The sequence below is a fragment of the Salinibacter ruber DSM 13855 genome (assembly GCF_000013045.1).
GTDB classification, from domain to species: Bacteria; Bacteroidota; Rhodothermia; order Rhodothermales; family Salinibacteraceae; genus Salinibacter; species Salinibacter ruber.
Genome location: NC_007677.1, coordinates 1,434,102 through 1,491,772, shown reverse-complemented (window position 1 = coordinate 1,491,772; position 57,671 = coordinate 1,434,102). Strand labels below are relative to the sequence as shown.

Genomic DNA, 57,671 nt, shown 5'->3' with positions numbered 1-57,671 from the left:
ATCCCTTCCCGAGGGGTTTTCAGTCACCTTCGGGGGCCAGTATCGCGAGCAACAGAAGGCGCAGACCGACTTCCTCATCGCAATCTTCATGGCGCTCGTGCTCATCTACATGGTGATGGCCGGTCAGTTCGAGAGGTTCTTGGACCCGCTCATCGTCATGTTCAGTGTCCCGCTCGTTCTCGTAGGCGTATTGCCTACGCTTGTCTTCACCGGCACCACCGTCAACATTCAGAGCGTGATGGGGTTTGTCATGCTCATCGGCATCGTGGTGAACAATGCCATCGTGCTGGTCGACTACATCAATCTAATGCGGCGCGATAGGGATCTTCCGCTTACGGAGGCCGTGGCCGAGGCGGGGCGCCTGCGCCTGCGTCCAATCCTCATGACCACGCTCACGACCGTGCTGGGCCTTGTGCCCCTGGCGTTGGGCATCGGGGCGGGAGCAGAGATTCAGGCCGCACTTGCCCGAGTCGTCATCGGGGGACTCACGGCGTCGACGCTCATCACGCTGCTGCTCATTCCGGTCGCCTACGTGAGCCTCGAACTGACGGCCCGCACCGTGCGGTCGAAGCTTCCGGACTGGTCCTGGCTTCCCGATTCCACGGTGCAGCCGCGGCGGGCGTAGCATCTTACTCGCGTTCCCTCCCTTGGCTGCCCTTCAACCATGCGTCCCGCCTCTCCCTTCGCGCGCACACTGGTCGTTCCGCTCCTCGTGTGCAGTCTCGTGGGGGCCGGACTCCTTCCCCTCGCCGGCTGTGCGCAGGATCCGGATCCATCGTCGACCCGTGGGCCGGACACCTCGGCCGTGCAGGGCCCTGCGCCCGCGACGTCCCCTTCAATCGTGGACTCGACGGTCGATGCCGACGTCCCCTTCGTCGTGAGCCCCGAGAAGACGGTCGAGGGCATGCTCGAGCTCGCCGGCGTCACGGAGTCCGACACGGTGTACGACCTCGGCAGTGGCGACGGGCGCGTCCCCATCGCGGCTGCCAAGCAACACGGCGCCCGCGGCGTCGGAATCGAGATCAAGCCCGACCTCGTCCAGCGGGCCCGGAAGCGGGCCAAGCTCGCCGGGGTGAGCGACCGGGTGGAATTTCGGCACCAGGACCTCTTCGAGGCCGACTTCAGCGACGCGACCGTCGTGACGATGTACCTCTTCCCGGAGGTCAACCTGAGGCTTCGTCCGATGCTCTTCGAGCAGCTCGACCCGGGGACGCGGGTGGTCTCCCACAGCTTCGACATGAACGGCTGGGAGCCCGACTCGACGGTCACCGTGGACGGGGACGTGTTGTACCTCTGGACCATTCCCGATGAGATTCCCGCCCACCTACAAGAGTAGCGCCCATTCCCTCATACATAGCAATCCCCCGCTCCTGCCTGAAGACAGAAGCGGGGGTCTCGCATGACGCGCCCGGGTTGCGAACAAGAAGTGGAGCCACTGGGATTCGAACCCAGGACCTCTGGAGTGCGATTCCAGCGCTCTACCAGCTGAGCTATGGCCCCAGACAGACAGGCAGCCAGCGGCAATTGCCGCTGGCCTCTTTTGTATGACACGGGCAAATACGGTCCCTTTTTTGCGTCTGTTCCTGTGCGGCGCGTGCCTGCATCCGCTCGTCGGCCGAAATGTCGTGAGAACCGTGCGAAGTCGGCCGGTCTTGACGAGCGTGTAAGAAGCCCCACCGCTCAGGCACGCCCTTTCGCCGGGACCGTATGCCCGAACGATATTCTCAGACACAAGCGTCCGCGTGCCATGAGTCACCAAAATCTCCCCACGAAAACATGTCCCGTGTGCAATCGCGAGTTTGAGTGGCGCAAGAAGTGGGAGGACGACTGGGAAAACGTGAAGTACTGCAGCGAACGCTGCCGCCGCAACAAGGACCGCGACCACATCCCCTGGGCCAAGGAGGAGTAGCGCGCAGGCGTCCCGGGACGTCCCTGCCCGTTCTTCTTTCGGCGTGCGTCACACCGACCCTCACCAGTCCACCGTACCGACACCGTGCTTTCAACCGCCCTCGTTTGGATTCGGAACGACCTCCGCGTGCGCGACCACGCCCCTCTCCGCTACGCGGCCGACCACTACGACCAGGTCATTCCGGTCTACTGCTTCGACCCGCGTCACTTCGGCACGACGATGTTCGACCTGCCGAAGATGAGCTCCATCCGGGCCCGTTTTCTCCGCGAAAGCGTGCAGGATCTGCGGGACTCGGTTCAGGACCTCGGGGCGGATCTCGTGGTCCGTGGGGGGCGTCCCGAGGACATCCTGCCGGAGCTCGTGCGGCAAACCGGCGCCAACGAGGTGCTTCAGTTCCAGGAGATCGGGGGCGAGGAGGAGGACGTGGAGACGGCCGTAGAGGATGCGCTCCGGGACACCGGCGCCACGCCCGGCTTCTTCTGGGGAAAGACGCTCTACCACATCGACGACGTTCCCTTCGACGGCCCCGATGACATTCCGAAGGTCTACACAAACTTTCGAAAGGCCGTAGAGAAAAAGAGCACGGTCCGGCCCACCCTGGACGCGCCGGACTCGCTGCTCCCCCTGCCTGAAGACCTCAATCCGGGGTCGATCCCGACCCTCGACGAGCTCGGCTTCGACGACGACGGGACCGTCGACGAGCGGGGCGTGCTCCCCTTCCGCGGGGGCGAGAGCCGCGGGCACGACCGCATCGACGAATACATCTGGCGCGGGGACTTTCTGAAGAAGTACAAGGCCACACGCAACGGCCTGCTCGGGGCCAACTACTCCGCGAAGTTCAGTGCTTGGCTCGCCCACGGCTGCATTACGCCCCGGCAGATCCACGAGGAGGTGGAGCGCTACGAGGACCAACGGGTCGACAACAAGTCGACGTACTGGATGAAGTTTGAGCTGATCTGGCGCGACTTCTTCAGCTACGTCACGTGGAAGGCCGGCGAGCGCCTCTTCCGCCCCGGTGGCATCAACGGCAACGACATCGACTGGCGCTACTACGACAAGTCCTTCGAGCGGTGGGCCGCCGGCACGACCGGCATTCCGTTCGTCGACGCCAACATGCGGGAGCTCAACCGAACCGGCTACATGTCCAACCGGGGCCGCCAGAATGTCGCCAGCATGCTCTCACAGAGCCTGAAGCTGGATTGGCGGATGGGGGCGGCCTACTTCGAGTCGCGCCTCGTGGACTACGACGTGGCCTCCAACTGGGGCAACTGGGCCTACAACTCCCGGGTGGGCAATGACCCGCGGGCCCGGTACTTCAACATCGTGAAGCAGGCGAAGCGCTACGACGAGAACGGCGAATACGTCCGCTACTGGCTCCCCGAGCTGGCGGACGTGCCCGACAAGTACGTGCACGAGCCCAACCGCATGAGTCACGAGCAGCAGAAGAAGTACGGCTGCGTCCTCGGGGCCGACTATCCGAAACCCGTCGTGGACCTGGACAAGACGTACCAGCGAATTCGGAACGAGCGCGGTTGAGGACAGAGTCTTCGCACGTCGCGCGCTCCGCCTCCTCGTCTTGTTCCGGGAAGCCACAGGCTCTACACCGACAGGGGCCGCCCCCATCGTCCCTCACTGCATCCCCTCCTTCGCACGGCAGTTTCCGAACGGAAGGAGCCCCCCGAGCCCGGCAAGCCCCGCGAACGGCTACCTGCAGGAAACGCCTGCGCCACCCGCCGTGGCCTGTTCACCGACTCAGGGGCTCTTTCGGCCGCCCGCTACGAAGAAGTCGTCCTGGCGCCACGCACAGTCGACCTCCGTAAAGCCGGCACGCTCCATGGCCTTGAGCTGCGGATAGAGCGGCAGGGTACCAACGTGGTCGCCGATGAGGCAGTGCCCACCGGGGCGTAGGGGCTCAAGGACGCTGCGGAAGAGCAGCTCGTAGCGCGACTCCGCCTCTGCCGGATCCACCTCGTGCCCCACGATGGCGTGGAGGGCCAGCGAGGCCACGACGAGGTCGTAGGGCCCGCCCGGGAGCGGCGCCCCGTCGGAGGGCACGGCCACCTGCAGCGGCTCGGCGTTGCGCGTGAGTTGCCCCACCTTCTCGTGTGCGATGGAGAGCAGGTCCGGGTCTTCGTCCAGCAGCACGAGCTCCACCTGCGGATACGCATCGAGCACGGTCGCGGCCGCATTGCCGGTGCCGCACGCAAGGTCGCAGACGGTGGCGCCGGGCGGCAGGGGCGGAAGGGCCATGGCCAACTCTTCGAGCATCGGAACGGCCTGCGGAAGCCGCCGCTCAAGATGGATGTCGTACCAGCGGCCGTCGTCCCAGTGCCCCCCCTCGCGGCGCAGATTGTCTCTCCAGTTCGGCAGGTCGCTCATGAACGCAAAGGTGTGAGATCGAAGCAATCGGAGGTGTGCACAGGCACTCGCGGGGCGCTAGCGGACCGCCGGAGTCCCTTGGCCGCTCTTCTTATGAATGCCCTCGTCGTTGATGTGGCCCACATAGCGCCCGAGGATGGTCACTTCCTCGAACACATCGGGCTGGATGTGGATGTCGTCGTACTCCGGATTACAGGGCTCTAGGCGGAGGCCCTCGTCGTCGTGGTGCACGCGCTTTAGGGAGGTCTCTCCGTCGTACAGCACCGCACCGATCCCCCCCTCCGGGATGTCCTCATCAATGAGCAGCACGTAGTCGCCATCACGGATGTTCGCCCCCCGCATGGACTGCCCCGACACCCGAATCGCGAAGATCTGGTCCAGGTTCGGGAAGAGCATGTCGAGCGTGATGGTTCCCAGGTCCGCCTCCACGGCTTCCTGGAGCGTACCGGCCGAGATGATGCCCTTGACTGGGATGCCCGGTTCCTCCTGCTCCTGGTAGCGCGTGGCGAGGTGGTAGCCCTGGTCGTCCCGTGTAAGGTGCCCCTTGCGGTGAAGCGCCTTCAGGTTCTGGGTGACGCTGTTGGGGGAGTTGTAGCCGAAGTGATCGATGATCTCCCGGTAGGTCGGCCACACCCCCGTCTCCCGGGTGTGATCGATCAGGAATTGCAGAAATTCGTGCTGCTTGGCAGTGAGTTTCTTCCGACCCATAGCGGAGAGGCGGTGGCGCTCAGCTGATGAATGAAGTGCCGGCGTACTCTACGGGAGCAGAGACGGCCACATATTTCACACAGTAGGGTATCCAGAACGCCGGAAAAGGTCAAGTGGCCCGGTCGGTCGGCTTCGCCCCCTCAATCTGCGCAATGACCGAGCGGCTCCGATCCGGATAGGCGTCGTCGAACTGATACCGCAGAAAGTCACGCACGAGGGCCTCCACTTCGCGCCGGACGGCGGGGGACATGGTCAGGCGCATCACGGTGTCGAGATCGGCACGGGCGCAGACGGCGTAGGCCCGGAGGGCGGCCCGGGAGGCTCGCTTCGGCTGGTCCGGCGTCCCGTCCGCCGGATACACCCCTCCGTCCGCAAGGGAAAGGAGCCCCTCGTCCCCGGTCACGGCCTCCACCCGTGTCCGATCGACGGCCGGTGCCACCCCCAGGATCTGAGCCAGTTGGAGCTGCACGTACGGCCAGAGGTTGCTCACCCGCGCCTCCGCGATATTGAGTCGATGAAGGGCCCGGACGACCAGCGCAAAGGCGGCGGGCTGCGGGTCCTCCTCCTCCATCAGGGCGTCGACCAGCTCGACGATGCGCAGCCCCACCGTGATGGTCGGCAGCTTCTCACGGAGACGGTGGAACGACTGCACGTGGCTGCTCTCGCTGAGGGTCTGTAGCGTGCGGGAGGGTTTGTGGTAGAACACCACCTGCGTGTAGGCCATCGGCTGCAGGGTCGCCCCGAACGAACTTTTGGGGCGCCGGGCCCCCTTCGCCATCACGCCGAGCTTGCCCTTCTCCTGCGTGAAGAGGGTCACAATCTGACTCGTCTCGCCGTAGTCGATGCTCCGGAGGACGACGGCCTTCGTCCGGACAATTGAACGCTGTGCCATGGTCACGAGATGCTGACAGGTTTGGGGGCACGATCCCTGTTCGGGGGACGACCGCGCGTCGGCGGCAGAATCCGGGCTGGCGGCCCGCCCCTCCCGAGCCACACACGTTACGTTCCGCCTCCGCATGTGTCTTCCTCCCCGAAAGGGCACGGCGTGGTGCATGTCTCCACAGGTTCGTCGCCGCCATGGTTTGGCTCTACCGACTGCAACAGCGGCTCTCCATTACCCGTCAGGAGGGGCTTGCCATTCTCGCTCTGGCGGTGCTGTTTCTGTTCGGCCTCGCGGTGCGCCACCTGCAGCAGCAACAGATTCCCCCCGTGGCCGCCGACTCGCTCGTCGCCCCGTCCCCAACAGACTCGATTCCCCCGTCGTTGGCGTCTTCGGGGCCACGGTCCCCCTCCGCGGAGCAGCCCCTCAATGTGAATACGGCACCGCCGAAGGCCTTGGATGCCCTTCCGGGAATTGGACCGGCCCTGTCAGAGCGGATCGTGACGTATCGGTCGACCCAGCGCCCGTTCCAACGCGTCGACGAGCTGGAGCGCGTCAGGGGCATTGGCCCAAAGACCCTTTCGACCCTCCGTCCAATGGTCCGCGTCACGGCCCCCGACAGCGCCTCCAAATAGCGAACCGGGCGCGCCCTCCTGTACGCTTACGACCCGGGGGGGCGCGGGGCCGCTTCGCCCTGCTCGGGGGACGGATCGGTCTCTTCCACACTCTCCGGGGCGTTCGTCGAGGCTTCGTGCTCACGCATCCGTTCCGCGACGGCCTCCGGGGTCCATTCCTCCGCCACTTCCTCCTCCCGATCGAGAAACCGCCAAATCGGCACGAGGAGCAGCGCGGCTAGCAACGCGAACCCGATGAGCGTTCCGGCGATGATAGGAAGGTATTCGGGATCGAAGAGCGGCGATGCGTCCATGCGTGAAGGCGCGTACCGAGGAAATTCTATGGGCTCCCATGTACGTACAATCTGCTTGGCCGTTCTGCATCCCCGCCGTCCGGTGTGCCCTCCCGCATCTTGCACTTTGAACACCGGAGGGGTAATTTTTTTGGAGTGCCTCACTCCACTTGCAATTCTCGTAAGCCACAGGCACAGTCATGCCTTTCCCCAGTAGTGCGACAGGGGCCTCTGAGGCCCGGCTCCTCATTGCGGAGGACGATCCGGACCTGGGAAGCAGCCTGGAGTCGTTCTTTGCCCAGCACGGCTACGAGGTGCATCACGCCACGGAGGGCGAGGATGCCCTCCAAGAGATGACGACCCTCCCCCCCTACGATCTCGTGCTCCTCGACGTGCGACTGCCGCAGAAGGATGGGTTTGAAGTGTTGCGGGAGGCGCGGCAGTCCGGGGTGGACTCCCCTGTGATTATGCTCACAGTCAAGGACGAACACGAGCACAAGCTGCGGGGCTTCGACCTCGGGGCGGACGACTACGTCACCAAGCCCTTCGACGCAAAGGAGCTCGCGGCCCGCGTCGAGGCGGTCTTGTCCCGGAGCCAATCGGCCCTCCCCGATACCGGAGACGTATTTGCGTTTGGAAACGTGAGCGTCCACTTTCCGGACGAAACCGTCACGAGGGATAGTGAACCGGTCGGTCTGACCGACCTGGAGTTCGACATCCTAACCTACTTCATCGAGCACCGGGGCCGAACGGTCAGCCGCGAGCAGCTGCTCCGGGACGTGTGGGGCATCAGTGGCGACATTACCACCCGCACCATCGACCGCCACGTGGCGTCGCTGCGCAAGAAAATTGAACCCACGCCGGACGAGCCCGCCTACCTGCAGACGGTCTACGGCATCGGGTACAAGTTCGTCACGGACGATGTCCCCGGCCCCTCCCCGTCCGCCTCGCAGACGGACTAACACCTCCCCCCAGAGAACCTACGACGCCACCGGTCGGCCTTTCACGAAGAGAAGAGAAAGGGCCCCCGGAGTTGGCGGGGCGCGCCGTGGCTGCCACACGCAGATCACCGATAGCGACGCCCGTGTGGCCCGTGTGGACAGTCCCGTCGGCATCCAGGCACTGCCCCCAGCGCGCCTGTCGAGACGGGCGGGCATTCGGACGATTTCGTCGCAGATTCTCCCTTCCCAGAAATGGGCCTCACCCATTCTCCCCCTTGTTTTTCGTCCCCATTGCTCTCTCCGTTTGTAACTGATGGCCTCGTACGCAGAACGAACAGCTTTTGTCACCGGCGGCACCGGCTTCGTTGGGAGTCACCTTGTGGAGGAACTCCTGCACCGGGGCATGGACGAGGTGCGGTGCCTCGTCCGCACCGACCCGAAGTGGCTCTCGGACCTGAACGTGACGCCCGTGCACGGGGACCTGTCGGACGTGGAGGTTCTCTGGGAGGCGCTCGATGGCGTGGACGAGGTGTACCACGTGGCGGGCCGGACCCGGGCCCCGACCGAGGACGCGTTTTACGAGGCCAACGTGCAAGCCACCCTCAACCTCCTGGGCGCCGTCCAGCACGCCGCGCCGGATCTCGACCGCGTGCTGGTGACGAGCAGCCTGGCCGCCGTGGGGCGGTGCCACGACGACGTGGCGACGGAGGAGGTGCCGCTCCGGCCCGTCAGCATGTACGGGCGGAGCAAGGCGCAGATGGAACAGGCGCTCCGTGAACGGCCCGAGACGACCCCGGAATCGTACGCGGAGACCCTTCCCCTCACCGTCGTCCGCCCCCCCGCCGTCTACGGGCCCCGCGACCGCGACATCCTCGACTTCTTCCGTGCCGTCAAGCGGCACGTGTGCCCCATCGTGGGCGGGGGCTCCGCTCGCACCCTGAGCCTCGTTCACGTGCGGGACCTCGCCACCGGCATGGTCGACGCCGCCCGCCATCCGGGCGCACATGGGGAGACCTACTTCCTCGGCAGCGCGCGGCCCCACGCCTGGAACGAGGTGAAGCAGGCCGCGACCGCGGCCCTCGACACCTGGGCGGTCACCCTCCCAGTGCCGGGGCCCCTGCTCGGCGCCGTGGGGGCGATGGCCGAGGCCTGGGGCTGGGCCACCGGCGCCCATCCGCCCCTCAACCGCGATAAGACCCGCGAAATTCGGCACGCCTGTACGGCCTGTTCCAGCGAAAAGGCCGCGCGCGACTTCGACTACGACCCGTCGATCCCCCTCGACGATGGGGTGGCCCGGACCCTTCACTGGTACGAGGAGCACGGGTGGCTGTAGCGCTGGTCCCCCGCCCAAGCCCCCCGCGAATCCTCGTCGCGAATGCGTCGTACATGGTAGTCGCTCCAGGCGGGGAGCCCACGTCTCTTTTACGACCAAATGCACTCGTTCCACCGTGAGCAGCCTCGGATTCAACACGGGCTACATCGAAGAGCTCTACAAGCAGTATCAGGACGACCCCGACAGCGTAAGCGAGAGCTGGCGCGAGTTCTTCGCCGATTATGACCCGGACGCCTCCTTCATCCCGGTCGACCGGACCACCGCGGGCGACGGGGAGGCCACCACGCCCCCCGAAGAACCCACGGAACCGGAGCCGACAGATCGCGACTCCTCGCCCGACGCGTCCTCGGCCCCGCCGGCGGAGGCCGACGACGGCGTCGTGGAGCCCCTGCGCCCCGCCTCAGCCCCGGCGGTCGACGAGGACCAGGCCGACGTGACGGCCATGACCGGCCCGTCGGCCAAGGTCGTCGAGAACATGGAAGACAGCCTCGGCATCCCGACGGCCACCTCCGCCCGTACGATTCCGGTCAAGCTGCTCGACGAGAATCGCAACCTCCTGAACGACTATCAGAAGCAGGTCGGTGGCGAGAAGGTGTCGTACACCCACATCATCGCCTACGCGATGGTCCAGGCGATGCAGAAGTATCCCGACATGAACACCACGTTTCGGCGAAATGAGGACGGCACGCCGGAGCACGTCAAGCCCGACCAGATCAACCTGGGGCTCGCTATTGACGTAGAGCGGCGGGGCGAGCGGACGCTCCTGGTTCCTAACCTCAAGGACGCAGGCAGCCTCAGCTTCGCCGAGTTCCTCGGGACCTACAACAACATCGTTGGCCGCGCGCTGGGCGGCGACCTCGACCTGTCCGACTTTCAGGGCACCACGGCCACCCTCACCAACCCGGGCATGATCGGCACGTCGATGAGCGTGGCGCGCCTGATGCCCGGACAGGGCGTCATCATGGGGGCCGGGGCCATCGACTTCCCGCCCGAGTACCGCGGGTACGACTCGGAAGTGGCGAGCAAGGCTGGGGTCTCCCCGGTCATGACGTTGACCTCCACCTACGACCACCGCGTCATTCAGGGCGCCACCAGCGGGGCCTTCCTCAACCACATTGAGGAGCTCCTGACGGGCAACCACGACTTCTACCAGCGGATCTTCTCCGACCTGGGCGTGCCCTATCAGCCGTTCCGGATGGCCACCGACTCCACGCCGCAGCTCGGGCGGTCTCGGCCTCAGGACGAGCTCGACATGACCGAGAAGCAGGCGGCCGTCCTTCAGCTGATTCGGGCCTACCGGGTGCGCGGCCACCTGCAGGCCGACATCAACCCGCTCGGCTACGAGTGGCAGTACCACGAGGAGCTCGACCCCGCCACCTACGGCCTCACGGTTTGGGACCTGGACCGGGAGTTCATCACCGGCGGCCTCGGGGGCGAGGATAAGCTGCCCCTGCGCGAGATTCTCTCCATCCTGCGGAAGTCCTACACCAGCAAGGTGGGGACGGCCTTCATGCACATCTCCGACCCCGAAGAGAAGACGTGGATCCAGAACCGGATCGAGCCGATGCGGAACGCCGGTTCGCCGTCGGAGGAGGAGCGCCACCGGATTGTCCAGAAGCTCAACGCGGCCGAGGCGTTCGAGCGCTTCCTGCACACCAAGTACATCGGTCACAAGCGCTTTTCGCTGGAGGGGTCGGAGACCATGATCCCCCTCATCGATACCCTCCTCTCCGACGCCGCCGACGAGGGCGTGGAGGAGGTGGTGATGGGCATGGCCCACCGCGGTCGCCTCAACGTGTTGGCCAACATCATCGGCAAGCCCTATGAGGAGATCTTCTCCAAATTCGAGGGCAACATCGACCCCAACACGACCCAGGGCTCGGGCGACGTGAAGTACCACCTGGGGGCCGAAGGGGACGTGACCTCGCCCGACGGCAACGAGATTTCCGTGACGCTCGCCTCGAACCCCAGCCACCTGGAGGCCGTCAACCCGGTCGTGGAGGGCATGTCCCGCGCCAAGCAGAACCTGCTGCGCGACGAACACCCCGAGGCGGCGGAGGACGACTACCACGACGCCGTGATGCCCCTCCTCATCCACGGCGACGCCGGCTTCGCCGGACAGGGCGTGGTGGCGGAGACCCTCAACCTCAGCAAGCTGCGCGGCTACACGACCGGCGGCACCGTCCACCTGGTCATCAACAACCAGATCGGCTTCACCACGCCGCCCGGCGACGCCCGCAGCTCGACCTACGCCACCGACCTGGCCCGTGCCATCGAGGCGCCGATCTTCCACGTCAACGGCGACGACCCCGAGACCTGCGTCCGCATCGCGCGGCTGGCGTTCGAGTACCGCCAGCGCTTCAACAAGGACGTGGTGATCGACATGATGTGCTACCGCGTTCACGGGCACAACGAGGGCGACGAGCCGACCTTCACGCAGCCGCTCCTCTACGAGAAAATTGAGGAGAAGCGCTCGCCGCGCAAGCTCTACACCGAGATGCTGCTCCGACGCGGCGAGATTGAGCCGGACGAGGCCGAGCAGATGCTCGACGACTACCGGGGCCGGCTGCAGGAGGCCTTCGAGCGCACCAAGGACCTGGAGGAGAAAGACGCCGACGAGGCGCTGGAGGAGCGGGTCCAGCGCACGGCCGACGATCGCCTGCCCCCGGTCGACACCACGGCCGAGCGTGAGCACCTGGAACGGGTCGTGGAGGTCCTCACCGACTTCCCGGACGACTTCAACGTCCACCGGAAGCTCGAGCGCCTGTTCGGCAAGCGCGACGACCTCTTCTACGACGAGAAGCGCATCGACTGGGCCTTCTCCGAAACCCTGGCGTTCGGCTCACTGCTGCAGGAGGGCACGCGCGTCCGGCTGAGCGGACAGGACTCGCGCCGCGCCACCTTTAGCCAGCGGCACGCCGTCCTCATTGACCAAGAGACCGGTGCGGAGTACACGCCCCTCAACAACCTGACCGATGACCAGGAGCGGCTCCTCATCTACGACAGCCTCCTTTCGGAGTACGCCGTGGCCGGGTTCGAGTACGGCTACTCGGTGGTGGACAAAAACGCCCTCACCTGCTGGGAGGCCCAGTTTGGGGACTTCGCAAACGGGGCGGAGATCGTGTGGGACCAGTTCGTAAGCGCCGCCGAGGAGAAGTGGGGCCAGACCTCCGGCCTCGTGGCCCTGCTGCCCCACGCCTACGAAGGCCAGGGCCCCGAGCACTCCTCGGCCCGCCTGGAGCGCTTTCTGCAGCTCTGTGCGGAACAGAACATGATCGTCGCCAACTTCTCCACGCCGGCCAACTACTTTCACGCCCTGCGCCGGCAGGTGAAGCGCGACGTCAAGAAGCCGCTCATCATCATGACGCCCAAGAGCCTGCTGCGCCACCCGAAGTGCGTCTCGACGCCCGAGGATCTCATGGAGGGCGGTGTGCAGGAGATCATTCCGGCCGAGGCGGACCCTGCAGGCACCATGCGGCACATTCTCTGCAGTGGCAAGGTGTACTACGACCTCGTGACGGCATTGGAGGACACCGATCGCCGCGACGAGATCGCCATCACGCGCCTGGAGCAGTTCTATCCCTTCCCCGAATCGGACCTGCAAGAGGAATTGGAGCGCTACGCCGAGGCCGACGAGACGGTGTGGGTGCAGGAGGAGCCTCAGAACATGGGCGCCTGGTCGTTCGTGTCTCCCCGCTTCGAGACGCTCCTGGACGAGATTCACGGCCCCTGCGAGCAGCGCATTCAGTACGTGGGGCGGCCCGCCAGTGCCAGTCCGGCCACCGGATCGGCCAAGGTGCACGACCGGGAACAGGAGCAGCTGGTTGGGGACGCCCTTGGCCTCTAACAGCCCTCTCTTGTCACTCTCTTGTCAACAGCGAAAGCCCCACCCAGTGCGGTGGGGCTTTTGTGTTGACGGGGCCCTTTGGCTTGAGGGGCCCGAAAAAGTCTCAAAAGAAAAAGGGACGGACCCGCTCGGGCCCGTCCCCAACAACGTTGCCGGACGCCGATTCACCGACGCCGGCGACCAAATGTGCGGCGCTCTACTTGCGCTTCCGGTTGTCGCCCCGCTTCCGTTGGCGGTGGCGCCGGCGGCGGGACCGCTTCTCTTCGAGCCGCTTCTCCTCCGAGGGCTTCATGTAGGTCATGTTCTGCCGATACTCCTGCAGCACACGACTCCGGTTCACCTGACGCCGGAAGCGCTTGAGCGCACGATCAATGTCTTCGTTGTTTCGGACTTTTACACCAACAGCCAAGGTAGATCCCTCCGTAGGGAGTTTGGTTTTGAAATAGAGTGGATAGCAACCAAATTGCGAAGTGGAAACGCGAATGTGAGAGGCATGTTTCTTTTCCGTGTTCTAGTGTCACTTCCCCCAATCCCTTTTCCGCATGACGACACGCTCTCCCCTGGTGCTGGCAACCGGCAACGCCGGAAAGGTCCAGGAGCTCCGCGCCCTGCTGGCCGACCTCGACCTGTCGCTCCTCCCTGCCGGCGACCTCGACGACTCCCTCACCGTGGTGGAGGACGCCGACACCCTCGCCGGCAACGCCCAGAAGAAAGCCCGGGCGTACCACGAACACACCGGCCATGCCGCCCTCGCCGACGATACGGGCCTGGAGGTGGCGGCGCTCGACGGCGGGCCGGGCGTCCATACGGCCCGATTCGCCGGTGCCGACGCCACCCCAGAAGACAACAAGCAGAAGCTATTGAGAGTCCTGGAGGAGGTGGACGACCGACGGGCGCGCTTTCGCACCGTAGTGGCCCTCATCGACGCGGACGGAACCGCACACACCTTCGAGGGCCGCTGTGCAGGCACCATCACCACGGCCCCACACGGCGACGGGGGCTTTGGGTACGATCCCCTCTTCCGCCCGGACGGCTCCGACCAAACGTTCGCGGAGATGCCGACGGAAGACAAGAACGAGATTAGCCACCGCCGAAAGGCCCTCGACGCCCTTCGGACCTTCCTTTCAGGCCTCAAATCCGACCCGGGCCGCTGACCCCCGCCGTTCGTCTCTGTCTGTCACGCTTACACGTCATTCCGTATGGTTGCCCTCGTCCAGCGCGTCTCCGAGGCCGCCGTCGAGATCGACGGCGCCCCTGTCGGGGCCATCGAACACGGCCTGCTGATCCTGCTCGGTGTGCACGAAGACGATACCCGCACCGAAAGCGCCTGGTGCGCCGAGAAGTGCGCACGCCTCCGCGTCTTTCCCGACGCCGACGGCAAGATGGACGAGTCGCTCCTCGACACCGGGGGCGACGCCCTGGTGGTGCCCCAGTTCACGCTCTACGGCGACACAAGCGTAGGCAACCGGCCCTCCTTTACGGAGGCCGCGCCGCCCGACCGGGCCGACCGGCTCTACGAGCACTTCGTTCGCGAGCTCGAAGGGCACCTCGGTCAAGACGTCCCCACCGGCGAGTTCGGCGCGATGATGGACGTCCGCCTCACAAACGACGGCCCGGTGACGCTCTGGGTGGAGCGCCGGGCGGACGAGTAACTGGACAGGTCACCGCCCGAGCGGCGGGTTGGCGGTCTGGAGGCTCGCCGAAAGCTCCGTATCGCCGGTGAGGTACCGGTCGACCTGGCGGGCCGCATCGCGCCCCTCCCCAATGGCCCACACGACGAGCGAGGCCCCCATCCGGGCGTCCCCCGCGGCGAAAACGCCGTCGACATCGGTCATGAGGCGGTCGTCGGTCGCGACCGTGCCGTCGTCGGTCTGCCGGACGCCGAGGTCTGCAAACGGATTGCGCTCCGGCCCCACGAACCCGATGGCCACGAGGACGAGGTCGGCCGGCACCCGAACGTCGGGGTCCACGACCGTCTTGTCGGTGCGGGAGCCATTTTCGTAGGTCCAGTCCACGCGCTCGGCCCGCAACTCGTCGACGCGGCCGTCGCCGTCGAGGTCGGCGAGCTCGGTGGTGTTGACGGCAAACTCCTGCGCCCCTCCTTCCTCCTGCGCGTAGGTCTTGGTGTACACCTGCGCGGTCTCGGGCCAGGGGTTGTCGGCCGGCCGCTCGGAGGGGGGCTTCTGGTTGATGCCAATCTGGACGACCTGCTTCGCGCCCTGCCGGTGGGCCGTGGCGACGCAGTCGGCCCCGGTGCTCCCACCCCCCAGCACGACGACGTTCTTGTGGGCGGCCGTGATCCCGCCGGGGGCGGCCTGGCCTTGCTGGCGACGGTTTTCCTGCGGGAGGAACTCCATGGCCGGCAGCACGCCGTCCAGGCCGGTGCCCGGCACCGGGAGCTCGCGGTGCTTCTGGGCGCCGAGGGCGAGGCAGGTGGCGTCGTACGCGTCGTGGAGCCGGTCCGCCGCGAGGTCACCCCCCACCTCCGTGCTCGTCTCGAACGTGATCCCTTCCTGCCGGAGCTGATCGATCCGCTGGTCGACCCGCCGCTTCGCAAATTTGAAGTCGGGGATGCCGTACGTCATGAGGCCGCCGAGGGCGTCGTCCCGCTCGTAGACCGTCACGCGGTGGCCGGCCCGATTGAGCTGTTGCGCGGCGGCAAGGCCGGCCGGCCCGCTCCCCACCACGGCCACCTGAAAGCCCGTCCGCTCGGCGGGCGGCTCCGGCTGAATCCAGCCCTCCTCCCACCCCTTGTCCACGATGGCCCGCTCGATGCTCTTGATGGCCACGGCATCGTCGTTGACGGCCAGGACACAGGCGTCCTCGCAGGGGGCCGGGCAGGTGTAGCCCGTAAACTCGGGGAAGTTATTGGTGGCGTGGAGCTGCTGCAGGGCCTCCTTCCAGTCCTCCTTGTGGACGAGGTCGTTCCACTCCGGGATGCGGTTGCCGATGGGGCAGCCGCTCATGCAGGTGGGCACGCCGCAATCAACACAGCGCTCCCCCTGATCCTGCAGGGCCTCGGGGCTCCACTCCGGCGCCCAAATTTCGCGAAAGTCGGCCGTGCGCTCGGGGGCCGACCGCTTGCCGATGGGACGGCGCGGGTGCTTCCGGTATCCGTCGGGGTGATGTTCGCGGGGCATGGGGCAGACGGGGTCGGTGAGGAGAGGTTCGCTGGTAGGCGACGTGCAGGGAGCGCTACGCCGGACTCGGGGGATTGCGTGTTTCGTGTTGCGTATCGTCACACGAGGTCGATGATGAACCTACGCGATACGCACTACGCAATACACTTCACGGGGGAACGGCTCAACCAAGGGCGCTAGGCCAAAACAGTGGAGGAAGCCCCCGGTGCGGGCGGCACGGGCGGCCGGATGTCCTCCCCGTTCTCCAGATGGGCCTCCACCTGTCGGGCGAAGGCGTCGGGCATGACCTTGCAAAACCGGCCGACGCACGTGTCCCACGCGTCCAGCACGCGGGTCGCCTTGGCGCTGCCCGTGTGGTGCAGGTGGTGCTCCACGAGGCGGCGAACGAGGCGGCGGTCCCGCTCATCGGTCAGGGCCTCAACATGCACCATCTCGCGATTGACCGTGTCCTGGAAGGTCCCGTCCTCGTCGAGCACGTACGCCTCTCCTCCACTCATGCCCGCCCCGAAGTTGCGGCCTGTGCTTCCAAGCACGACGACCACGCCGCCGGTCATGTACTCGCACCCGTGGTCGCCCACGCCCTCCACGACCGCCTGTACGCCGGAGTTGCGGACCGCAAAGCGCTCGCCGGCCTGGCCGTTGACGTACGCCTCCCCCCGGGTTGCGCCGTAGAGGGCCACGTTGCCCAGGATGATGTTCTCGTCCGCCTCGAAGCCCGCCGTCTCTGGGGTGCGCAGAATGACCCGCCCCCCAGACAGGCCTTTCCCGACGTAGTCGTTGGCCTCTCCCACGAGCCGCAGGGTCACCCCGGAGGCCAGAAAGGCCCCAAAGCTCTGCCCCGCAACCCCCTCCAGATCGATCTCGATGGTGCCGTCGGGGAGCCCGTCCGGCCCGTAGCGACCGGTCACCTCGGAACTGAGCATCGCCCCAACCGCCCGGTCCCAGTTGTGAATGTCGCGGGCAATCTGGACCGGGGTTTGCTGGTCGAGGGCCGGGCGGGCTTCTTCGATGAGGGCGTGGTCCAACTTGTCGTCCAGCTTGTGGTCCTGTTCCGTTGTCTTCCGCGGATCGTCGTCACTGACCGGACGGTGCAAAATCGACCCCAGGTCCAGCCGACGGGCCTTCGGGTGGTCGGTCTCTCGCTGCCGAAGCAGGTCCGTGCGCCCCACCATCTCGTCGACGGTGCGCACCCCGAGCTCCGCCATGATCTCGCGCAGCTCCTCCGCCACGAAGTGCATGTAGCGCATCACGTGCTCGGGCGCGCCCACGAACTGCTCGCGCAACTCCGGGTCCTGCGTGGCGATGCCCACCGAGCAGGTGTTGCAGTGACACTTCCGCAGCATGATGCACCCCAGACAGACGAGTGCCGCGGTGCCAAAGCCAAATTCTTCGCCTCCCAACAACGCCGCCACGGCCACGTCCCGCCCGGTTTTGAGGCCGCCGTCCACCCGGAGGCGGATGCGGGACCGGAGGTTGTTTTCGAGGAGCACCTGCTGCGCCTCCGACACGCCCAGCTCCCACGGGAGCCCCGCCGACTTGATGGAGGTCTTCGGCGACGCGCCCGTCCCGCCGGACTGTCCGCTGATGAGGAGGGCATCGGCCTTCGCCTTGGACACACCCGCCGCGATGACCCCGATGCCGGCCGCCGCCACGAGCTTCACGTGCACGTCGGCCGCCGAGTTGGCGCTCTTGAGGTCGTGGATGAGCTGCGCGAGGTCCTCGATCGAGTAAATGTCGTGGTGGGGCGGCGGCGAAATGAGCGAGACCCCCGGGGTCGTGTAGCGCGTCTCGGCGATGAGGTCATTGACCTTCTCCCCCGGCAGGTGGCCGCCCTCCCCCGGCTTCGAGCCCTGCGCCATCTTGATTTCGATGGCGTCGGCGTTCTTGAGGTAGGTGCTCGTCACCCCGAAGCGCCCACTGGCCACCTGCTTAATCGCACATTCGCGTTCGGTGCCGAAGCGGTCGACCTGCTCGCCGCCCTCGCCGGTGCTGGCCCGCCCGCCAATCCGATTCATCGCGACGGCGAGCGTCTCGTGGGCCTCCGGACTGAGGGAGCCAAATGACATGGAGGCCGTGAAGAAGCGCTGGACAATCGATGTGGCAGGCTCCACGTCCGTGACGGGAATGGCCGCGTCCGGGTCTGTATCAAATTCAAGCAGGCCCCGCAGCGTCTGGTGCTGGGCCGACTGATCATTGATCAGCGCGGCAAACTCGTCGTACGCCCCGCGGTCGTTCTGCCGCACGGCCTGCTGGAGGGTCCCAATCGTTTGTGGGCTCCACTGATGATGCTCCCCGTCGCGTCGCCAGTACAGCTCGCCCCCGCTCTCCAGGTCCGTTGCGCCCGGCAACGCATTCCCAAACGCCTTCTCGTGACGATCGCGCAGGTCGGCCTCCAGCTCGTCGATGCCCGCCCCCTCAATTCGCGAGGGGGTGCCGAAGAAGTACGTTTCTACAAATTCCGAGTCGAGGCCAACCGCCTCGAAGACCTGCGCCCCCTTGTAGCTTTCGAGGGTGGAGATGCCCATCTTGGCCATCACTTTGAGCAGGCCCTGTTCGAGGGCGCCGACGTATCGCTCGATGGCCGTCTCGGCGTCGGGGACCGCATCGCTGCGCCCTGCCCAGTCGCGCACAGTGGCGTAGGCCAGATAAGGATGTATGGCGTCGGCCCCGTAGCCCAGGAGCGTACAGACGTGGTGCACCGCACAGGGCTGCCCGCTTTCGACCACGAGCGCCGCGTGCGTCCGGCGGCCCGCCCGAATCAGGTCGTGGTGCACGGCCCCCACGGCGAGCAGACTCGGGATGGGGAGGCGATCCGGCCCCGTGCCGCGGTCCGACAGGAGGAGAATTTCGTCGCCCGTCGCCACGGCCTCCCGCGCGTCCCGACACATCTGCTCGACGGCGGCCTCCAGGCCCATCTCGTCCCCGAACGTCGTGTCGATTGTCGTCGACCGGATGCCGTTCGTGTCGATGTCGTGGAGGGCGTCCCGCTCCGCGTCGCTCAGGAGGGGCGAGTCGAGGTGCACCTGTCGGCAGTGCTCGGGGCGCTCCGTCAGCAGATTGCCCTTGCGCCCGATGTGGCTTTCGAGCGAGGTGACCAGCTCCTCGCGGATGTAGTCGAGGGGCGGATTGGAGACCTGCGCAAACAGCTGCTTGAAGTAGGTGAAGAGCGTCTTGCTCTGGTCCGAGAGCACGGCGGGCGGGGTGTCGTTGCCCATCGCGCCCACCGGATCCTTTCCGTCGTCCACCATCGGCTGCACGAGGCGCCGGACGTGCTCCCGCGTGTAGCCGAAGGCCCGCTGTCGCCGGGGCAGGGCATCCGGATCCCCATTCATAGAGAGTGTGGCCTCGGGCACTGACGCCCCGCCATTGGACGTATCGGCGGACACCAGCGTGCGAAGCCGCACCCGCGTCGTGTCGAGCCACCGTTCATACTTCTCGTCGGTCAGTCGCCCGAACACCTCGTCCTCCGGCACAATGCGCTCCGCCGCTGCGTCCGCGAGGAAAAGCTGGCCGGGCTGAAGGCGGTCCTTCCGGGCCACCCGGTCGGGCGGCAGGTCCACGACGCCCGCTTCGCTGGCCATCACGATCCGGTCGTCGTGGGTGACCCAGTAGCGGCACGGCCGCAGGCCATTGCGATCGAGCACCGCCCCCACCCTGTCCCCGTCGGTAAAGGCCACGAGGAGCGGCCCGTCCCAGGGCTCGATGAGGGTCGAATGGTACTCGTACCAGGCCCGCCGGGGCGCGCTCATGCGGGCGTCCTTGGTCCAGGCCTCCGGGATGAGCATCCGCAGGGCGTGTGGCAGGGAGCGGCCGCTCTCCACAAGCAGCTCCAAGACATTGTCGAGCACCGCCGTATCGCTCTGCGCCGCCGTGGTGATGGGCCGGATTCGCTCTAGGTCCTCCCCGAAGGCGTCGGTATGCAGGTCTGCCGCCCGGGCCCGCATCCAGTTGAGGTTGCCACGGAGCGTGTTGACCTCTCCATTGTGGACGACGGTGCGGTAGGGGTGGGCGAGGCGCCATGCGCCCAACGTGTTCGTGGAGAAGCGCGAGTGGACGAGGGCCAGGGTCGATTGTACCCGATCGTCGGTCAGCTCCGGGTAGTAGCTGGCGACCTGCGCATTGGTCAGGAGCCCTTTGTAGACCACCCTGCGCCGATCCAACGAACAGACGTAGAACGTCTCGCTGTCGTCAAGGCCGCTGTTCGCCACCGCCGATTCGAGGAGACGACGCAGGACGTACAGCCGGGCGTCGAGCGCCTCGGGCGAAAGCGACTCGGCGGGCCGGACGAAGAGCTGCCACACGTCGGGCTCCGTGGCGCGGGCCGTGGGGCCGAGGCCGGAGGCGTCGGTCGGCACAGAGCGCCACGCAACCGATTCAAAGCCTTCGGCCCGTACCCGCTGATCGACGAAGTCGCGGAGCGCCGATTGGACGTGCTCGTCGGTTGGGAGAAAAAACTGGCCGACCCCGTAGGAGTCCACGGCGCCGAGGCCCGACACAACATCTTGATAGAACGCATGGGGCTTCTGAATCAGGACCCCCGCCCCGTCGCCCGTGTTTTCTTCGGCGCCACGCGCCCCACGGTGGTCCAACCGGCGAAGCAGGCCGAGCGCCTCGTCGACCATTGCGTGGCTCTTCGTGCCGTTGAGGTCCATGAGGACCCCGACGCCACAGTTGGATCGCTCGCGCCGGGGGCCTAGTGACGGACGGGCTGGGGATTGCACGAGGGATGGGGGTGGGAGGGAGGAGCCCATGGTCGTGTCGCGGGTCGTGCCGCAATGGAAACTGCCTATTCAAACCGGGCAGCCGCCCGGAATGGCCTATTTTTCGTAGTCCGTGTAAAGGGACCCGTTATATGAGTGAAAGCCCTGTGAGTATCAAATTGTGATTTTGTGCAAAGCGCTTTCAGTCACCCGTTCTTTACGAAAAGCGCTTCCATGAAATCACCTGATTTGGACCTACCGTCTTTTCATACCTCCTGCTGCTTGCTTTTCCTCCGATGCCCCCCTCCGAGTTCCTGATTACGAATGCCCGCGTGTACCCCGTCAATGGCGGGACTGACCGGCCCGTCCCCGCCTCGGCCCTGGCCGTCCGCGACGGCCGGATTGCGGCGGTTGGCTCGCCCGCAGAGGCGTCGACGGCCGTTCCGGAGGCCCGGCGCATTGACGCCGAGGGGCGGACCGTCGTGCCCGGCTTCGTCGACGCCCACGCCCACCTGCACGAGTTGGGGCTCGCCCTTCGACGGGCCGACCTCACGGACGCCTCGTCCCCCGACGCGGTCGTGGAAAAACTCCGGGCATTCGTCGCCGACCACGCCCCTCCCTCCGACGCGTGGCTGCGGGGCCACGGGTGGGACCAGACCGAGTGGACGCCCGCTCGCCTCCCCTCCCGTGGCGCCCTGGATGCCGCGTTTCCGGAGCGTCCCGTCTGGCTCACGCGCACGGATGTGCATGCCGGGTGGGCCAACACGGCTGCCCTGGAGGCCACCGTGGGCCTCGACCGCCTCCACGAGATGAGCGACCCCGACGGCGGGCACATCCACTGCGACCGCACCGGCACCCCTACGGGGGTGCTGATCGATGCCGCGATGGCCCTCGTTGAGGACCACATTCCGCCCCCCGGTGCGGCACACCAGGACCGTGCCCTTTCCACGGCCCTCCGCCACACCGCCCGGCGCGGCATTACGAGCCTGCACGACGCCGGGGTGGGGCTCTCGGCCCTCCGACGGGTTCGGGACTTCCTTGAGAAGGATCGCTTCCCGCTCCGGCTGTACGCCATGATCGACGGGCGCGGGGAGACGCTCGAGCATTTTTGTGATCGGGGTCCGCTGCACCACCCGTCCGGCCGCCTCGACGTGGAGTCGGTCAAGTTCTTCGCCGACGGCGCGCTCGGCAGCCGCGGCGCCGCCCTCCTTGAGGACTACGCCGACGCGCCGGGCACCCGCGGCTTCCTCCTCCACGACAGCAACGCGTTCCGGGAGCACGTGCGGGTGGCGCACGAGTGTGGGTTTCAGGTCAACACCCACGCCATCGGCGACCGGGCCAACCGACAGGTGCTGGACGCGTACGAACACGTCGCCCGAGAGAGCACCCGTCCGCTCCGCCGGCCCCGGATCGAACACGCCCAGATCGTGGCCCCCGACGACCGCCCCCGCTTCGGCCGCCTCGGCGTGATTGCCTCCGTCCAACCGGCATTTGCGCCGAGCGATCACGACTGGGCCCCGGCGCGGCTTGGCCCGGACCGACTCACAGACGCCTACGCGTGGCGAAGCCTGCAGGAGGCGGGCGCCCGCCTCGCCTTCGGGTCCGATGCGCCGGTCGAGCCCCCCGACCCGATCCGGGGCTTTCATGCCGCTGTCACGCGCCGGGACGCCGGCGGAGCGCCCAACGGGGGCTGGCAGCCCGACGAGCGGCTGCCCCGCGCCACGGCCCTCTACGCCCACACCCAGGGCGCCGCGTACGCTGCGTTTCAGGAGGACGAGATCGGATCCATATCCGTAGGCAAACGCGCCGACTTCGTGGTACTCTCTCAGGACCTCATGACGGTGCCGTCCGACCGCCTTCTGGACACGGAGGTCGTGGCGACGTACCTGGGGGGCACTCCGGTGCACACAACCCCCGACTGGCCGGACGCACACTAATCACTTCCCCTCTCGCGTTTTGAAACCAACGGGCCCCCTCCCGATTCGAACGGACGGAGCATCCTCCCTGAGCCCTGCTCCGTGTGTACGCATTCATTTCGCTTTTGCTGACTGACCTATGGCCGATCCTTCTACACTTACCCACCCCGATCCCGAAGGAGGCGTCCGCATGATGGACGCGTCCCAGAAGTCGGACTCCGCCCGGACGGCCGTCGCCGCCGGACGGGTTCACCTGGGCGAGGAGGCGTTCCGGCGCGTCCGGGAGCACGACATCGAGAAGGGCGACGTCCTCACGACCGCCCAGATCGCCGGCATCATGGGGGCCAAACAGACCGACAAGCTCATTCCCCTCTGCCACGACGCCACCATCAACGGCGTGGAGGTCGACTTTACGTTCAACGAGGACGAGCAGGCCATCGATGTTCGGGCCTTTACGAAGTCCTTCGGCGTAACAGGGGTGGAGATGGAGGCGCTGACGGCGGTCTCGGTCGCCTCCCTTACGATCTACGACATGTGCAAGTCGGTCACCAAGGACATCCGCATCGGCGACGTGCACCTGCGCGCCAAGACCGGCGGACAAAGTGGGAACTGGAAGAGCAAGTCCGAGGACACGTCCCCCGCCGAATCCTAGCCCTGTCTCCGCCCGACCACGGTTTCCTTCCCCTCAGCCGGCCGCCCCATGTCTTCCGACGACCCTGACGCCGCCCTCGACCGCGTGGCCCGCTTCACGTCGTTCGCCACGGTTGGCACCCTGGGCCTCACGCAGGACCTGACCCACGCCGTGCTCGAAAGCATCGGCGACATGGAGGGGGCCGACCCGGAGCTCGTGGCCGAGGAGACGCTCTGCCTCATCGCCACGGCCACCGCGCGGGCCGCCGAAGTCGGGCTCGAAGAGGAGCCCGACCGGGCCCCAACGATCATCGACACGCTGCTCGACCTTCCGTTCACGTACCGGAACTACCTCCTCGGGAAGGCAATGGTGGCCGAGGAGCGCCCGGAGCTCTCGGAGGTGGCCGAGGAGGTGCGCGCCCGGCTTGAGGAGAAGCGCGCCTTCTACACCACGCACCTGCCCGACGGCCAATTCCCGGGGCCCCACGCACTGGGCGACAAGATGGAGCTGTGGATGGGGCGCGTGAGTCCCCCAAAGCTTCCAGAGACCCCTCAAGAACGACTGGATTCACTCGGCCTGGTCGACCCGACGGTCGCTCACCTCAAGCTTGTGCTCGCCTACGGGCGACGGGGGGTACCGCCCCTCGGGTCCGCAGCCGAATCGTCTGAATGAGGCCGCCAGTACTCTGCAGCGGCTACTCCCGAACTCGGGACTGGGACGACCGCTCCGTAGCCGTGTCTTCGGAATCGGACATGGCCCCATTGTCGCTGTCGGGCACGTCAAGCGCCCCGTCCGTCGCCCCGTCCAGCTCCGCGTCGAGCGCATCCAGGTCCTCCGCCATCTCGTCGTCGAGGTAGTCGGTGGGGGCAGCGAATACGTCTTCGATCTCGCGGATGGAGCTCTGGGTTTCCTCCACCTCCTGCAGCAGGGTGTCGAGCTGGGCCGTCACCTCCTCCGGGTTCTGCAGCGTCCAGGACTGCTCGTGGATGTACCGCACCACGTCCTCGATGGTGCTGAGCTGCGCGCCGATGATCTCCAGGTTTTCGTGGGCCTTGCGGAGGCGCGCCAGCCGGCGCTCCAGTACCTTCAGCCGTCGCTGCTTGACGGCCCGCACCCGCTCGGCGTCGTCGGCCATGTCCTTCTTCAGCGCGTCGATGGACTCGAGAATCTGCGCCTCCGTGGCGCTGTCCATAAAGGCCCGATACCGCTCCCGCTGGTGAAGCAGATCGAGGTACGAGTCCAGCAGGCCGTCGATCTTGTCGACGTGACTCCCCAAAATGCCCTGCGAGGCGTAGCTGAGCTTTTGGTAGTTCGCCTGGATTTGCTCTTTGAGCTTCCGGAGCTTGGCGTAGCGGCGCTGGCTCTGGTTGCGGAGCTGGCTGAAAATTTCGCGCTGGGACGGCGCCTGGTGCTGTTCGGAGCGCTTCTCGGCGCGAATGTACCGCTGAAACCGGTCGTGCCGCGGCATCACCCCCAGGTAGAGGAGCTCCGCCCCGCCCCCCAGCAACAGGAGGAGCTCCGGCAGCCAGGCGGGAAGAACCCCGATCAGCCCGAGGCCCGCCGCCACGGCCACGACCGTGATCAGAAACACCAAATTCCAGGTGTTGAAGAGGGCCTCCTTCGTGTAGTTGATGTCGTCGTCCATGACGGGGCAGTTGTTCGGGCTACGAAGCTGTTCGGGCTACGAAGCGTCGTCGGCACGGAGGTCGCCCATGCGGCCGATGGTTTTGTCGGGCCCCTCCGGGTCCGGCTCGTCTGCTTCCGCCGCCTCTTCTTTTGCCCCGGAGGCAGACAGGTCGTCGGCACCGGGCGCCGCCCCCGGACGCGTGGACGATTCGGTCTCCTCCGCCTTCATCCGACGGACGAGCTGCTCGGCGCGCTCGTCCCGAAGGGCCTCTTCGGCCTCACGGAGCCCTTCGTCCTCCTCCCACTCGTCGTCGAGGGCCACCTCGAAGCGGGCCTCTTGCTCCGCGACCGCCCCCCGCAGCCGATCCACGAGCGACTCGGTCTCGGCCAGCAGGCGCCGGGCGCCCTGCGTCATGCGCCGCACGACGCCCTGGACCTCCTCTTGCTGCTTCAGTTGATCGAGGGTCGTTTGGAGGCGTTTTTTGGCCCGCAGGTGCCGCTTCTCGGTCTCCTTCAGCCGCTGAAATTCGTCGTCGGTCATGGCTAGGTCGGGGGCGGTTTGTGCGCGCTGGGTCGAGGCGTTCAGACTTGTCAATCAGCAATCGCCCGAAACCGGACTACTCCGACTTGTTGCGCTGCTTGCCGATGGTCTTCGACGGCTCCTCAATCTCTTCGTCCTCGGGCAGGTCAATCGTCTCTTCCTCCACGGACTCCGAGTCCAGCGTCTCCTCCTCGTCGACCATGCCCATGTCGGCCTTGAATTCGTCGACGACCTGCTGGGCCCGCAGCTCCTCGGCGTCTTCCTCAATCTGGAGGGCCTCGGTGTCCACCGAATCGAGGGCCATCTCCATCCGGGCCTCGTTCTTGGCCGACTCCTCGTCCAGGCGCCGTACCATCTCGTCGTGGGTCTGGTCTAGCCCCGACACCTCAAACTGCTCCATCGTGTCGGCAATCTCGGCCTGCCACTGCGCCCGCTCGTGCTGGCGAAGGGCATCCTTCGCCTCCTGAATCTTCTGCTCCTTCTCGCGCATGAAGGCCTTTTTGACCTTAAGGGCTTTCTCGTAGGCCCGCTCGGCGCCCTTGAGCTGCTCCTCCGTCCGCTCGAGGCTTTCCTTTTGGTCCTCGAGCCGCTTCGCATACTTTTTGGCAATGTCTTCGCGGTCGGACTTGAGGGCGGTCTTGATACGGTTGGAAAGCTGCTCGACCCGGTCTCTTGTCTTCTTGACCTCCTTCTCGAGCATGATCTTGTTCGCCTTCACCGTGGCGATGTTCTCGTTCATCTCCGGGACCTGATCGTTGAGCTCCCGGATGTTTTGTTCGAGAATCGTCCGCGGATCCTCCATCGCCGAGACGGCGCCGCCGAAGAGCGACTTTACTGCGCGCTTGAATCGGGACCAGATAGACATGGCAAGGGGGGCGGTGTCGAAGGATCGGCGAATGTGCAGTTCATATACTTTGCACGGAAGTGGATTGTTACACCTCTTCCGCGGCGCCCTCCGACAGACGGGTCCAGCCCTCGGCGTCGTAGCGGGCCTGCAGGGCCGGGGCGGCGGCCGGAGGCGTGTCGGAGAAGGTATACGCGCTGCGCACGGCGGCCCGAACGGCCTCCAGGTCGGGCGTTCCGCCGGCATGAAGCCGGGCGAGCACGTCTCCGTCGTCGACCGGATCCCCGGGCTTCTTGAGCTGGGTCAGGCCGGCGATCGGGTCCACCGACGCCTCTTTTGTCTGGCGTCCGGCCCCGAGCTTCACGGCCGCCTGCCCAATCGACAGGGCGTCGAGGTCCGCGACGTACCCTCCCGCGTCGGGCGGGGCGGTGACCTCCGCCACCGGTGCGCTGTCGGCCCGCCCGTCCGGATCGTCGAGGACCGTCGGGTCTCCTCCCTGTGCCTCAACGAGGGACCGGAACTGATCCAGCGCCGCCCCGCTTTCGATGGCCGCGCGGGCCTTCTCCCGGCCCTCCGCCGGCGTCTCCGCGGCGCCGCCCAGAACAATCATCTCGCCGGCCAGGCCGCGGACAATTTCCATGAGGGCGGAGTCGGCGTGCTCCCCCCGCAGGCAGGCGATCGCCTCTCGAATCTCGGGCCAGTTCCCCACGGCCCGCCCCAGCGGCACGTCCATGTTCGTCATGACCGCCACGACGGGCGTGTCGTGCTCGGCCCCGATGGCAACCAGCGTCTCGGCCAGCGTTCGCGCGTCGGCGTCCGTCTTCATGAAGGCCCCGCGCCCGCACTTCACGTCGAGCACGAGGGCGTCGTTGCCCTCCGCGAGCTTCTTGCTCATGATCGAGGCGGCAATGAGCGGGATCGAGTCGACGGTGGCCGTGACGTCGCGGAGCGCGTAAATCTTCTTGTCGGCGGGGGCCACCGCCCCGGTCTGCCCGGCGATGACCCCGCCCACCTCTTCCACCTGCCGCCGATACCGCTCCACGCTCAGGTCCGTACCGAATCCGGGAATGGATTCGAGCTTGTCGATGGTGCCGCCGGTGTGGCCGAGCCCGCGCCCGCTGAGCTTGGCCACCGGCACGCCGCAACTGGCGACGAGGGGCACGAGAATCGGGGACACCTTGTCGCCCACCCCGCCCGTCGAGTGCTTGCCCACCTTGGTGCCCGGCACCGAGGAGAGGTCGATGTGGGTGCCCGAGTGGAGCATCGCGTCGGTCAGGGCGGCCGCCTCCGCAGCGGAGAGGCCGTTGAGGTAGGCCGCCATCAAAAACGCGCTCATCTGGTAATCGGGGACGGTGCCTTCGGTATAGCCGTCCACGAGGGCCTTGAGATCGGCCTTCGACAGCGACTCGCCGTCACGTTTGGCCGCGATGAGGGGGACGGGGTTGACACTGCTCATACAACTGGAGAATGGTGGGTGGGTGGAACGAGGGGCGGGGGCATGCCTGGACCCCGACCGCCGGCCTCCGACAGGCCCTCCCCTGAAAAACGAAAAGGCCACCCGTTTGCACAGGTGACCTTCACTGTTTGAAATGAAGACGGCCCCCTACTCGTCGGCGGCGTCTTCCGTCTCTTCGTCGTCTCCCTCGTCGTCATCGGTGAGCCCGTACCGGCGGTTGAACTTCTCAACGCGGCCGGCCGTGTCGACGAACTGACGGCGGCCGGTGTAGAACGGATGATTCGTCGAGTCGACCTCGGTCTCGTACGAGTCGGTCTCCATCGTGGACCGGGTCGTGATTTCGGAGCCGTCCGCGAGTTGGATGGTTACTTCGCTGTACTCGGGGTGCAGATCGTGTTGCATAATGGGGCCGTCGGTGGACTCGCTCAGTCAGTCAAGAGGCATCGTCGACATTGGTGCACGACATCGTCCCCCAAAAGTTTCGGGGACGTGTCGCCCGTGCGTGAAGAACGAGCGAGGGCCGCACGCCCCGACGCATCGGCTTCTTGACACCCCGCCCCCCGTTTCTTAGGATGAATTTGTCTCATCAAGAACGACTGAGGGAACAGGCCCGATGACGTCGTGGCAACCGGACCCCTCCACGCGAGGGGTCGTCCTGGTGCCAACTCCTGCCCCGCCCCGCGTGGGGACAGATGAGAGGATTGCTTCGAGCACGCGAGCGTGCGTCCTTGAGGTCCTCTGTCGTCGTCTTGGTGAGGCCACCCCGCTTCTTCACTCACCGAGACGACTTTTCTTATGGACCTGGACCCGGAAACAACGCTCTCCCTCGCTGGGCAGGACCTCGACGACACGTTCAATAGCGTCGTGCCCCCCCTCTACCAGTCGGCCATCTTCCAGTTTGAAGATGTCGGCGAGACGAAAGGGTACGACTACACCCGTAGCGGCAACCCGACGCGGGCGGCCCTGGAGGACACGCTGGCCGACCTCGACGGCGGGGCCGGCGCCGTGGCGTGCGCCACCGGCATGGCCGCCGTGTCGACCGTCACGTCGCTCTTCGACGCCGGTGCGCACCTGATCTGTGCGCACGACTGCTACGGGGGCACCGAGCGCCTCTTTTCTTGTCTCGACGATCAGGACAAACTCTCCGTCTCCTACGAAGACCTTTCGGACCGCGACGCCCTTGCCGACGCCGTGCGGCCCGAAACGACGGCCTTGTGGGTGGAAACGCCCTCCAACCCCCTTCTTCGCATCGTCGACCTGGAGGCCCTCTCCGAGTTCGCCGACGCACACGATCTACTGCTTGTCGTCGACAACACCTTTCTTTCTCCCCTCCTGCAGCGGCCCATCGACTACGGGGCCGACCTCGTGGTGTACTCGACGACGAAGTACCTGAACGGCCACTCCGACGTAGTGGGCGGCGCCATCATTGCCCGCACGGAGGCCCTCGCCGATCGGGTTGACTTTGCGGCCAATGCGCACGGCACCGTCGCCGCGCCGTTCGACAGCTGGCTCGTCCTCCGCGGGGCCAAGACCCTACCGGTCCGCCTGCGCCAGCACGAAACCAATGCGCGAGCCCTCGCGCGCTCTCTGGACGAGCACCCGGCCGTGCAGCGCGTCTGCTACCCGGGCCTCTACGACCATCCCGGCCACGAGATCGCACGCGCTCAGCAGAACGGCTACGGCGGCATGGTCTCCTTCTTCGTCGACGACGAACAGGTGGACGTCGAAGCGCTGCTGCGCTCCACCGAGGTCTTTGCCCTCGCCGAGTCGCTAGGGGGCGTCGAGTCGCTGATCGAGCACCCGGCCACCATGAGCCACGCGTCGATGGCCCCCGAGCAGCGGGAGGCGGCGGGCATCACCAACGGCCTCATCCGTCTCTCCGTCGGCATCGAGTCGACCGACGACCTCCGGGCAGACCTGAGTCAGGCCCTGACGGCGGCGGGCGCCGAGGCGGCAGCGAGCGGGCACGACACGCCCGTTTCCGCAGAGGCCCAAGCCCCGGCCTCGGAGGGGACGTGCTGAGGAGATCCGTCGACGGTCCCGGCGGGGGCCGGAAGCGAGCGGCCGTTGCCCTCCCTGCGCCCCCGCCTCAACATTCTACTCTCCGCTCTCGGCGAGCTCCTCCTCCAGCTCTTCGATGCTGTCTCGGAGCTCGGCGGCCCGCTCAAACTCGAGGTTCTCGGCAGCCTCTTCCATTTCTTCCCGCATCTGGTCGACGAGGTCCTCCTTCTGGTCCTCCGAGAGGTACTCGACCACCGGGTCGGCCACCTCGCTGGAGAGCTGATCCGGACTGCCGTAGTGGTGCCGGGAGCCGGACTCTTCCCCCTCGCTCTTCTCGTCGGCGATCGCCGTGCCCATCTTGATCTCGTCGGGGGACTTCCGGATCGGTTCCGGCGTTACGTCGTGTGTCTCGTTGTACTCAAGCTGCCGCTCCCGGCGCCGCTCCGTTTCGTCAATCATCTTCTGCATCGCGTCCGTAATCTCGTCGGCGTACAGAATCACCTCCCCGTTCACGTTGCGAGCGGCACGGCCGGCCGTCTGGATCAGCGAGGTCTCCGAGCGCAGAAAGCCCTGCTGGTCCGCGTCGAGGATGGCTACGAGCGACACCTCAGGCAGGTCCAGCCCCTCCCGCAGGAGATTCACGCCCACGAGCACATCGTACTCCCCCAGGCGCAGCCCCCGAATGATGTCCACCCGTTCGAGGGCGTCGATGTCGGAGTGCATCCAGCGGACGTCCACCCCGTAGCTGTCGAGGTAGTCGGCCAGGTCCTCGGTCATCCGCTTCGTGAGGGTCGTTACGAGCACGCGCTCGCCCTTCTCGGCGCGTTTGCGAATCTCCTCCATCAGGTCGTCCACCTGATTTCCGGTCGGCCGGACGTCGACCTCCGGGTCGGGAATGCCGGTGGGGCGCACCACCTGCTCCACGAAAACGCCTCCGCTTTGCTCTAGCTCGTAGTCGGCGGGGGTGGCGCTCATGTAGATGGTCTGCGGCGTCAGCTCCTCGAACTCCTCGAACGTGAGGGGGCGGTTGTCGAGGGCCGACGGGAGGCGAAAGCCGTGCTCCACCAGCTTCAGCTTGCGCTGCCGGTCGCCGTTGTACATGGCCCGCACCTGCGGGATCGTGACGTGGCTCTCGTCCACCACCAGCATGAAGTCGTCCGGGAAGTAGTCGAGCAGGCAGTAGGGACGCTCGCCCGGCTCGCGGCCGGTCAGGTGCCGCGAATAGTTTTCAATGCCCGAGCAGTAGCCGACCTCTTGCATCATCTCAAGGTCGAACATGGTGCGCTGCTCCAGGCGCTGGGCCTCCACCATCTTGCCCTCTTCCCGCAGCACCGCCAGCCGCCAGCGCAGCTCCTCCTTGATGTCCTCGATGGCCCGTTCCAAGCGATCGTCCGGGGTGACGAAGATCTGCGCCGGGTACAGGGTAAACTGATTCACCTCCTCCAGTTCGCGCCCGCTCTCCGGCTCGAACAGGGCCAGGCGGTCGATCTCGTCGCCCCAGAACTCGATTCGAAGGGCGATCTCTTCGCGGTAGGCCGGAAAGATGTCCACCACGTCCCCGCGGACCCGAAAGGTGCCGGGCGTGAATTCGATGTCGTTGCGCTCGTAGAACAGGTCGATGAAACGGCGGAGCAGGTCGTTGCGCTCCACCTCCAGGCCCCGCTCCAACGGCAGGATTTCCTTCTGGAATTCCGCGGGCGAACCGAGGCCGTAGATGCACGACACGCTCGCCACCACGATCACGTCATCCCGCCCGCTGACGAGTTCGGAGGTGGCCCGGAGCCGCAACCGCTCGATGCGGTCGTTGATGGCCACGTCCTTCTCGATGTAGGTGTCGTTGGGGACGATGTACGACTCCGGCTGATAATAGTCGTAGTACGAGATAAAGTACTCAACAGCATTGTTGGGGAAGAACTGCTTCAACTCCCCGTAGAGTTGGGCCGCCAGGGTTTTGTTGTGGCTCATGACGAGGGTCGGCTTGTTCACCTCCTCGATCACGTTTGCCACGGTGAAGGTCTTGCCCGTCCCCGTGGCCCCGAGCAGGGTCTGGTGCTCGTCGCCCCTCCCGACCCCGTCCACGAGCTCGCGGATCGCCTGCGGCTGGTCGCCCATGGGCTCAAAGTCCGACTCGAGCTGAAACTGATCCGTCCGGTCGTTCAGGACCTCCGTCATGTCCGCATCGCGGTTGTTTGCAGGGAAGAATCACAAAGGGTTTGAATCCGCTCGCATCTGTTGGGTTTTGGCCGTTCCCCCAGAAATTTCACCGACGTCATCGTCCACGTCACGGTCCAGTCGGGGTCCCCAACAGGCGGTTCAACGGAGGTGTACCGTACATTCCAGAACTCGTCGCTGAATCTTGACCGGTTTCTGACAAAAAGATGTGGGCGCACTCCTAATTTGGAAGCGGTTCCACATTGAAAAAATGCCTACCTCTATTCTGCGTCGGTCTGAGTCGGCAGGCCGGCGCGTGTTCACATGCCCGTCGGTACGTCGCTCATTGCTACGCTCTGCCCAATATGCTTGCACCCACGGTGTCCGCTCAGTCTGACGAGGCGTCTCCCGATTCCGATGGCTCGTTTTCGCCCGCCAAGCTGCCTCTCGACCGTCCCGCGTCGAGTCTTGAGGAGGCGGTCGAGCAGTTGCGGGGCCGGCCCGAGGATGAACTGCAACGGGCCCGGAAGCACCACCGCCGCGCCCTGAAGGCCCTTCGGGACGGGGCGTACGAGGCCCTTTCGGAGGAGACGCGCGAGCGGCTTACGAACCAGTTCCGCTCTGGCCTGCGCGCCTTGAATCAGGCACTGGACGAGGCAGGGGCGTCCAACCCGGACGACGGCACCTCCTCGTCGACCTCACTCGGGGATGTGCTTACGGGGCTATGGTGACCCCGGCACGAGCGCCCCAAGTCCCTCTACTCCGTGGCGGCCGAGGGCTGGAAGAGGACGAGCCCACCACGCTTTCCGCCCACGACGAGGTCCGTTCTGCCATCCCCATCCAGGTCCCCCCAGACTGGCGTAGCATTTCGGGGAATGCCGTCGAGGTTAACTGAGGTGGGCGGCCCGAACTCCAGGCCATCGGTGCCGCCCTGGTTCCGAAGCAGGACCAGTCCCGTCTTCGTCCCGACCAGCAGGTCCAACCGCCCATCGCCGGTCACGTCGTGGAGCGTGGGGGCGGCCCGTCCGTTCAGCTCTGCGAGCGTGACGCCCTCCGAGGCAAAGTTCGGGGACGCCTCTCCCCCCGTATTGCGGTGGAGCGTGAGGGTCCCGCTCGCAGTGCCCAGTACGAGATCCGGGGCGCCGTTGCCCGTCACGTCTCCCAGGGCCGGCACGACGTTGCTCCCGCCCGACAGGCCATCCAGGGCCCCGTCGACCGCGTCGAACGTGCCGTCGCCCTGGTTCTCGTGGTAGGAGAGGGCGCCCTGCCAGGTCCCGAGAATGAGGTCGTCGGCCCCGTCGCCGTTCAGGTCGCCGAGGGCCGGGGCGTAGCGGTACGCGTCCGGCAAGTCCAGGGGCGAACGTTTCCGGAGGCGAGGGGGCCCCTTGTCACCGGTGGGGGTCAGCGGGTACACCAGAGAAGTCTCGCCCTGGGTCGGGTCGATTTTGTTTGCCACGAGCACGTCGGTCTGGCCGTCTCCCTGAATGTCCCCGAGGGCGACGGTGCTCTCGCTCCCCACGTCGATCCCCCCGACAAACTGGCGCGTCCGGAGCTGATATCCGTCCGCCGTGTGCTCGTAGAAGTAGAAGTTGTCCGCGAGACTGCTGTTGGACCCGCTCGATCCCCCGAGGACCCCGACGAACAAGTCGGGGCGTCCATTGCCGGACCAGTCGGTGAAAGCGGGGGCGTTATACCCGCTGGTCAAAAGCGGATTCGACGACGGAAAGCGCTCCGGCTGTCCACTGAGAACGGGGTTGCCGCAGGTCCCCGTGTTCTCGATGAGGAGCAGTCCAGGCTCGAAGAAGTCGCCCCAGAACAAGTCGGAGTCGCCGTCGTCGTCCACGTCCGCAAAGGTGAGGGTGTTGGCCCCGTGAAGCGACGGCCCCTTCTGGCCCGTCCCCCCGACAATCTTAATGCCCTCAAACTCGTCCGTCACGTGGGCGAACTGGGGCATGCCGTTCGTCCCGTCGACCGACTCGTAGCGGGTGATGGTCCCGTCGAGCCGCCCCAGAAAGAGATCCAGCCGGCCGTTGCAGCCAAGGTCCGTGACGTTCGGGATGTTCTGACGGTCCGAGAAGATGGGCTCCCCCTCCACGGTCCGCAACGTGTCGGCGTACAGCTCAAACGTCGGCGCCGTGGCCGAGCCGACGTTCCGGTAGGCGCGGAGATGGCTGTACGGCTCTTCCGTGAGCAGATCGGGCACCCCGTCCTGGTCAAGATCCGCAAACCGGTACCATTCGCCGATCTGCAGGTCCCGGTAGTGGTCCGTACGCCACACGAGGCGCGACGAGTCCCCCTCGGTGACGTGCTCGAAAAACGCGAGCTGGCCGGGACGCTCCTGGACAAAGAGATCCGAGTCCTCGTCCCCGTCAATGTCCACAAACTGGGGGCGCGGCGCGTTGAAGCCGCCGTAGAACGGGTTCGGAATGAGGGCGCCGTCGGTGTCGGCGACCTCAATGGACGGCGCCACCACGCGCTGGTAGTCGTCCGGAAACGAGGCCGACGAGGCATCCGGAGACACCGATTGCGAGGACCCGGCACAGCCCACCAGGACGATCCCGACGAGGCCGACGAGGAAGGCGCGAATGCGTGGCATCAAAACTGAAGGAGCGGTCACATCAGCGGAGCACGAGGATTCGACCGGCCGCTAGGAGCCAGTGGGCTGCGCCCCGCCAAAGGTGCCCACCCCGGTGGGATAGGTCCCCACTTCGATCACCTTCACGATCTCGTTGGTCCGCGTGTCGATCACCGTCACCGTTCCGGCCTCGGGATTGTCTCCACGGGGCTCGTAGGTGCCCTCGCGGTTGTTGTTCGACACGAAGAGATGCTGCCCGTCGGCCGAGAGGACCGTGCCGTGGGGCTGGGCGAGGCCGTCCCCCCGAATGGTGGCCTGCACCGACGCGTTGTCGACGTCCACCACACTGATGGAGTTCGACATCTTGTTCGGGACGTAGGCCAGACCGCTTTGGCGACCGATGACGGGATGCCACGGCTGGCTTCCCACCGCAAGGGTGTCGGTCACAGACAGGGCTGGGGCCTCACTGGCGTCGAACACGAGAAGTTGACCCGTCTTCTGCCCCCCGGCAATGAGGGTCGACCCGTCGGCCGTCGCCGCAAACTGGACCGGGGTCTGGGTCGTCCCCTCCAGCCGCGTCAGCTGCGTCTCGCGCGTGTCCGTGTCAATGCCCATCAGCTGGTTGGTGCCCAGGCTCGCGATGAAGGCGTGCTCCCCGTTCGGCGTCACGGCCAGGGGATGGGGACGCGGAAAAAACGTCCCGACCCGTTCCATGATCTCCATGTCGGACCGTTCAATCATGCCCAGACTCTTCGGCGGGTTTACGGCACTCATGGAGCGCCCCGCGTACAGGACATCCTTCGACGGGTCGAGGGCCAGAAGCCCCGGCACCTCGAAGTTGTCAAGGCGCGCGACGATCTCATTCTGCCGGTTCATCTTGAGGATCGTGTTCGCCCCGATCAGGCTCACGTACCAGTGGCTCCCGTCGGGCTCGGCCACGACGTGGTGCGGCTTCGCGTTCTCCGAGAACCCGCGTTCCTTGAGGTCGACGGTCGTCTCGACGGCCATCGACGCCATGTCGATCACCGAGACGGTGGCCTCGCCCTGATTGCACACGTACAGCTTCGGACTTGAGGCCTGCCCCCACGCCGGAAGTGTGGCGCACAGGAGCATGCCGACGATCAAAACCGAAAGGAAACGGCGCATGATGATGCGTGAGGATATTGGTTCAGGAGAATCAAACCAGTGGGACCACGCGGACGATGCCCTCGGCGGGGCCCCCGATACCCTGTTCTAGAGCTCCTGCTTTGATTCCTCCAGCACGAACAGGCCTTCACCAATGCTCGACACGATGATGATGCCGCTTTCGAAGTACGGGTAGTTGCTCCAGGAGCCCTGAAAGCCCGTTCCGTTTTCGTCGTACGGCTGCGTGTCGAAGTGGGCCACCTCTTCCGGGTTTTCGCGGTCGCTGATGTCGAGGATGCGCAGCCCGCTCTTGTAGTTGGACTGGTACATCGTCGATCCCTTCACATACAGGTTGTGGTCGATCGACTCCTCAGGAAGCATGAGCTGGTTGACGAGCTTCGGGTTGTCAAGGTCCTTCATGTCCCACACCAGCGTCCGGGTCTGGCTCGCCTTGCCCTGCGCCTCATCCAGCTCGTCGTTCTGGTAGAAGTAGCGCTGCTGTTCGTCAAACCAGCCCTGGTGGACGTAGCCGTAGTCCGGGTACGAGGCCGTCGAGATGGCCTTCGGATCATCTTTGTTCGTCACGTCCGCGACGCTGATCGCCGTCTCGTTGGAGCCGACGCAGATCTCGCGGCCCTGATACTCGGGATCCGGGCCTTCGTAGACGACGCACTGGGCATCGTGGCTATAGCCGGTGCCGGAGCGGCCCGTGGAGGGGTCGGAGAAGCAGCCCTCAAAGGTGGGGTTGAGCGGGTCCTGAATGTTGATCATGTGGAGCCCGCCGCCACAGGTCTTGCCGCCGCCGCTACTGCCCACGGCGTAGGCGTAGCCCGTCTGCTTGTTGATGACCACGTTATGGACGCTGTTGACCTGGTCGTAGAGGGTGTCGTGGTCGAAGGTCACGGGCATCTGGTCGGCGTCCACGTCGCGGAGACGGGTCAGATCGAAGACCTGCATGCCATGATCCCCGGCATTGTCCGCCACCACGAACGCATGGTTGTCGTAGACTTTGATGTCGCGCCAGGAGTTCACGCGCGCCCCATCCGTGAGCGGAAGCTCGCCGACGTACTGTGGGTTTGTGGGGTCGCTCACGTCCACGAAGGCCGTTCCGTCGGTCCGGCCTACGAGGGCGTACTCCGTGCCCGTCTCCGGGTCGGTCCAGCCCCAGATGTCGTTCAGGTCGATCCCGCGCTCGCCCCCGATGTTGTCGATGGGAAGGAAGGACTTCATGTCAACGTTCTCACAGGAGAACTGGGCGACGCTGCCGTCCGCGCAGTCTCGCTCCTCGCCCGTCATGGCACTGAGGGCCTGTCCGGTTGAGGGGGCAATGGGGGTTGTTCGGGTCCACTCGCCGGACGCGATGGAATAGAGCCCCATCGTGCCGGCTCCGTGGTCGTCCCCCGGCAGCCCCGTCGCGAGCACATCCTCATTGCCTGCGAGCGTGGCCCCCAGTCCATTGCCAGATTCCGTCCCGGGGTGCGTCATCCGCGTGACGCCGGTCCAGGCCCCCTCGTTGTGTCCGTAGCGGTAGAGGGCCCCGCTCCGGTCCGACGCGCCCGGCGCCCCGACCCACAGGTCCGTGCCGTTGTAGGCAAAGGCCGCCCCGAAGAGGTGACGGGATGCACCGTCGAACGGAAGAAGCCGTCCGTCGACGGACCAGCTCTCCGCCTCCGCATCGAACGAGAGGGTGTACGCCAGCCCCGTTGCGTCGTAGGCCCGTGGGGCGCCGACGAGCACCTGATCCCCGACAGCCTCGATCGCCGTGCCAAATCGGGCGTTGCTGCTGAGCTCACCGGGCGTGACCGTCTGGAGCTCCGTCCAGCCGTCGGTGCCCTGGTGGAAGGCCACGACGGCCCCTCCCTCGTGCTGCGGCGCCGTGGCGAGCAGGTGATCCCCGGACGTGAGCAGGGCACTCGCGAACCCTGCGTCCGCCCCCACCTTCTCGCTCCGGAGCGTCTCGGTCTGCTGCCAAGTCCCGTCCTGCCGCTCGAAGACGTGGACGGCACCGGTCGTCAGCGTGTCCCCCTCCGTCATCGACACGGTCGCGGAGGTACCGACGAAGAGCCGATCGCCGTCCAGCACCACGCTCTGCCCGAAGTCCGAGGTGCTGTCGGCAGCCGTCAGGCGAGCGCTCTGGGCCCATCCGTCCGCGCCCGGTTCAAACACGTAGGCGGCGTTGGCCGACGGGGCCCCCACGACGACCTGATCGCCCGCCGCGTCGAGGGCCGAGCCAAAGCTGTCGCCGACTTCACCGTCGGTCGCCTCGAAGTAGGCGGCTTCCGTCCAGCCGTCCATTTCGTCTTCGTAAACGTACACCCGCCCGGGAGTGTGGATATTCTGCGATTCTCCCACGAACACCCGGTTGCCCTCCACATCGAGGGCACGGCTAAAGCCGTTCATCTGAACGGCCGAGCCGGTGGGCGTCGTCTGGGCCGAAGCGGGGAGGCCCCAGACCACGAGACAAAGTGCGATGCTGAGGAGGAGCGATATTCGTTTCATGAGGATCGAAGGAGGTATCCGCGGAAAGTACGAAGCGAGAGTCAAGACTAGACGACATCTCATCATAGCCATCTCCGTCGATGGGGTTTCGGAGATGCCACCAGGTATTCTTCACACCCTCGTAATGAGACCTGGGCGCTCTGGAAGGCCTTTCACGTTCCGGCCACGGCCTGATGTCCGGCCCCCAACGCAGAGGGCCTCCCAGTCAGGAGGTAGCGGCTCGGAACGGGACCCGACCAATCTTCTCTGCCCGTCGGGAAGGATAACGTTTCGCCGCGCAAAAAATAAAGGGATGGTCTCGACGAGCGGAGGCCGGCACCGAGACGGAGCGAAAATAGAGGGGTCAGCCTACTCCATCAGGAGGTTGAGCAGCCGGATGATGCGACGGCGGAGGCGACGCCGGTCCACGATCATGTCGACGAACCCGTGCTCCTGCAAAAACTCCGACTTCTGGAACCCCTCCGGCAGGTCGGACCCAATCGTCTCACGGATCACCCGCGGCCCGGCAAACCCGATCAGCGCGTCCGGCTCGGCGATGTGGATGTCCCCGAGCATCGCGAAGGAGGCCGTGACGCCACCCGTGGTGGGGTGCGTTAGGATGGAGATGAACGGCAGCCCCGCCTCGTCGAGTCGGGTAAGGTGCGCACTCGTCTTGGCCATCTGCATGAGGCTGAGGGCCCCCTCCATCATGCGGGCCCCGCCGCTCTGGGCAATGGTGATAAGCGGCATGCCCTCCGTGTAGGCGCGCTTGATCGCCCGGGCCACAGTTTCCCCAACGACCGACCCCATCGATCCCCCAATGAAGCTAAAGTCCATGCCCGCCATCGACACGGGATGTCCTCCAACGGAGCCGGTGGCCGCCTGAACGGCCTCGTTTTGGCCCGTCTCCTCCACGGCACTCTCCAGCCGCTGGCTGTAGGGCTTGCGGTCCTCAAAATTGAGGGCGTCCACCGAGCGGAGATCGGTGTCGTGCAGGTCGTAGTCGCCGTCGTCAAACAGGAAGCCGAAGTACTGGTGGCTGTCCATCCCGAAGTGGTACCCCGACCCGGGAAAGACGAGCAGGTTCTCTTCCAGTTCGCGCCGGTTGGTGATTTCGCCGGTCTCCGGGCACTTCACCCACTGCCCCTCCGGCATTTCATTCTGTTCTTCGCGGGTGGTGCGGATGCCGGCCTTCTCGCGCCGAAACCAGGGGGGCATAACAGAGGGAAAAGACGAGTACGAAGAATCGTGTGCGAACCAGCAGGGGCCCCAGGGACGGGGATCGCCCTAGCAGAAAATCAGAAACGCCGCCCGTAAAGTCCAAACGAAGCTCAGTCGAAGGGGGATGGCGCCGGAGTGGCATGCACGTCTTTCACGTACAACGGTTCGACCGTCGCCATGTCGTCGGGGCCGTGCATTGCAAGCTGCCGGCGGCCGCAGCGGGCCACCCACCCCGCTGACGGGGGCCTCTCGTCGGCGGGAATCAGTGTGCACGTGAACGCGTCGCCGAGAGCCGCCCGACTCTTCGGCGCCCCGTCTCCGACGAGCCACAGCCGCCCGTCCACCGTCCCCACCCAGCCGGGCAGATCGTCGACCGGAAGCGCCGTCGGGGACGCGTGCTCGTCCAGTCCGTCCGTCGTTCGCCGGTACGCCCCGGCGTACACCTCGTCCCGGCGGGCGTCGAGCAGTGCGCACACCACGTCTCCGGGCGCGGCGACCGGACGCAGCTGGGCGGCGTACGCCGCCAGCGTTGGCACCCCCACGAACGCCGCGTCGGTGGACAGCGCCCATCCCTTTGCCGTGCTCACCCCGATGCGGAGGCCCGTGTACGACCCCGGCCCCATCGATGCGGCCACGGCATCCAGGGCCGCCGGCGTCGCGTCGGCGTGGTCGAGCACATCTTCGACCAGCGGGGTCAGGCGCTCAGCGTGCACGCGGGGGCGACGGAGATGGGCCTCCGCAACCACCGTGTCGTCGTCCAGGACGGCCACGCCACAGGTGGAAGTTGCGGTTTCGAGGGCGAGAAGAATCACGAGCGCGGAATGGAGGTGAGGGAAGCACGATTCGGACGGGGGCTATTGCATCACGAGGCCGCCGTCCACGATCAGGTTCTGCCCCGTGACGGCCCGGGCCCAGGGGGACGCGAAGAATAGCACCGCGTCGGCCACCTCCTCCGGGGTGGTCACCGTGCCGCGCGGGGTGTTCTGGCGGATGGCGTCGAACACGGCGTCCGACGAGGCCGCGCTGGCGTCCGTCTCGTCGAGCAGCCCGCCCGACACCAGGTTCACGGTGATGCCCTCCGCCCCGAGCTCGCCCGCCATGTTGCGCGTGAACCCGAGAAGGGCCGCCTTGCCGGTGGTGTAGTCGTGGTACGGGACGGCCGGGGCCTGTACGAGGTTGGAGCTGATGCCGACAAACCGCCCCTCCCCCGCCGCCCGCATCTCCGGAAGGCAGGCTTGGAGCAGGTGCAGGGCCCCCTTCACCGACCCCTCCACCTGCGTCTGATAGTCTTCCCAGTCGATGGTATCGGCGGTCTCCCGATTTTCCGCGTCGAACTGGTAGTCGATCAGGGCGTTGTGGACGGCGGTCGTGACGGGCGCCCCGAAGTGGTCCGTGGCGGTGTCGATCATCGCCTGCACGGCGTCCGGGTCGCGCACGTCGGCCTGGACGGGCAGGGCCCGGTCGCCAATGTCGGCGGCGACAGCCTCGGCCCGATCCGGGCTCTGGTAGTAGTTGACCACCACGCGGGCGCCTTCCCGCCCGAAGGTCCGGGCAATGGCGGCGCCGAGCCCACGGCTGGCCCCGGTGATGACAACAACTTGCGAGTCGGGATCACGCATGAGAGACTGGCTTCCTGGTACGAGGAAAACGGTGGAGCCAGACGGTACGTCGCTCATGCACGAGTCTCCGGACGGTGCCGAAGCACTTCCTGCGCCGGTGCGAGCCGGATCAGGTTCGAAGGGTGTGTCTCAGCCCGTGCTCGACGAGCAACGGGTACCCCTGGCCGTGCCCATAAGGTATTTGCCCCGGCTCGCAGATGCAATGTGATCTACCCCCCGAAGGTGGGGCGCTTCTCCCCCGCCGCCACGGGCACGGCGATTCGGTTCTCCGGGGGCGGCAGCGGGCACGCGAAGTCCGGATTGTAGGCGCAGGTGGGATTGTACGCCCGGTTGAAGTCGACCACGACCGAGTCCGAATCGGTCGACGTCAGGTCCACGTAGCGCCCGCCCTTGTACGTGGCGTGTCGGTTCGTGGAGTCGGCAAACGGGATCCACAGCCGCCCGCGGGGCGTGTCGCCCTCGCCCCGAAATACGACCAGCTCTTCCGGCCCCTCCGGGAGCGGCACCGTCACCTCTCCGATCCGCTGCTGAGGGCGCAGATCGCCCGTGCTCTCGGGGATCATCACCGTGTCGGGCGTCTCGAACCGCCGGAGCGGCACTGTGTACCGGTAGGCCGGGTCCACTTCGTAGAAGTTGAGCCCCCGAAAGGCCTCCCGGCGGCCGGGGGGCAGTACGCTCTCCTTCTCTCGCATCTGCATGTCCCGCTGCACGCGGTCCTGCATGACGGCCTGCTCGTAGTCCCCCGACGATGGCCCCGTCTCGCAGGCCAGGACGAGCCCGGTCACGGACAGCAGTAGCAGAACCCGAGCGCACATCATCCGGGGGCGGGAAGGGGGACGAGACATGGCCTACTGTCCGTACTGGGCAAACACCGTGGTCTCCCCCGACGGGGTGAACGTCACAACCTCGTACGGTTCCACCCGATTCCCCCGCTCCATGCCCGGAGACCCGACGGGCATGCCCGGCACGCTTAGGCCTCGGACGTCCGGCTGCTCCCGGAGCAGTTGCTTCACCTCCTGCGCCGGCACGTGCCCCTCGACCACATAATTGCCCACCACGGACGTGTGGCAGGCCGCAAGCGAGGCGGGCAGCCCCACCTGCTTCTTCACGGGCTTCATGCGTAGTTTCGACTGCACCTCGACCTCGAAGCCCTCCTCCTTCATGTGGGCGACCCAATCCGAACAGCACTGACACGAGGGGCTCTTGTACACCGTCACTGTCGGCAGGCCCGCCGATGCCGACGGGCCAAACTGCAGATAGGCCCCCACGCCCAGTGCGGCGAGGACGATGCCAATCCCAAACGCCTTGAGGTGAGTCTGATACGACGCGAGCGAAGCCATGGCGGTGAGGGCACAGTCTGTGGGGAATAGACAATTTCAGAACCCCAACCCCCAGACCCGTGTTTCGCGATGGGCCTCGGCCCTTCTTCACGTCCATCCGGCCGCCGGGGGCCGTGCTTCTGGGTCCATGCGTTTGGCAGTCGGGGCCCCTTTCTACCCCAGTCCTCATCTTGACTCCGCCCCTTCTTTTTCTGAACTTAAAGAACCGGGGAGGCACGAATATTGATCAGCCGCTTCTGCCCCGCCGTCTCTCCTCAGCAGTTCTGCGGAAATCCCCCCAGTCCCCATGACCGTTTCCGACGCCCAACAGATCCGCAACATTGCCCTGGTCGGCCACCAGGGCAGCGGCAAAACCGCCCTGACCGAGGCCCTGCTCCACACAAGCGGCGCCATCTCGCGCGTCGGCTCCGTGCCCGACGGCACGACCCAAAGCGACTACCACGAGAGCGAAAAGGAGCGGCAGATGTCGATTTTTGCGACGCTGCTTCACGCCTCATGGGACGACACGAAGATCAACATCCTCGACACGCCGGGCTACCCCGACTTCGCCAGCGAGGTGATTGCCTCCATGCGGGTGGCCGACACGGCGCTTTACGTGATGGACGCCCGCTCGGGGGTCGAGGTCGGCACGGAGATGGCCTGGTCCTACGGCGAGCAGACGGACACCCCCGCCCTGTTCGTCATCAACCACATCGACCAGGCGAGCGCCGATTTTCGGAGCATCGTCGACGAGATTGAGGACCGCTTCGGGCGGGGGGCCACACCGGTTCAGCTGCCGGCGGGCGAGGGCACCCGCACCCTGGTTGACGTGCTGCACATGCGCCAGCTGTACTACCCGGAGGGCGAGACCGAGCCGGAGGTGCAGCCGATCGACGACGCCTTTGAGGACGAGGCCCGCGAGCTCCACGAGACGCTCGTCGAGGACATCGCCGCCAGTGACGACCGGCTCATGGAGGCCTACTTCGAACAGGGCGAGCTGACGGACGACCAGATGCGGAACGGGCTCCGTGCGGCCATAATTGAGCGGGACTTGTATCCCGTCTTCGTCACGAGCGCGACGGAGGAGGTCGGCGTCTCCCGCCTTCTCGATTTCATCGGGTCGGTGTGCCCCTCCCCCGCCAGCCGGCTGCTGGAGACCGAGGGCGGCCAGGAACTGACGGCCGACCCCGACGACGACCCGGTTGCCTTCGTCTACCGCACGATGGCCCAGGAGCACGTCGGTGAATACTCGTACGTCCGCGTGTTCGACGGAACCCTTCAGTCGGGCCAGGACCTCGAAAACGCGCGCACCGGCGCCACCGAACGCCTCGGGCAGATCTACGAGCTCAACGGGGAGGAGCGCAACAACGTCCCCCGCCTCATTGCCGGCGACCTTGGCGCGCTCGTGAAGCTGGAGGACACCACCACGAACGATACCCTCCGGGCCCCGGCGTCCGACGTCGTCATCCCGTCCATCCAGTTTCCCGCCCCCCGCTACCGGATGGCCGTGCGGCCGGTGCAGGAGGGACAGGAGGACAAGCTCGCCCGGGGCCTCCATCAAATCACTGACGAAGACCCGTCGCTGGTCTTCAACCACGATGCGCTGCTCAACCAGCTTACCCTTAGCGGCGTGGGCGAGATGCACCTCCAGATCGCCAAGTCGCGCCTTGAGCGGCAGGCCGGCGTGGAGGTCGAGTTCGTAGAACCCCGCATCTCCTACCGCGAGGCGATCCAGAATCGGGCGACCGCCGAGCACCGCCACAAGAAGCAGTCGGGCGGCGCCGGGGAGTTTGCCGACATCTCGATGCTCGTCGAGCCCCTCGACGGCGCGTTCGACCCGCCGGACGCGATTGAGGTGCGGGGGGAGGAGACGGTCGAAACCGAGTGGGGCGCCGAGATCCATTTCGTCGACGCCATCGTCGGCGGGGTTATCGACATGAACAAGTTCTTCTCCTCCATCCGGAAGGGCGTCCTGAACACCATGGAGGAGGGGCCGGTGGCCGGGTTTCCCGTCGGAAACGTGCGGATCGTCATCCACGACGGCGACATGCACCCGGTCGACTCGAACGAGGCGGCCTTCAAGCGCGCCGCCTTCGAGTGCTTCCGCCAGGCCTTCCAGAAGGCCGGCCCCGTTCTCCTAGAGCCCATCCACGAGGTCACCATTACCACGCCGGACGACTACACGGGCGACATCATCAGCGACCTCAACACGCGACGGGGACGCGTGCAGGGCATCGATACGCAGGGGGCGCTCCAAAAAATCACCGCCGAGGTGCCGGAGGCAGAGCTCCACCAGTACTCCACCACGCTGCGCTCACTCACCCAGGGCCGGGGCCTGCACCATACGAAGTTCAGCCACTACGAGCAGATGCCGGGCCACGTGCAGGAGGAGGTCGTCGACGAGACGACGGCTCCGGCGGCCGCGGCGTAGATTGGGGACGGGCGCTAGCTGGCCGACTGGAGCCACGCGTCCACCTCCTCCTCCAACGAGAACGCCTGCTCGGGCGGGTGCTCGAACGAGCGGTGGACCCAGTCGCCACTGCCGTCGAGGCGGGGGCGATACTGCTCACGGTACCAGTCGGGCCGGGCCGCGAGGTCGGACAGCGCCTCGACGGCCGCATCGATGTCCTGCTCCGTATTGTACAGGCCGAGGGAGGCCCGCACCATGCCCGGCTGCGTCTCGGGCCCACACTCGGCACCGTCCGCGGCCCCTCCGGCATTGCCCGCTCGGCCCAGTAACTCGCGCACGAAGGGCTGCGCGCAGAAGCATTCGTTGCGCACGGCGACCCCGAAGTAGTCGTTCAGCGCCGCGGCCACGAGGCCGTGCGGCAGGTCCGCGAGGTTGAAGGCGATGACCCCGATCCGGTCGGCTACCTCCAGCCGGTGGGACCCGTAGATCGTGAGGCCGTCGATCGCCGCGAAGCGCTCCAGCGCGTACTGGGCCAGCTCGCGCTCGTCCTCCGCCACGAGGTCCATGCCAATGCGGCCCAGCAGCTGAAGCGTAGCAGCCAGCCGTAGCGCCCCGGGCAGGTTGGGCGTGCCCGCCTCCTCCCGCTCCGGCAGCGCGTCTGTAATCTCGTAGCGGTCCGTCTCCACCCGATCCACGATGCCGCCCCCCACCACCTGCGGCTCCAGCCCTTCGAAAAGGGCCTCCCGGGCCACGATCACACCGGGGCTGCCGGGCGCGTAGAGCTTGTGCCCGCTCATGCATACGACATCGAGCGCCTCGGCCGCGTCGGGTCCCTGCACGCTGATCGGCACGTGGGCGGCCGATTGGGCGGCGTCGACCACACACAGGGCGCCCGCCGCGTGGGCGTGCCGGGCGACCTCGTGGACCGGGTTGACGATGCCGGTCACGTTCGACGCCGCCGTGACGGCCACGTAGTTCAGCCGGTCGGCGTGCTCGTCGATGGCGGCCCGCAACGCGGAAAGATCCACGCGTCCGGCCTCCCCGTCCGGATCGTTTTCCAACGGCACGTGCACCACCTCGCCGACGTGCTTGCGGTGGGGCAGGTCGTTGGCGTGGTGCTCCATGAGGGTGGTGATGACGAGGTCACGCTCGGGCCGCCGCTCGGCCAGCACGCGGGCCATGCGGTTGAGGCCGCCCGTAACCCCACTCCCGGTGAAGACCGTCGTGTAGTCGTCCGGGGCATCCACGAAGCGCCCCACAATCTCGTGCGCCTGTTCGTAGAGGTGGGTCATGATGCGGGCCCCGGCGTGCAGCGTCGAGTGCGTGTTGGCGTAGTGCCGGAGGGCCCGCCGGACGATGTCGTCGGCCGCGCTGCAGCGCAGGGTCGACGCGGCACTGTCAAGGTAGGTGCGCGGGGCCGTCGTGCCGTCGGCCAGCGGGTACTCGGTGTCGAGCCCGGTAAAAGCGCGGCGGAGGGCGTCCAACTGCGATCGCCGGTCCGAGCGAGGCGCGCGTGCGGCGATTGAGGAGGTGGGAGCAGAATCGAGCATGGCAATCAGTCGCGGGCGACGAAAAGACCAGATTGTTGGTTGAATTCCATACGATAATGTAGGAACTGCGAACGAGAGATGCAGTCCGCCCGTCGAGAGATACGCTCACCTCAAAGAGGATCCTCCATCTCTTCTCGTTTCCCTCACCGCCGCCGACGCTCCCATGCGCGACCTTTTCGTTCTTTTGACCGCAATCGCCGGGATGAGTTTGCTCGCCGTCCCGGCCCAGGGCCAGACCATCTGGTCTCGCCCCTATCAGCCCAACCAGATCGCCCTGGAGGCGATCGTTCCGGACCTTCCGGCCGACGACGCGTCGGTGGCGTCGGGCGCTGCGTTCCTCACGGCCACCCGCTCTCTGAACGACAACGTGGAGCTGGCGGCCGAGCTGCCGGTGGCCCGCTACGCCACCGACGACGCCTCCACGGCCGTGGGCAACCCGTACGTAGGGTTCGGTCTGAGTAGCTCCTCCCTGCCAATCCTGCTTGAGCTCGGCCTCCGCATTCCGGCCACCCCCACCAACGAGGCCCTGCAGGCGGGGCGGCGCGCAGACATGGGGCGCACCGCGGCGTTCCGCGACGAATCCGTCGCGCCCTCCGTCCTTCTCAACGGCCGTCTTCCCCTCGGGCGACGCGCCTCCCTTCGCCTCCGCTCCGGACTCACGTACGCCTCGGCCGAGCGCACCGGGACGGATGGGACGGAGAACCGCTGGCGGCTTCCCTACAGCGCCCAGCTCTGGTGGAACGGCGAGCGGTTCATGACGGGGCTGAGCATAGCGGGGCGGCCCCGCCTCTCCAGCTCAAGCCCGGACCGGACCACCCACCGCGCCGTCGTGTCGGTCATGCTCGACGGGGCCCGCGTGCAGCCTGGGCTTCTGGTGGGCACGGGTCTCGATCCGCTCGTTCAGGACGGCCGGTTCGCGGCGGTCGCCGGCCTCACGGTATCGCTCTCCTACGGCCGCTAGGGGGGTGAACAGCCCGTATCTCACGGGGGCTGCGGCCCCGAATCAGTCCTCCGAGGACGCCTCCTCGCTGAGGACGATCTCCCGGCGCAGGCGTGCGACGGGGATGCTCAGCTGCTTCCGGTACTTCGACACCGTGCGACGGGCAATCTTGAAGCCCTTCTCTTCGAGGGCGTCGGCCAGGTCCTGGTCGGACATCGGATCGGTCTTGTCCTCGGCGTCCACGATCCGCTGGAGCTCGGCCTTCACTTCCTTGTTGGAGACCTCCTCCCCGTCGACGGTCTCTAGCCCTTCCGAGAAGAAGTACTTGAGCTCGTAGACGCCCCACTCGGTCTGCACGTACTTGCCGTTCACCACGCGGCTGACCGTGGAGATGTCCATGTCGATGATCTCGGCGATGTCCTTCAGGATCATCGGTTTGAGATGCCCCTCCCCGTACCGGAAGAAGTCCTCCTGCAGCTGCACGATGGCGTCCATCACCAGGTACATCGTGTGGCGCCGCTGGTTGATGGAGTCGATAAACCACTGCGCCGAGCTGAACTTGTCCTTGAGGAATTCCTCGGTCTCCTCGTCGACCTCGTCCACGTCGTCCGACTTCTTCTGCGCCTTGAGCTTTTCGAGCATCTTGCGGTAGTGGCGCGAGACGTGCAGGTCCGGGGCGTTGCGGCCGTTGAGGGTAATCACGAACTCCCCGTCCACGTACCGCACCGAGAAGTCGGGCGTGATGTAGTTGGTCTCTTCCGAGAACTCGCCCTCGCCCGGCTTCGGGTCGAGGCGCTGTCGAATGAGGTCAAAGGCCGTCTTGAGCTCCCGCTCGTCGACGTCGAGCCGCTTCTGGAGCTTGTCGAAGTGCTTCTTCGTGAACGCCTCGTACTCGTCCTCCAGCATGGCGATGGCCGTGTCGCGCCCGTCCACGTCCTCGGGCATGCGCCGGAGCTGCAAAAGCAGGCACTCTTGCAGGTCCCGGGCGGCGATGCCGGCCGGTTCAAGCGACTGCACCTGCCGCAGCACCTTCTGCACGTCCTCTTCTTCGATCTCGATGCCGTGGTTGAACAGGATGTCGTCCAGGATCGAGTCGATTTCTCGCTTCAGGTATCCGTCCTCGTCGATCGACCCGATAATCTGATCGGCGATGATCTCGTCGGTCTCGTCGAGGTTCAGGAACGAGATCTGTCCCTGGAGCTGCTCGGGCAGCGACTGGTCCGCCGGCATCGGGCGATCGCGGTCTTCGTCGTCGCCCTGATAGCCCGGGCTGGCGTTGTAGCCGTACATGTCGTCGGTGTTGTTGAGGAGGTCCTCCACGTCGAAGTCCTCCTCGTCGTCTTCCGTCTCCAGTTCGTTTTCCATCTCTTCGGCCGTGGCGTCGATCTCGTCCTCCTCCCGCTGCTCCTCTTCGCCGAGCCCCTCCTCGAGCAGGGGATTCTCTTCAAGCTCCTCTTCGATGCGCCGCTCCAGGTCAAAGGTGTCCAGCTGCAGCAGCTTGATGTACTGAATCTGCTGCGGCGAGAGCTTCTGCTGAAGGTCTTGCTCTTGCTTGAGCTCGAGGACGTTACTGCTCATACGACTGTGGGAGAGGCCGGCCTGGTGTGACGAACGTGAAGTGCCGTCCGGAGGATGCGCGGGCGCAGGGCGCCTCCTTTCGCTTCCGGCTATACATCATAGCAAAATTCATTCCGATTGTTCGGACTTTTTCTACTGAGACGACCGGCAGAAGTTTACGACGGGCGTTCCCCCCGTGCCTTCTGTGTCCCAGACGCCCCCCGAACACAATGGGCACACATGAAACCCTCTCCTCCCAACAGCCGTCCGGTAGGCCCCTCTTCTTCACTCCCTTATCTCCCCCTCCCCGCCCATGAGCACATCGCGCTCCGACGCCCTCAAGGCCGAGGCCGACCGCTCGGACAACGACGTCGAAAAGCTCCTGCGCCCACAGTCCCTCGACGAGTTTGTCGGCCAGGAGAAGATCAAGGAAAACCTGAATGTGTTTATGAAAGCGGCGCTCCAGCGGGGCGAAACGCTCGATCACGTGCTGCTCTCGGGGCCGCCGGGCTTGGGCAAAACCACCTTGGCACATATAATCGCCAATGAGATGGGCGCCCGCATCCGCACCTCCAGCGGCCCGGTCCTCGAAAAGCCGGCCGACATCGCGGGCGTGCTCACGAACCTGGAGGAGGGGGACCTCCTGTTCATCGACGAGATCCACCGGTTGAGCTCCGTCGTGGAGGAGTACCTGTACTCGGCGATGGAGGACTACCGCATCGACATCGTCATCGACCAGGGCCCAAACGCCCGCACGGTACAGATCGACCTGCCCCCGTTCACGATGGTGGGGGCGACGACGCGCAAGGGCCTCCTGACCGCTCCCCTCCGGGCCCGCTTCGGGATCGACTTCCGCTACGACTACTACACCGCAGACCTCCTCCAGGAAATCACGCAACGGTCCGCCCGCATTCTCGACGTGGAGACCACCCCCGACGGGGCCTACGAGATTGCGCGCCGCAGCCGCGGGACCCCTCGCGTCGCCAACCGCCTGCTGCGCCGCACCCGCGACTTTGCGGAGGTGGAGGGCGACGGCGAGATTACGAAGGCCATCGCCGACCGTGCCCTCAATGCCCTCGACGTGGACGAGGAGGGCCTCGACGACATGGACGCGCGCATCCTGCTCACCCTCATCGACAACTTCGACGGCGGGCCCACCGGCCTCAAAAACCTGGCCGTCTCCGTCGGCGAAGAGTCCGGCACGCTCGAAGAGGTCTACGAGCCCTACCTCATCCAGGAGGGCTTTATGGAGCGCACCCCGCAGGGCCGCGTCGCCCTCCAGCGGGCGTACGACCACTTCGACCGCTCCTCCCCAGCCGCCGATCAGGACCTCTTCGATCAGGAATAGCTCGATCGAAACCAACGGCCATCCGTCCCGTCGGGCACGGGACGAAAGGCGGACGACACGGACAAGACTCAACGGGGCCGTGACTTCTGCGGAAACGTCCGGCCCGGGCGGGCGCACTCGGAACCGCTCTTTCCAACTGATCTACCACACTGTAGCAATTTAGCGTCCGCCGTACCCACGCGCTCTTACTGCCCTTTCCCTCCCGTATGCCTTACGTCGTCACCGAGCCCTGCATCAACTGCAAGTACACCGACTGCGTGGAAGTCTGCCCGGTCGACTGCTTTTACGAGGGCCCCAATTTCCTCGCCATTCAGCCGGACGAGTGCATCGACTGCAACGCGTGCGTGCCGGTGTGTCCCGTTGAGGCCATCTATCCGGACGACCAGCTGCCGGAGGAGTACGAACACTACATCCAGTGGAACGAGTACCTGTCCAACCAGTGGCGCGAACTGGGCTACAATGTGACCGAGAAGACCGGGCCCCTGGACGACGCCGAGGAGTGGGAGGACGAGGAGAAGTCCGAGGAAGACATCCTGACGTGGGACGTGTAGCCACGGCGCCTGCAGGACCGCACCGCTCCTCCTCACGTCGCGTCACGCCCGTTCCCGCTTCTCCGCACGCTCCCGGACGGTCCCCCCCACCACGAGCGCCGCGCCGATCAGGACGGCGTTCTTCACGATGTACTGTCCCTCCAGGGTCAGCCCCCAGGGGATGTGGGTGAAGCAGACCTCGGGCAGCAGCACGAGCGGAAGGAGCGTGCCCGGCATCTGCAGGAACAGCAGAAAAATGGCGGTCCGATTGAGGGGGCGGTACAGGAGGCCGACCCCGATGGCCACCTCCCACCAGCCCAGGATGGGGATAAAGAGGTCCGGCGGGACGAAGTACACCGTCCGACGCACCAGCTCCGCGGCGGGACTCATGCCGAAGGGCTTCAGGATCCCGTACCAGATAAAGACCGCGGCCAGCCCCACCCGAAGCACAAACAGCCCATTGCGCTGCATCCATCCCGCAATGTGGCGGTCGAGCGGTTCGAGGCCGAGCCGTTTGATGAGACGATCTTCCAGGGACATAGCGTGCTCCGGTGCCGATGCGTAGGGAATGCTTGTAGTGATATCAGCGCGCCGTCAGATCGTCCCGACTCCCTCTTCAATTCACGCCCGGTTGACGCTTTTTCTCAACCCATCGGGGAGGGACGTTCAGAACGTCACCCTGCGCTCGAGATGGGCGCGCACGCTGTCCCGACTGTGCCAGACCGGCCGCATCTTCTTCTCGGCGTACAACTGAAGCTGATCGCCCCGGTGCGGCGAGCCGGGCTGGGACGCATTGCCGTAGGGCAGCACCGCCTTCGCCCGCGGTCCCTCCTTGGTAAACTCGGTGAGGGCGACGTAGGAGTCCCCAAACGTGGCGCGCCGCCGCCCGCCCTCCATCTCGTCAAATCGGAGAACCCGGAAGAGACCAAAAAGACCATCTCCCCCCGAAGCCGGGTACGATCCCTCCGGGCCCACCAGCCGGTGCACAGCCCCCCACGGCACATCGAGCGAATCGTGGCGGTCCTCGACGGTCTGGGCGGCCTCCGCGAGGGTCTGGACGGCCGCCTCCGGATCGGCCAGCCCATCCGGCGTCGTGCGGGGGGCGCTGGGGCGATACGGGGTGGCGAACGGGGCCTCCGCCCCGCCGACCATCGCGCGCAGCCAGCGGGCAAAGAGCACGCTCCCCTGACTCGCCGCGTCGGCGGTGCGGTCCCACTCGGCAAGCACGTCCGCGGCGCGCCGGGCCCGCTCGCGGTCTGAGGCCCGCGCCGCCGGAAGCAGGTCGTCGAGGAGCCGGTCGGCGGCGAGCATCCGGGTGTCGTTCTTGTAGGCCTGCAGCTCGGCAAAGGTGATCGAGGAATCCCCTTCAAGCATCTCGATTGAGCGCTGGGGGCGGAACATGTACGCCGACTTTGCGGGGGCGCGCGGCGTCATGTAGCCGGGCACCTCCGCCGAGTCCACCCGCGGCGGCAGCGTGGACGTGAACGGCGGTTCATTGGCGTTCTGCACCCATCCGCTCGGGGGATCCACCACCCGCGGAAGATCCTCGTAGTCGTGGACGGCGTTCCACAGCGTGGCCGACGTGTCGCCCGGCACCACGCCCTGCCAGTACGACCACCCCCCGCGGTCGCGCTCAGGCACCCGCCCCCCAAAGTGGTACAGGATGTGCCCGTCCTCGTCGGCGTAGACGGTGTTGAACATCGGCATCTGTTGCCGACGGAGGGCGGCTTCAAACTGCGATAGATTGGTGGCGCGGAGCATGCGCCAGTACTGCTCGAACAGCTTCGACTGGGTGAGCCCCGCAATGCGCAGGGCCAGCGCCGCGCCGTCCCGCTGCCCCACCACCGGCCCGTGCACCGATCGGCGCACCGTTAGCGTATCGGCCCGAAGGGAGCCGTCGGGCTGCTTTACCTTTAGCACCTTGGTGTCCGTGTTGAAGGGGCGCACCCTTCCGTTCCACCTGTATCCGTCCCCGGCAAGCGGGAGGCGGTAGAGGTCCGAGGCGTCAATGGGGTTCACGGTGTGGGTCCACCCGAGGTGATCGTTGAACGCGACGGCCGGAAACGGCATGCCGAGGAGGGCAGCCCCGTACGCGTCAATGTCCGGCCCCGTGAGCTGCGCCTCGAACCACGTGAACCGGTCGCCCCAGGACAGGTGCGGGTTCGTGAGGAGCATCGCATTGCCGCTCGCGCTCCGGGACGGCCCCACGGCCCACGCATTGGAGCCGGCGCGCCGCCAGCGCTGGGCCTGCCGCAGGTCCCGCCCGGCTACGAAGGTCGCGTGGACCGTTCGCAGGGTGTGGGCAAACACGTCCCGCGGCTTCACGGGCAAGACGGCCGTTCGGGACTCGGAAATGCGGTCGGGGTGCGCCTCGGCGTACGCGTTCATCCCGGCCACGAACGCCTCCACGTAGCCCCCGAACGGCATGTCCTGGTTTCCGGCCCACCGCCGCGCGTGCTCCGGAAGCTCCAGGGTGCGCACCCGCCGGTCCGACGCGAGATGCTCGGCGCCCCAGTACTCGGCGGCCCGCCCCCGGGCCTCCCCGTACAGGCGAAGCACGCGGTCCCCATGGGCCCGCATCTGCGCCCAGCCGAAGGCGTACATCAGCGAGTCGGTATTCGAACTGTACACGTGCGGCACCCCCCAGGTGTCCCACAAGATTTCCGTCTCGTCTGGCCCCTGTCCCACGCCACACCCTGAGAGCCCCGCCGCGACGAGCAAGGCGAGGGCAATGGCAGGGGCCAAAGACGCGCGTCGAGCAGTCAAAACTCGCATGGTGAAGTAGGTGCGTGACAGGGGGTGTCGACTATGCAAGGGCCGCGCCCTCCGGCGTGATGTGCGTGTCGTGGTCGAGCCCGCCCTCGGCCCCGGTCGCGACGACCGTTTCCCCGATCATCGCCATCGTAGCCGTGCCGCCCACCGCCCGCACCGACGCGACGGCCTCCGCCACACGGTCGGTGGCAAGGCCGGTCTCCTGGGCAAACTGCCAGGACGCCTCGAGCAGGTCTGCAATCGGCCCGTCGGGATCGATGCCCGACAGGGCGGCCCGGCCCGCGTCGGTCACCTGCTCTACGGTGCCCTCGTCCCCGAGCACCGCGGCGGTCGTGATGCCCCCAAAGCTCTGGTACTCGATCCGCGTGCTGCGCGTGGCGTGCGTCAGGCCGTCCCCCAGGTCCCACACGAGTCCGCCCCGCTCCTGGATGAAGACGTCCCCGAGGCCCGTGCCCGCCTCCACCTCCGCCCGGTGAGCCGCCTCCAGGAGTGCTTCGCGGTCGTGCCCGAGATCCATCCGCTCGTTGGTGGCCAGGGCCGTGGCGAGCGTGGCCGCCCCGCTGGCGCCGAAGCCGCAACCGATGGGGACCGCCGTGTCGAGGCGAACCGTGGCGGTGACGCCGAGTCGTTCGAGCAGCCCACGCACCGGCGCCACCTTCGCGGGGCGGCCGTCCAAGTAAACCAGCGTCTCGCGGGCCGACTCGACGGTCGCCGTCACGCCGTCGGCCGTGGCAAAGCTGATGCCGAGCGACGACCGGCCGTCGCGCGGCACGAAGATCGGCGTGACGCTCCCCGGGGCGTGGGCGGTAACGGACATGGAGGCCGGCGGTCGTCCAGAAGACAACGGGCGATCAACGAGAGACGCGTAGGACCGGGGGACCGATCAGTCCTCCAGCTTAAATTCGATCCGATCCACCTCCGCGCCCTTCGACGTGCGGTTGGTGATGCGGATGCGCCCAATGTCGCGGGTGCGGTCCACGTGCGTGCCACCGCACGGGCAGAGGTCGAGATCGCCGATCTGCACCATCCGCAGCGGGTCCACGTGGTCGGGGATGAGGTTGAGCAGCCCGCGGCCCTCCGGGGTGTGCTCCTCCGCCCGGGCACGCTCCATTTCCTTTTTCTCGACTGGCAGGTCCTGCTCGATGGCCGTGTTGGTCCGCTCCTCGATTACCGCCACGTCCTCCTCGGAGAAGTCGGCGGGCTCGAAGTCAATGCGCGAGCGGTCCGTGTGGATCTGATTGCCGGCCGTCTGGGCCCCAAACACATCCAGCACAACCTTCGACAGGACGTGCTGCGCGGTGTGCATGCGGCGCAGCGTCCGGCGACGCGCCTCGTCGATCTGGCCGGTTGCTTCGTCGCCCTGCTCCGGACGCTCGCCCTCCCGGTCGTCGATGTAGTGGCGCACCGCGCCGTGCTCTTTTTGCACATCGACCACGGGGGCCGAGCCGCCGTCCCAGTGGAGCGTGCCGTGGTCGGCAGGCTGCCCGCCCCCCTCCGGATAGAAATAAGTGCCATCGAGGACGATGTAGTCGTCGGTCGCGTCCGTCACGCTTGCGGTGAAGGTGGTGACATCGTCGCTGTCGGGCAGGTATCGCAGCTCAGTCATGGGTATCGCGGTAGAGACGGATTCGCAGAACCACAGCGGCCGCAGCGCACACAGCCGCAACGTGCTTTTGAACTAAACCCATGCCCGTCGAAAAAGAAATGGCTTTTCGTCCTCCCTTCCCTTATCACGTCTCTCTTTCACAAATGACCGACATGACTTCGCGGACGCGACAATCCGCACCGCCGTCACACCGCAGCTCGGCCCTGCCCCTGTGGTGCCCGCCCACTCACGACACGCACACCTCACTCCGATATCGCGTGATCCTACCCGTAGCGGAACGTCCGGCGCTTCCGCTCCGCCATCGGCGGTGCTGTTCGTTGGCGGCCGCCTTTCTGCGGGACGCGGACCAGGGGGCGTCTCCCCGCAGACGCTACTTGTCCGCGATCCACGCTCGGGCTTTTTCCATGTCGGAGGTCATGATTGACGAAACGTCGTGTCCGTCGAGCCGGGACAGAAGGGCTTTCATCTCGGCTTCCGCGAAGGGATTCGCCTCATGGACCGTGACAGAGTGCTCGATCTCGGCCTCAATGACCTTGGGCATCCATTCGTTCCCGAGCCACCTCTGGTCCGCCTTGTCGTGGGCCGTCATGTTTTGGGCATCGACGAGGAGTTTCGACGCTTCCGTGGATCTCCGTGGATCGTACAGCCTCAAGCAACGTACGGGTCCCCTCCCGGAATCGGTCCCCCGAGGCAGAGTCGTGCCATCGAAACACGACGGCGTCTATGTCTTCGTCCCATTCGATGGAGCATGTGTGGGCGTCCGTTCTCATGCGTGAAGTCATCGGAGCGGAGAATGCGGGACAGTTCTCAAGACACACGTCTGATTCATCCCATTTATCGGCGGGCGGCGGTTAATTTTGACCCCCACAGGGCTTGGGGCCACCAGTGAAGCAACCAATAAAAAAGCCGCTCCGCCCCGAACAATGTCGGGGCGAAGCGGCGCAGGCATCAGCGACCGGGAGCGGTCGCACATGCTTGGGGGCCGTGAGTTACGTTCCGGCCGAGTAGTCGGTGGCGTAGTGCTCCTGCTCGTCGGAGAGAGCATCAATCTGGATGCCCATCGTGCGCAGCTTCACCTCCGCAATCTCGTCGTCCATGTCCTGCGGGATGTCGTACACCTTGTCCTCCAGCATCGCGTCGGACTCGTGGCGCTGGACGAGGTCGAGGTGGGCGCGGAACTGGTTGGCGAAGCTCATGTCCATGACCTCGCTCGGGTGGCCCTCCGCCGCGGCCAGGTTCACCAGGCGGCCGTCGCCGAGCACGTACACGCGCTTGCCGTTCTCCATCGTGTACTCGCGGTTGTTTTCGCGGACCTCGCGGGCGTCGGTGGAGAGTTCGGCGAGCTCCTCCAGGTTGAGCTCCACGTCGTAGTGGCCGGTGTTGGCGACGATCGCCCCCTCCTTCATCTTCAGGAAGTGACGGCCCCGAATCACGTCCTTCATGCCGGTGGCCGTGACGAAGATGTCGCCCTTTTCGGCGGCCTCGTCCATGCTCATCACCTGATGGCCGTCGAGGGTCGCCTTCAACGCCTTCGCCGGCTTGACCTCCGTCACGATCGTGTTGGCACCCATGCCCTTGGCACGGGTCGCCACGCCCCGCCCGCAGTGGCCGTAGCCCGCGATCACGAAGTTCTTGCCCGCGATCATGGTGCTGGTTGCGCGCAGGATGCCGTCGATCGTCGACTGGCCGGTGCCGTACACATTGTCGAAGTCCCACTTCGTCTCCGCGTCGTTGACGGCGTACACGGGATACTGCAGCTCCCCGTCGTTGTCCATCGCCCGGAGCCGATGCACCCCCGTCGTGGTCTCCTCGGAGCCGCCGATGATGTGGTCGGCCATCTCCGGATGGTCGGAGTGGACGGTAAAGATGAGGTCCGCGCCGTCGTCGAGCGTGAGGTGCGGCGGCGTGTCGATCGTCCGCTCGATGCACCAGTAAAAGTCCTCGGTGTCGAGCCCGTGCCACGCGTAGATTTCGGTTCCGCCGTTGGCGAGGGCGGCGGCGATGTCGTCCTGGGTCGAGAGCGGGTTACAGCCGCTCCAGGCCACCTCGGCGCCGCAGGCCTGCAGGGTCTCAACGAGCACCGCGGTCTCTTTCGTCACGTGCAGGCAGCCGCTGATCTTGTAGCCCTCGAAGGGCTTCTCGTCGGCAAACTCTTCACGGAGCTCCATGAGCACGGGCATCCGGCTCTCGGCCCATTCAATGCGCTTGCGGCCCTCGTCGGCCAGGCCCAAGTCGCGTACCTTGTAGTGTCCTTCTTTGTGATCCATGTGGCTTGATGGCGTTGATTTGTGGTAGACAAGTCCAAGAGATCCCAGACCGCGACGAAATATGCCCCACGCGACCGGAAGTCCGGAGTGCGTGCGCGACAGCCCGGTGGAAAGTACTACTGATCGATTGGTGCTACCGGGGCGCCGGCCAACAGTTTGTAAGTTTGGCGGAAATCTCCCCCCAATTCATCTATGGTTTTCGGGGCGCCCCTCCTTGCTTCCGGTGCCCGTCCCATATCGTCGTGCGGCAAACATTCCTTTGGGAGATCTCACCGGGGAAGGGCCCCAGCCCCACCCGAAGTCCCCCCACACTGCACGCGCCCCCTTCCGACTCGAAAATGCCACCGTCCGAAGGCGGCGGACGGTTCGTCGAATAATAATCAACTCGACGATCCTGTCACGCGTTTTGGAAGCGCTTTCAAAACCGGGACGCAGCATCCATAT

The 57,671-nt window shown here is 66.2% G+C and carries 48 protein-coding genes, 1 tRNA gene and 1 riboswitch (1 of these 50 only partly in view); of the genes, 19 read left to right on the top strand and 30 right to left on the bottom strand.

All coding sequences use genetic code 11. The features are described from left to right. Window positions 1–625, top strand: partial view of an efflux RND transporter permease subunit gene (locus SRU_RS06320; protein ID WP_011403935.1) — the end only. The gene continues 2,507 nt to the left of window position 1, outside the view; only the last 625 of its 3,132 coding nucleotides appear in the window; the start codon falls outside the window, past its left edge; it ends in the stop codon at window positions 623–625. Window positions 626–664: 39 nt separating this feature from the next. Then, the gene (locus SRU_RS06315) at window positions 665–1,336 is read left to right on the top strand and encodes an SAM-dependent methyltransferase (protein WP_011403934.1); all 672 of its coding nucleotides are present in this window, start codon (window positions 665–667) and stop codon (window positions 1,334–1,336) included. Window positions 1,337–1,427: 91 nt separating this feature from the next. Here SRU_RS06315 and SRU_RS06310 read toward each other — a convergent pair. Beyond that, window positions 1,428–1,500, bottom strand: a tRNA-Ala gene (locus tag SRU_RS06310). Between the two features lie 247 nt (window positions 1,501–1,747). On the opposite strand from SRU_RS06310, the gene SRU_RS16030 reads away from it, so the two are divergent. Both SRU_RS16030 and SRU_RS06300 read left to right on the top strand, forming a co-directional pair. After that, window positions 1,748–1,909 carry a DUF2256 domain-containing protein gene (locus tag SRU_RS16030; protein ID WP_081580681.1) on the top strand — a complete coding sequence of 54 codons (162 nt, stop codon included), beginning with the start codon at window positions 1,748–1,750 and terminating at the stop codon, window positions 1,907–1,909. An 84-nt stretch (window positions 1,910–1,993) separates the two neighbouring features. Then, complete coding sequence (locus SRU_RS06300) at window positions 1,994–3,445, top strand: DASH family cryptochrome (protein ID WP_011403933.1); 1,452 nt, start codon at window positions 1,994–1,996, stop codon at window positions 3,443–3,445. Between the two features lie 216 nt (window positions 3,446–3,661). On the opposite strand, the gene SRU_RS06295 is transcribed toward SRU_RS06300, so the two are convergent. From SRU_RS06295 to recO, 3 genes are all read right to left on the bottom strand, one after another. Continuing rightward, complete coding sequence (locus SRU_RS06295) at window positions 3,662–4,288, bottom strand: class I SAM-dependent methyltransferase (protein ID WP_043552180.1); 627 nt, start codon at window positions 4,286–4,288, stop codon at window positions 3,662–3,664. Window positions 4,289–4,345: 57 nt separating this feature from the next. Further along, window positions 4,346–4,996 carry a transcriptional repressor LexA gene (gene lexA / locus SRU_RS06290; RefSeq protein ID WP_011403931.1) on the bottom strand — a complete coding sequence of 217 codons (651 nt, stop codon included), beginning with the start codon at window positions 4,994–4,996 and terminating at the stop codon, window positions 4,346–4,348. Window positions 4,997–5,105: 109 nt separating this feature from the next. Then, a complete protein-coding gene (gene recO, locus SRU_RS06285) occupies window positions 5,106–5,888 on the bottom strand; it encodes a DNA repair protein RecO (RefSeq protein WP_011403930.1) in 783 nt (260 codons plus the stop codon). 185 nt (window positions 5,889–6,073) lie between these two features. Here recO and SRU_RS06280 point away from each other — a divergent pair, with 185 nt between their 5' ends. Next, window positions 6,074–6,511: a ComEA family DNA-binding protein gene (locus SRU_RS06280; protein WP_118828833.1), complete on the top strand. Its 438-nt coding sequence runs from the start codon at window positions 6,074–6,076 to the stop codon at window positions 6,509–6,511. Window positions 6,512–6,537: 26 nt separating this feature from the next. Here SRU_RS06280 and SRU_RS06275 read toward each other — a convergent pair whose 3' ends face one another. After that, on the bottom strand, window positions 6,538–6,804 hold the full coding sequence (locus tag SRU_RS06275) for a hypothetical protein (RefSeq protein WP_043552177.1): 267 nt from the start codon (window positions 6,802–6,804) through the stop codon (window positions 6,538–6,540). Window positions 6,805–6,983: 179 nt separating this feature from the next. Between SRU_RS06275 and SRU_RS06270 the strand changes: the two genes are divergently transcribed. The 3 genes from SRU_RS06270 to SRU_RS06260 all read left to right on the top strand — a co-directional run bounded on the left by SRU_RS06270 (window position 6,984) and on the right by SRU_RS06260 (window position 12,904). Next, the gene (locus tag SRU_RS06270) at window positions 6,984–7,745 is read left to right on the top strand and encodes a response regulator transcription factor (protein WP_011403929.1); all 762 of its coding nucleotides are present in this window, start codon (window positions 6,984–6,986) and stop codon (window positions 7,743–7,745) included. A gap of 292 nt (window positions 7,746–8,037) precedes the next feature. Further along, window positions 8,038–9,057: an NAD-dependent epimerase/dehydratase family protein gene (locus tag SRU_RS06265; RefSeq protein WP_011403928.1), complete on the top strand. Its 1,020-nt coding sequence runs from the start codon at window positions 8,038–8,040 to the stop codon at window positions 9,055–9,057. A 115-nt stretch (window positions 9,058–9,172) separates the two neighbouring features. After that, window positions 9,173–12,904, top strand: coding sequence for a multifunctional oxoglutarate decarboxylase/oxoglutarate dehydrogenase thiamine pyrophosphate-binding subunit/dihydrolipoyllysine-residue succinyltransferase subunit (locus SRU_RS06260; protein WP_011403927.1), 3,732 nt, complete (start codon window positions 9,173–9,175; stop codon window positions 12,902–12,904). A gap of 196 nt (window positions 12,905–13,100) precedes the next feature. Here the strand turns inward: SRU_RS06260 and rpsU are convergent, their stop codons facing one another. After that, on the bottom strand, window positions 13,101–13,313 hold the full coding sequence (gene rpsU / locus SRU_RS06255; protein WP_013061703.1) for a 30S ribosomal protein S21: 213 nt from the start codon (window positions 13,311–13,313) through the stop codon (window positions 13,101–13,103). Window positions 13,314–13,446: 133 nt separating this feature from the next. Here rpsU and rdgB point away from each other — a divergent pair, with 133 nt between their 5' ends. Both rdgB and dtd read left to right on the top strand, forming a co-directional pair. Beyond that, the gene (gene rdgB / locus SRU_RS06250; RefSeq protein WP_011403926.1) at window positions 13,447–14,058 is read left to right on the top strand and encodes an RdgB/HAM1 family non-canonical purine NTP pyrophosphatase; all 612 of its coding nucleotides are present in this window, start codon (window positions 13,447–13,449) and stop codon (window positions 14,056–14,058) included. 45 nt (window positions 14,059–14,103) lie between these two features. Continuing rightward, window positions 14,104–14,556, top strand: a complete 453-nt coding sequence (gene dtd / locus SRU_RS06245) for a D-aminoacyl-tRNA deacylase (protein ID WP_011403925.1) — start codon at window positions 14,104–14,106, stop codon at window positions 14,554–14,556. A gap of 9 nt (window positions 14,557–14,565) precedes the next feature. On the opposite strand, the gene SRU_RS06240 is transcribed toward dtd, so the two are convergent. Beyond that, a complete protein-coding gene (locus SRU_RS06240; protein ID WP_237702001.1) occupies window positions 14,566–16,044 on the bottom strand; it encodes a glutamate synthase subunit beta in 1,479 nt (492 codons plus the stop codon). A 176-nt stretch (window positions 16,045–16,220) separates the two neighbouring features. Beyond that, window positions 16,221–20,795 carry a glutamate synthase large subunit gene (gltB, locus tag SRU_RS06235; RefSeq protein WP_202795399.1) on the bottom strand — a complete coding sequence of 1,525 codons (4,575 nt, stop codon included), beginning with the start codon at window positions 20,793–20,795 and terminating at the stop codon, window positions 16,221–16,223. 245 nt (window positions 20,796–21,040) lie between these two features. Here gltB and SRU_RS06230 point away from each other — a divergent pair, with 245 nt between their 5' ends. The 3 genes from SRU_RS06230 (at window position 21,041) to SRU_RS06220 (ending at window position 23,963) form a co-directional block, all read left to right on the top strand. Beyond that, complete coding sequence (locus tag SRU_RS06230) at window positions 21,041–22,681, top strand: amidohydrolase (RefSeq protein ID WP_112903733.1); 1,641 nt, start codon at window positions 21,041–21,043, stop codon at window positions 22,679–22,681. 118 nt (window positions 22,682–22,799) lie between these two features. Beyond that, a complete protein-coding gene (gene moaC / locus SRU_RS06225) occupies window positions 22,800–23,312 on the top strand; it encodes a cyclic pyranopterin monophosphate synthase MoaC (RefSeq protein ID WP_011403921.1) in 513 nt (170 codons plus the stop codon). Between the two features lie 48 nt (window positions 23,313–23,360). Continuing rightward, window positions 23,361–23,963, top strand: coding sequence for a hypothetical protein (locus tag SRU_RS06220; protein ID WP_011403920.1), 603 nt, complete (start codon window positions 23,361–23,363; stop codon window positions 23,961–23,963). 22 nt (window positions 23,964–23,985) lie between these two features. On the opposite strand, the gene SRU_RS06215 is transcribed toward SRU_RS06220, so the two are convergent. The 5 genes from SRU_RS06215 to rpmE form a co-directional block, all read right to left on the bottom strand. Next, entirely contained in the window at window positions 23,986–24,936 is a 951-nt protein-coding gene (locus SRU_RS06215) for a hypothetical protein (protein WP_013061697.1), read from the bottom strand. A 36-nt stretch (window positions 24,937–24,972) separates the two neighbouring features. Continuing rightward, on the bottom strand, window positions 24,973–25,458 hold the full coding sequence (locus SRU_RS06210) for a hypothetical protein (RefSeq protein WP_112903731.1): 486 nt from the start codon (window positions 25,456–25,458) through the stop codon (window positions 24,973–24,975). 76 nt (window positions 25,459–25,534) lie between these two features. Beyond that, entirely contained in the window at window positions 25,535–26,323 is a 789-nt protein-coding gene (locus SRU_RS06205) for a PspA/IM30 family protein (protein ID WP_011403918.1), read from the bottom strand. Between the two features lie 67 nt (window positions 26,324–26,390). After that, window positions 26,391–27,758: a thymidine phosphorylase gene (locus SRU_RS06200; protein ID WP_112903729.1), complete on the bottom strand. Its 1,368-nt coding sequence runs from the start codon at window positions 27,756–27,758 to the stop codon at window positions 26,391–26,393. Window positions 27,759–27,905: 147 nt separating this feature from the next. Next, complete coding sequence (rpmE, locus tag SRU_RS06195; protein WP_011403916.1) at window positions 27,906–28,160, bottom strand: 50S ribosomal protein L31; 255 nt, start codon at window positions 28,158–28,160, stop codon at window positions 27,906–27,908. A gap of 178 nt (window positions 28,161–28,338) precedes the next feature. After that, window positions 28,339–28,457: riboswitch (SAM riboswitch) on the top strand. 96 nt (window positions 28,458–28,553) lie between these two features. Here rpmE and SRU_RS06190 point away from each other — a divergent pair. Next, window positions 28,554–29,780 (top strand): trans-sulfuration enzyme family protein, encoded by a 1,227-nt coding sequence (locus SRU_RS06190; protein WP_011403915.1) that lies wholly within the window; start codon window positions 28,554–28,556, stop codon window positions 29,778–29,780. Window positions 29,781–29,855: 75 nt separating this feature from the next. On the opposite strand, the gene uvrB is transcribed toward SRU_RS06190, so the two are convergent. After that, complete coding sequence (gene uvrB, locus SRU_RS06185; RefSeq protein WP_011403914.1) at window positions 29,856–31,931, bottom strand: excinuclease ABC subunit UvrB; 2,076 nt, start codon at window positions 31,929–31,931, stop codon at window positions 29,856–29,858. Between the two features lie 359 nt (window positions 31,932–32,290). Between uvrB and SRU_RS06180 the strand changes: the two genes are divergently transcribed. Then, on the top strand, window positions 32,291–32,641 hold the full coding sequence (locus SRU_RS06180) for a hypothetical protein (RefSeq protein WP_231847414.1): 351 nt from the start codon (window positions 32,291–32,293) through the stop codon (window positions 32,639–32,641). A 26-nt stretch (window positions 32,642–32,667) separates the two neighbouring features. On the opposite strand, the gene SRU_RS06175 is transcribed toward SRU_RS06180, so the two are convergent. The 8 genes from SRU_RS06175 to SRU_RS06140 form a co-directional block, all read right to left on the bottom strand. Continuing rightward, window positions 32,668–34,506: an FG-GAP repeat domain-containing protein gene (locus SRU_RS06175; protein ID WP_112903727.1), complete on the bottom strand. Its 1,839-nt coding sequence runs from the start codon at window positions 34,504–34,506 to the stop codon at window positions 32,668–32,670. A gap of 51 nt (window positions 34,507–34,557) precedes the next feature. Then, complete coding sequence (locus tag SRU_RS06170) at window positions 34,558–35,631, bottom strand: YncE family protein (protein WP_237701999.1); 1,074 nt, start codon at window positions 35,629–35,631, stop codon at window positions 34,558–34,560. Window positions 35,632–35,718: 87 nt separating this feature from the next. Continuing rightward, a complete protein-coding gene (locus SRU_RS06165) occupies window positions 35,719–38,109 on the bottom strand; it encodes a choice-of-anchor B family protein (protein WP_237701998.1) in 2,391 nt (796 codons plus the stop codon). A gap of 348 nt (window positions 38,110–38,457) precedes the next feature. Beyond that, a complete protein-coding gene (accD, locus tag SRU_RS06160) occupies window positions 38,458–39,306 on the bottom strand; it encodes an acetyl-CoA carboxylase, carboxyltransferase subunit beta (protein WP_011403909.1) in 849 nt (282 codons plus the stop codon). Between the two features lie 113 nt (window positions 39,307–39,419). Then, entirely contained in the window at window positions 39,420–40,121 is a 702-nt protein-coding gene (gene tsaB, locus SRU_RS06155; RefSeq protein WP_011403908.1) for a tRNA (adenosine(37)-N6)-threonylcarbamoyltransferase complex dimerization subunit type 1 TsaB, read from the bottom strand. Window positions 40,122–40,163: 42 nt separating this feature from the next. Further along, window positions 40,164–40,928 carry a 3-oxoacyl-ACP reductase gene (locus tag SRU_RS06150; protein ID WP_237701996.1) on the bottom strand — a complete coding sequence of 255 codons (765 nt, stop codon included), beginning with the start codon at window positions 40,926–40,928 and terminating at the stop codon, window positions 40,164–40,166. A 209-nt stretch (window positions 40,929–41,137) separates the two neighbouring features. Continuing rightward, window positions 41,138–41,773 carry a DUF1684 domain-containing protein gene (locus tag SRU_RS06145; RefSeq protein WP_011403906.1) on the bottom strand — a complete coding sequence of 212 codons (636 nt, stop codon included), beginning with the start codon at window positions 41,771–41,773 and terminating at the stop codon, window positions 41,138–41,140. Between the two features lie 3 nt (window positions 41,774–41,776). Next, complete coding sequence (locus tag SRU_RS06140; protein ID WP_011403905.1) at window positions 41,777–42,268, bottom strand: DUF411 domain-containing protein; 492 nt, start codon at window positions 42,266–42,268, stop codon at window positions 41,777–41,779. A gap of 286 nt (window positions 42,269–42,554) precedes the next feature. On the opposite strand from SRU_RS06140, the gene SRU_RS06135 reads away from it, so the two are divergent. Next, entirely contained in the window at window positions 42,555–44,678 is a 2,124-nt protein-coding gene (locus SRU_RS06135; protein WP_011403904.1) for an elongation factor G, read from the top strand. A 14-nt stretch (window positions 44,679–44,692) separates the two neighbouring features. On the opposite strand, the gene SRU_RS06130 is transcribed toward SRU_RS06135, so the two are convergent. Further along, complete coding sequence (locus tag SRU_RS06130) at window positions 44,693–46,207, bottom strand: aminotransferase class V-fold PLP-dependent enzyme (protein WP_011403903.1); 1,515 nt, start codon at window positions 46,205–46,207, stop codon at window positions 44,693–44,695. Between the two features lie 163 nt (window positions 46,208–46,370). On the opposite strand from SRU_RS06130, the gene SRU_RS06125 reads away from it, so the two are divergent. Further along, on the top strand, window positions 46,371–47,168 hold the full coding sequence (locus SRU_RS06125; protein ID WP_011403902.1) for a hypothetical protein: 798 nt from the start codon (window positions 46,371–46,373) through the stop codon (window positions 47,166–47,168). Between the two features lie 42 nt (window positions 47,169–47,210). On the opposite strand, the gene rpoN is transcribed toward SRU_RS06125, so the two are convergent. After that, window positions 47,211–48,725 (bottom strand): RNA polymerase factor sigma-54, encoded by a 1,515-nt coding sequence (rpoN, locus tag SRU_RS06120; RefSeq protein ID WP_011403901.1) that lies wholly within the window; start codon window positions 48,723–48,725, stop codon window positions 47,211–47,213. 292 nt (window positions 48,726–49,017) lie between these two features. On the opposite strand from rpoN, the gene ruvB reads away from it, so the two are divergent. Both ruvB and fdxA read left to right on the top strand, forming a co-directional pair. Further along, window positions 49,018–50,052 carry a Holliday junction branch migration DNA helicase RuvB gene (ruvB, locus tag SRU_RS06115; protein ID WP_011403900.1) on the top strand — a complete coding sequence of 345 codons (1,035 nt, stop codon included), beginning with the start codon at window positions 49,018–49,020 and terminating at the stop codon, window positions 50,050–50,052. A gap of 206 nt (window positions 50,053–50,258) precedes the next feature. Next, window positions 50,259–50,603, top strand: coding sequence for a ferredoxin FdxA (gene fdxA, locus SRU_RS06110; protein ID WP_011403899.1), 345 nt, complete (start codon window positions 50,259–50,261; stop codon window positions 50,601–50,603). Window positions 50,604–50,645: 42 nt separating this feature from the next. Here fdxA and SRU_RS06105 read toward each other — a convergent pair whose 3' ends face one another. From SRU_RS06105 to SRU_RS06080, 6 genes are all read right to left on the bottom strand, one after another. Further along, the gene (locus tag SRU_RS06105; protein ID WP_011403898.1) at window positions 50,646–51,122 is read right to left on the bottom strand and encodes a DoxX family protein; all 477 of its coding nucleotides are present in this window, start codon (window positions 51,120–51,122) and stop codon (window positions 50,646–50,648) included. A gap of 126 nt (window positions 51,123–51,248) precedes the next feature. Further along, on the bottom strand, window positions 51,249–53,357 hold the full coding sequence (locus tag SRU_RS06100; protein ID WP_112903722.1) for an acylase: 2,109 nt from the start codon (window positions 53,355–53,357) through the stop codon (window positions 51,249–51,251). Window positions 53,358–53,388: 31 nt separating this feature from the next. Further along, on the bottom strand, window positions 53,389–54,171 hold the full coding sequence (locus SRU_RS06095) for a GHMP kinase (RefSeq protein WP_011403896.1): 783 nt from the start codon (window positions 54,169–54,171) through the stop codon (window positions 53,389–53,391). 66 nt (window positions 54,172–54,237) lie between these two features. Continuing rightward, window positions 54,238–54,960: an alanyl-tRNA editing protein gene (locus tag SRU_RS06090; RefSeq protein ID WP_013061674.1), complete on the bottom strand. Its 723-nt coding sequence runs from the start codon at window positions 54,958–54,960 to the stop codon at window positions 54,238–54,240. Window positions 54,961–55,330: 370 nt separating this feature from the next. Further along, the gene (locus SRU_RS06085) at window positions 55,331–55,501 is read right to left on the bottom strand and encodes a hypothetical protein (RefSeq protein WP_162892275.1); all 171 of its coding nucleotides are present in this window, start codon (window positions 55,499–55,501) and stop codon (window positions 55,331–55,333) included. 448 nt (window positions 55,502–55,949) lie between these two features. After that, entirely contained in the window at window positions 55,950–57,227 is a 1,278-nt protein-coding gene (locus SRU_RS06080) for an adenosylhomocysteinase (RefSeq protein ID WP_011403893.1), read from the bottom strand. Window positions 57,228–57,671: the final 444 nt, after the last annotated feature.

Coding starts and splice junctions, on each gene's coding strand:
- lexA (WP_011403931.1), bottom strand. CDS start 4,996: ATGGGTCGGAAGAAACTCACTGCCAAGCAGCACGAATTTCTGCAATTC.
- rdgB (WP_011403926.1), top strand. CDS start 13,447: ATGACGACACGCTCTCCCCTGGTGCTGGCAACCGGCAACGCCGGAAAG.
- SRU_RS06240 (WP_237702001.1), bottom strand. CDS start 16,044: ATGCCCCGCGAACATCACCCCGACGGATACCGGAAGCACCCGCGCCGT.
- gltB (WP_202795399.1), bottom strand. CDS start 20,795: ATGGGCTCCTCCCTCCCACCCCCATCCCTCGTGCAATCCCCAGCCCGT.
- SRU_RS06170 (WP_237701999.1), bottom strand. CDS start 35,631: ATGCGCCGTTTCCTTTCGGTTTTGATCGTCGGCATGCTCCTGTGCGCC.
- SRU_RS06130 (WP_011403903.1), bottom strand. CDS start 46,207: ATGCTCGATTCTGCTCCCACCTCCTCAATCGCCGCACGCGCGCCTCGC.
- SRU_RS06295 (WP_043552180.1), bottom strand. CDS start 4,288: ATGAGCGACCTGCCGAACTGGAGAGACAATCTGCGCCGCGAGGGGGGG.
- SRU_RS06145 (WP_011403906.1), bottom strand. CDS start 41,773: ATGTCTCGTCCCCCTTCCCGCCCCCGGATGATGTGCGCTCGGGTTCTG.
- accD (WP_011403909.1), bottom strand. CDS start 39,306: ATGCCCCCCTGGTTTCGGCGCGAGAAGGCCGGCATCCGCACCACCCGC.
- SRU_RS06150 (WP_237701996.1), bottom strand. CDS start 40,928: ATGCGTGATCCCGACTCGCAAGTTGTTGTCATCACCGGGGCCAGCCGT.
- moaC (WP_011403921.1), top strand. CDS start 22,800: ATGGCCGATCCTTCTACACTTACCCACCCCGATCCCGAAGGAGGCGTC.
- SRU_RS06190 (WP_011403915.1), top strand. CDS start 28,554: ATGGACCTGGACCCGGAAACAACGCTCTCCCTCGCTGGGCAGGACCTC.
- fdxA (WP_011403899.1), top strand. CDS start 50,259: ATGCCTTACGTCGTCACCGAGCCCTGCATCAACTGCAAGTACACCGAC.
- SRU_RS06265 (WP_011403928.1), top strand. CDS start 8,038: ATGGCCTCGTACGCAGAACGAACAGCTTTTGTCACCGGCGGCACCGGC.
- SRU_RS06100 (WP_112903722.1), bottom strand. CDS start 53,357: ATGCGAGTTTTGACTGCTCGACGCGCGTCTTTGGCCCCTGCCATTGCC.
- uvrB (WP_011403914.1), bottom strand. CDS start 31,931: ATGACGGAGGTCCTGAACGACCGGACGGATCAGTTTCAGCTCGAGTCG.
- SRU_RS06315 (WP_011403934.1), top strand. CDS start 665: ATGCGTCCCGCCTCTCCCTTCGCGCGCACACTGGTCGTTCCGCTCCTC.
- recO (WP_011403930.1), bottom strand. CDS start 5,888: ATGGCACAGCGTTCAATTGTCCGGACGAAGGCCGTCGTCCTCCGGAGC.
- SRU_RS06165 (WP_237701998.1), bottom strand. CDS start 38,109: ATGAAACGAATATCGCTCCTCCTCAGCATCGCACTTTGTCTCGTGGTC.
- SRU_RS06215 (WP_013061697.1), bottom strand. CDS start 24,936: ATGGACGACGACATCAACTACACGAAGGAGGCCCTCTTCAACACCTGG.
- SRU_RS06125 (WP_011403902.1), top strand. CDS start 46,371: ATGCGCGACCTTTTCGTTCTTTTGACCGCAATCGCCGGGATGAGTTTG.
- SRU_RS06095 (WP_011403896.1), bottom strand. CDS start 54,171: ATGTCCGTTACCGCCCACGCCCCGGGGAGCGTCACGCCGATCTTCGTG.
- SRU_RS06280 (WP_118828833.1), top strand. CDS start 6,074: ATGGTTTGGCTCTACCGACTGCAACAGCGGCTCTCCATTACCCGTCAG.
- ruvB (WP_011403900.1), top strand. CDS start 49,018: ATGAGCACATCGCGCTCCGACGCCCTCAAGGCCGAGGCCGACCGCTCG.
- SRU_RS06080 (WP_011403893.1), bottom strand. CDS start 57,227: ATGGATCACAAAGAAGGACACTACAAGGTACGCGACTTGGGCCTGGCC.
- SRU_RS06105 (WP_011403898.1), bottom strand. CDS start 51,122: ATGTCCCTGGAAGATCGTCTCATCAAACGGCTCGGCCTCGAACCGCTC.
- rpoN (WP_011403901.1), bottom strand. CDS start 48,725: ATGAGCAGTAACGTCCTCGAGCTCAAGCAAGAGCAAGACCTTCAGCAG.
- SRU_RS06205 (WP_011403918.1), bottom strand. CDS start 26,323: ATGTCTATCTGGTCCCGATTCAAGCGCGCAGTAAAGTCGCTCTTCGGC.
- SRU_RS06230 (WP_112903733.1), top strand. CDS start 21,041: ATGCCCCCCTCCGAGTTCCTGATTACGAATGCCCGCGTGTACCCCGTC.
- SRU_RS16030 (WP_081580681.1), top strand. CDS start 1,748: ATGAGTCACCAAAATCTCCCCACGAAAACATGTCCCGTGTGCAATCGC.
- SRU_RS06220 (WP_011403920.1), top strand. CDS start 23,361: ATGTCTTCCGACGACCCTGACGCCGCCCTCGACCGCGTGGCCCGCTTC.
- SRU_RS06090 (WP_013061674.1), bottom strand. CDS start 54,960: ATGACTGAGCTGCGATACCTGCCCGACAGCGACGATGTCACCACCTTC.
- SRU_RS06200 (WP_112903729.1), bottom strand. CDS start 27,758: ATGAGCAGTGTCAACCCCGTCCCCCTCATCGCGGCCAAACGTGACGGC.
- SRU_RS06210 (WP_112903731.1), bottom strand. CDS start 25,458: ATGACCGACGACGAATTTCAGCGGCTGAAGGAGACCGAGAAGCGGCAC.
- SRU_RS06140 (WP_011403905.1), bottom strand. CDS start 42,268: ATGGCTTCGCTCGCGTCGTATCAGACTCACCTCAAGGCGTTTGGGATT.
- SRU_RS06175 (WP_112903727.1), bottom strand. CDS start 34,506: ATGCCACGCATTCGCGCCTTCCTCGTCGGCCTCGTCGGGATCGTCCTG.
- SRU_RS06135 (WP_011403904.1), top strand. CDS start 42,555: ATGACCGTTTCCGACGCCCAACAGATCCGCAACATTGCCCTGGTCGGC.
- SRU_RS06275 (WP_043552177.1), bottom strand. CDS start 6,804: ATGGACGCATCGCCGCTCTTCGATCCCGAATACCTTCCTATCATCGCC.
- SRU_RS06270 (WP_011403929.1), top strand. CDS start 6,984: ATGCCTTTCCCCAGTAGTGCGACAGGGGCCTCTGAGGCCCGGCTCCTC.
- SRU_RS06085 (WP_162892275.1), bottom strand. CDS start 55,501: ATGCCCAAGGTCATTGAGGCCGAGATCGAGCACTCTGTCACGGTCCAT.
- dtd (WP_011403925.1), top strand. CDS start 14,104: ATGGTTGCCCTCGTCCAGCGCGTCTCCGAGGCCGCCGTCGAGATCGAC.
- rpmE (WP_011403916.1), bottom strand. CDS start 28,160: ATGCAACACGATCTGCACCCCGAGTACAGCGAAGTAACCATCCAACTC.